At 44.1% G+C, this 54,036-nt stretch carries 41 protein-coding genes; 19 read left to right on the top strand and 22 right to left on the bottom strand.

Going from position 1 to position 54,036, the window contains the following annotated elements; genetic code table 11:
- Positions 1 to 253 precede the first annotated feature (253 nt).
- On the bottom strand, positions 254 to 1,435 hold the full coding sequence (locus JMW94_RS12330; RefSeq protein ID WP_201604594.1) for an acyl-CoA dehydrogenase family protein: 1,182 nt from the start codon (positions 1,433 to 1,435) through the stop codon (positions 254 to 256).
- A gap of 353 nt (positions 1,436 to 1,788) precedes the next feature.
- Positions 1,789 to 2,436, bottom strand: a complete 648-nt coding sequence (gene maiA, locus JMW94_RS12325; RefSeq protein ID WP_201604597.1) for a maleylacetoacetate isomerase — start codon at positions 2,434 to 2,436, stop codon at positions 1,789 to 1,791.
- A 142-nt stretch (positions 2,437 to 2,578) separates the two neighbouring features.
- On the opposite strand from maiA, the gene JMW94_RS12320 reads away from it, so the two are divergent.
- The gene (locus JMW94_RS12320) at positions 2,579 to 3,466 is read left to right on the top strand and encodes an IclR family transcriptional regulator (RefSeq protein ID WP_227679040.1); all 888 of its coding nucleotides are present in this window, start codon (positions 2,579 to 2,581) and stop codon (positions 3,464 to 3,466) included.
- An 81-nt stretch (positions 3,467 to 3,547) separates the two neighbouring features.
- On the opposite strand, the gene JMW94_RS12315 is transcribed toward JMW94_RS12320, so the two are convergent.
- From JMW94_RS12315 to JMW94_RS12295, 5 genes are all read right to left on the bottom strand, one after another.
- Positions 3,548 to 4,600, bottom strand: coding sequence for a TRAP transporter substrate-binding protein (locus JMW94_RS12315; RefSeq protein ID WP_045454627.1), 1,053 nt, complete (start codon positions 4,598 to 4,600; stop codon positions 3,548 to 3,550).
- Positions 4,601 to 4,746: 146 nt separating this feature from the next.
- A complete protein-coding gene (locus JMW94_RS12310; RefSeq protein WP_201501319.1) occupies positions 4,747 to 5,322 on the bottom strand; it encodes a VOC family protein in 576 nt (191 codons plus the stop codon).
- Between the two features lie 113 nt (positions 5,323 to 5,435).
- The gene (fahA, locus tag JMW94_RS12305; protein ID WP_413786199.1) at positions 5,436 to 6,737 is read right to left on the bottom strand and encodes a fumarylacetoacetase; all 1,302 of its coding nucleotides are present in this window, start codon (positions 6,735 to 6,737) and stop codon (positions 5,436 to 5,438) included.
- Positions 6,738 to 6,988: 251 nt separating this feature from the next.
- The gene (locus JMW94_RS12300; RefSeq protein WP_201604593.1) at positions 6,989 to 8,185 is read right to left on the bottom strand and encodes an aromatic amino acid transaminase; all 1,197 of its coding nucleotides are present in this window, start codon (positions 8,183 to 8,185) and stop codon (positions 6,989 to 6,991) included.
- Positions 8,186 to 8,350: 165 nt separating this feature from the next.
- A complete protein-coding gene (locus JMW94_RS12295) occupies positions 8,351 to 9,280 on the bottom strand; it encodes a LysR family transcriptional regulator (protein WP_201604592.1) in 930 nt (309 codons plus the stop codon).
- A 145-nt stretch (positions 9,281 to 9,425) separates the two neighbouring features.
- On the opposite strand from JMW94_RS12295, the gene hppD reads away from it, so the two are divergent.
- From hppD to nhaC, 4 genes are all read left to right on the top strand, one after another.
- Complete coding sequence (gene hppD, locus JMW94_RS12290; protein WP_201604591.1) at positions 9,426 to 10,526, top strand: 4-hydroxyphenylpyruvate dioxygenase; 1,101 nt, start codon at positions 9,426 to 9,428, stop codon at positions 10,524 to 10,526.
- Between the two features lie 200 nt (positions 10,527 to 10,726).
- Positions 10,727 to 11,680, top strand: a complete 954-nt coding sequence (phhA, locus tag JMW94_RS12285) for a phenylalanine 4-monooxygenase (protein WP_201604590.1) — start codon at positions 10,727 to 10,729, stop codon at positions 11,678 to 11,680.
- 126 nt (positions 11,681 to 11,806) lie between these two features.
- Positions 11,807 to 12,148: a 4a-hydroxytetrahydrobiopterin dehydratase gene (locus JMW94_RS12280; RefSeq protein ID WP_201581295.1), complete on the top strand. Its 342-nt coding sequence runs from the start codon at positions 11,807 to 11,809 to the stop codon at positions 12,146 to 12,148.
- 92 nt (positions 12,149 to 12,240) lie between these two features.
- A complete protein-coding gene (gene nhaC / locus JMW94_RS12275; RefSeq protein WP_055124079.1) occupies positions 12,241 to 13,629 on the top strand; it encodes a Na+/H+ antiporter NhaC in 1,389 nt (462 codons plus the stop codon).
- Between the two features lie 85 nt (positions 13,630 to 13,714).
- Here nhaC and nirD read toward each other — a convergent pair whose 3' ends face one another.
- On the bottom strand, positions 13,715 to 14,065 hold the full coding sequence (gene nirD / locus JMW94_RS12270; RefSeq protein ID WP_201501313.1) for a nitrite reductase small subunit NirD: 351 nt from the start codon (positions 14,063 to 14,065) through the stop codon (positions 13,715 to 13,717).
- A gap of 149 nt (positions 14,066 to 14,214) precedes the next feature.
- On the bottom strand, positions 14,215 to 16,815 hold the full coding sequence (nirB, locus tag JMW94_RS12265) for a nitrite reductase large subunit NirB (RefSeq protein ID WP_201604589.1): 2,601 nt from the start codon (positions 16,813 to 16,815) through the stop codon (positions 14,215 to 14,217).
- Between the two features lie 632 nt (positions 16,816 to 17,447).
- Between nirB and JMW94_RS12260 the strand changes: the two genes are divergently transcribed.
- The 8 genes from JMW94_RS12260 (at position 17,448) to fhuB (ending at position 31,937) form a co-directional block, all read left to right on the top strand.
- Positions 17,448 to 18,956, top strand: coding sequence for a NarK family nitrate/nitrite MFS transporter (locus tag JMW94_RS12260; protein WP_201581297.1), 1,509 nt, complete (start codon positions 17,448 to 17,450; stop codon positions 18,954 to 18,956).
- A gap of 16 nt (positions 18,957 to 18,972) precedes the next feature.
- Complete coding sequence (locus JMW94_RS12255) at positions 18,973 to 21,180, top strand: protein kinase domain-containing protein (RefSeq protein WP_307783121.1); 2,208 nt, start codon at positions 18,973 to 18,975, stop codon at positions 21,178 to 21,180.
- A 52-nt stretch (positions 21,181 to 21,232) separates the two neighbouring features.
- Complete coding sequence (locus JMW94_RS12250; protein WP_201581298.1) at positions 21,233 to 22,711, top strand: NAD(P)/FAD-dependent oxidoreductase; 1,479 nt, start codon at positions 21,233 to 21,235, stop codon at positions 22,709 to 22,711.
- The gene (locus JMW94_RS12245) at positions 22,708 to 26,187 is read left to right on the top strand and encodes a nitrate reductase (RefSeq protein ID WP_201604588.1); all 3,480 of its coding nucleotides are present in this window, start codon (positions 22,708 to 22,710) and stop codon (positions 26,185 to 26,187) included. Before JMW94_RS12250 ends, JMW94_RS12245 begins: the two co-directional genes overlap by 4 nt.
- A 167-nt stretch (positions 26,188 to 26,354) precedes the next feature.
- Complete coding sequence (cobA, locus tag JMW94_RS12240) at positions 26,355 to 27,278, top strand: uroporphyrinogen-III C-methyltransferase (RefSeq protein WP_201604587.1); 924 nt, start codon at positions 26,355 to 26,357, stop codon at positions 27,276 to 27,278.
- A gap of 558 nt (positions 27,279 to 27,836) precedes the next feature.
- Positions 27,837 to 28,601 (top strand): ABC transporter ATP-binding protein, encoded by a 765-nt coding sequence (locus JMW94_RS12235; RefSeq protein WP_060492203.1) that lies wholly within the window; start codon positions 27,837 to 27,839, stop codon positions 28,599 to 28,601.
- A gap of 151 nt (positions 28,602 to 28,752) precedes the next feature.
- The gene (locus JMW94_RS12230) at positions 28,753 to 29,772 is read left to right on the top strand and encodes an ABC transporter substrate-binding protein (protein WP_227685510.1); all 1,020 of its coding nucleotides are present in this window, start codon (positions 28,753 to 28,755) and stop codon (positions 29,770 to 29,772) included.
- Positions 29,769 to 31,937, top strand: coding sequence for a Fe(3+)-hydroxamate ABC transporter permease FhuB (gene fhuB / locus JMW94_RS12225; protein WP_227679039.1), 2,169 nt, complete (start codon positions 29,769 to 29,771; stop codon positions 31,935 to 31,937). The genes JMW94_RS12230 and fhuB overlap by 4 nt, the downstream gene beginning before the upstream one ends.
- Before the next feature lie 141 nt (positions 31,938 to 32,078).
- Here the strand turns inward: fhuB and JMW94_RS12220 are convergent, their stop codons facing one another.
- Entirely contained in the window at positions 32,079 to 32,429 is a 351-nt protein-coding gene (locus JMW94_RS12220) for a DUF3817 domain-containing protein (RefSeq protein ID WP_045454747.1), read from the bottom strand.
- Positions 32,430 to 32,615: 186 nt separating this feature from the next.
- Here JMW94_RS12220 and JMW94_RS12215 point away from each other — a divergent pair, with 186 nt between their 5' ends.
- The 5 genes from JMW94_RS12215 (at position 32,616) to JMW94_RS12195 (ending at position 38,739) form a co-directional block, all read left to right on the top strand.
- Positions 32,616 to 33,266, top strand: coding sequence for a glutathione S-transferase (locus JMW94_RS12215; protein WP_201581301.1), 651 nt, complete (start codon positions 32,616 to 32,618; stop codon positions 33,264 to 33,266).
- A 467-nt stretch (positions 33,267 to 33,733) separates the two neighbouring features.
- Positions 33,734 to 34,159 carry a hypothetical protein gene (locus tag JMW94_RS12210; protein ID WP_045454644.1) on the top strand — a complete coding sequence of 142 codons (426 nt, stop codon included), beginning with the start codon at positions 33,734 to 33,736 and terminating at the stop codon, positions 34,157 to 34,159.
- Positions 34,160 to 34,182: 23 nt separating this feature from the next.
- Entirely contained in the window at positions 34,183 to 34,527 is a 345-nt protein-coding gene (locus JMW94_RS12205; RefSeq protein WP_201501306.1) for a phospholipase D-like domain-containing protein, read from the top strand.
- Between the two features lie 363 nt (positions 34,528 to 34,890).
- Positions 34,891 to 36,033 (top strand): M14-type cytosolic carboxypeptidase, encoded by a 1,143-nt coding sequence (locus tag JMW94_RS12200; RefSeq protein WP_201501305.1) that lies wholly within the window; start codon positions 34,891 to 34,893, stop codon positions 36,031 to 36,033.
- A gap of 444 nt (positions 36,034 to 36,477) precedes the next feature.
- On the top strand, positions 36,478 to 38,739 hold the full coding sequence (locus JMW94_RS12195) for an ESPR-type extended signal peptide-containing protein (RefSeq protein ID WP_201604586.1): 2,262 nt from the start codon (positions 36,478 to 36,480) through the stop codon (positions 38,737 to 38,739).
- 293 nt (positions 38,740 to 39,032) lie between these two features.
- On the opposite strand, the gene JMW94_RS12190 is transcribed toward JMW94_RS12195, so the two are convergent.
- The 12 genes from JMW94_RS12190 to urtA all read right to left on the bottom strand — a co-directional run bounded on the left by JMW94_RS12190 (position 39,033) and on the right by urtA (position 51,662).
- Positions 39,033 to 39,710, bottom strand: coding sequence for a HupE/UreJ family protein (locus tag JMW94_RS12190; RefSeq protein ID WP_045454647.1), 678 nt, complete (start codon positions 39,708 to 39,710; stop codon positions 39,033 to 39,035).
- 105 nt (positions 39,711 to 39,815) lie between these two features.
- A complete protein-coding gene (gene ureG / locus JMW94_RS12185; RefSeq protein WP_201581303.1) occupies positions 39,816 to 40,469 on the bottom strand; it encodes an urease accessory protein UreG in 654 nt (217 codons plus the stop codon).
- A 38-nt stretch (positions 40,470 to 40,507) separates the two neighbouring features.
- Positions 40,508 to 41,305 (bottom strand): urease accessory protein UreF, encoded by a 798-nt coding sequence (locus tag JMW94_RS12180; protein WP_045454652.1) that lies wholly within the window; start codon positions 41,303 to 41,305, stop codon positions 40,508 to 40,510.
- Positions 41,298 to 41,846 (bottom strand): urease accessory protein UreE, encoded by a 549-nt coding sequence (gene ureE, locus JMW94_RS12175; RefSeq protein ID WP_201501303.1) that lies wholly within the window; start codon positions 41,844 to 41,846, stop codon positions 41,298 to 41,300. The genes JMW94_RS12180 and ureE overlap by 8 nt, the downstream gene beginning before the upstream one ends.
- A gap of 74 nt (positions 41,847 to 41,920) precedes the next feature.
- Positions 41,921 to 44,053 (bottom strand): urease subunit alpha, encoded by a 2,133-nt coding sequence (gene ureC, locus JMW94_RS12170; protein ID WP_201581304.1) that lies wholly within the window; start codon positions 44,051 to 44,053, stop codon positions 41,921 to 41,923.
- Between the two features lie 74 nt (positions 44,054 to 44,127).
- A complete protein-coding gene (gene ureA, locus JMW94_RS12165; RefSeq protein ID WP_045454654.1) occupies positions 44,128 to 44,430 on the bottom strand; it encodes an urease subunit gamma in 303 nt (100 codons plus the stop codon).
- Between the two features lie 150 nt (positions 44,431 to 44,580).
- The gene (locus JMW94_RS12160) at positions 44,581 to 45,570 is read right to left on the bottom strand and encodes an urease accessory protein UreD (protein ID WP_045454657.1); all 990 of its coding nucleotides are present in this window, start codon (positions 45,568 to 45,570) and stop codon (positions 44,581 to 44,583) included.
- 44 nt (positions 45,571 to 45,614) lie between these two features.
- Positions 45,615 to 46,313, bottom strand: a complete 699-nt coding sequence (gene urtE / locus JMW94_RS12155) for an urea ABC transporter ATP-binding subunit UrtE (RefSeq protein WP_201581305.1) — start codon at positions 46,311 to 46,313, stop codon at positions 45,615 to 45,617.
- A 63-nt stretch (positions 46,314 to 46,376) separates the two neighbouring features.
- Positions 46,377 to 47,333 (bottom strand): urea ABC transporter ATP-binding protein UrtD, encoded by a 957-nt coding sequence (gene urtD, locus JMW94_RS12150; protein ID WP_201501300.1) that lies wholly within the window; start codon positions 47,331 to 47,333, stop codon positions 46,377 to 46,379.
- The gene (gene urtC, locus JMW94_RS12145) at positions 47,333 to 48,403 is read right to left on the bottom strand and encodes an urea ABC transporter permease subunit UrtC (protein ID WP_201604585.1); all 1,071 of its coding nucleotides are present in this window, start codon (positions 48,401 to 48,403) and stop codon (positions 47,333 to 47,335) included. The genes urtD and urtC overlap by 1 nt, the downstream gene beginning before the upstream one ends.
- Before the next feature lie 10 nt (positions 48,404 to 48,413).
- On the bottom strand, positions 48,414 to 50,213 hold the full coding sequence (gene urtB / locus JMW94_RS12140; RefSeq protein WP_201604584.1) for an urea ABC transporter permease subunit UrtB: 1,800 nt from the start codon (positions 50,211 to 50,213) through the stop codon (positions 48,414 to 48,416).
- Between the two features lie 138 nt (positions 50,214 to 50,351).
- Entirely contained in the window at positions 50,352 to 51,662 is a 1,311-nt protein-coding gene (gene urtA / locus JMW94_RS12135; RefSeq protein WP_201501621.1) for an urea ABC transporter substrate-binding protein, read from the bottom strand.
- 584 nt (positions 51,663 to 52,246) lie between these two features.
- On the opposite strand from urtA, the gene JMW94_RS12130 reads away from it, so the two are divergent.
- Positions 52,247 to 53,863 (top strand): NAD(P)/FAD-dependent oxidoreductase, encoded by a 1,617-nt coding sequence (locus JMW94_RS12130; protein ID WP_201604583.1) that lies wholly within the window; start codon positions 52,247 to 52,249, stop codon positions 53,861 to 53,863.
- Positions 53,864 to 54,036 lie beyond the last annotated feature (173 nt).

The following is a 54,036-nucleotide window of genomic DNA, read 5'->3' as shown; positions in this document are numbered from 1 at the left end:
ATTTGGTAGTCACTATTTGGTAGTCACTATTTGGTAGTCACTATTTGGTAGTCACTATTTGGTAGTCACTATTTGGTAGTCACTATTTGGTAGTCACTATTTGGTAGTCACTATTTGGTAGTCACTATTTGATAATCACTATTTGGTAGTCACTATATGATTTTTAACAATGATTTGTTTTTCTTTAGCTCAATAGCCAAGCGATAATAAGCCCTCATTCTATGAGGGCTTATTTATTTTTATAAAAGCAATTCTATACTCTGAACATGGCTGCATTTGGGGTCAATCCGACATAAGCCATGCCAGCTTGCTCCATCCAATGTGGCTGCACGATACCATGTTGTAAAATAGCATGAATGTCTCGATGCGCTCTTTCTATTCTATGTTTTTTATATAGCGAGACCGTACCAGCGACCGCATAAATCTCCGATACCATGGCTCTGGCTTCTCTCGCTGCCTCACAGGCTGCTGCCCACACATCAGCCAGCTGTATATCGGTAAAGGCATACTGTTGCTGTGCTTCGTTCCATAATACCTCGACACTATTGTGTAGTTGTGCGCGCCTAGACGCTAATAGTGTTTTGCTTTTAGCAATAGTCGCTTGTACTGCTGCACGATCACGCAAATCTGGGCTTTTACCGGGCGTTACTTTCTCAAGGCAAATTTGGATTAACTCATCTGTCGCTGCTTTTAAGACACCCAGTGCCATCGCTGCACAGCCAGCGGCATTAATACAGCCGATTGGTAGGCGGCTATACGCATTATCGATGGCGACAGGGCTATCAAAATCGACCGCATAACGTTCCTGCACAAACGCGTCTTTGATGACGATGTCATGACTGCCTGTACCATTTAGTCCACCAACATGCCAAGTATCAATCACTTCCACATCTTCTTTTGGAATAAAGAACAACTTTAGATTTGCACCCGGTCCAAGGGTCGTAGGCGAGCCTTCAGATATTACCAAGCAGCGCAGCACAAACCAGTCTGCCAATTCACAACCTGATACTAATGTCCATTGACCTGAGACCGTATATCCTTCAGCGGTTTGTTTAGCAATCCCTTCAGGGCGTGCAGAGTTCGCATAGACATGAGAGGGGTCACTGTATATTTCCTTCATGCTAGGCTCGTCTAAAAACCGTCCAAATGTGCAGGCCAAATGATTGTTCCAAACGATCCAAGCAACTGAGGCTTCAGCACTGGCTAGCGTCTCATAAACTTTTAATGTTTCCACAGGATTGCCTTGCCATCCTCCCAACGATTTTGGCAGTCCCATCCTAAATAGCGACAACTCTGACAGTTTTTTGACCACTGTCGGTGCAATTTTTCTACAGGTTTCTGTTTCTTCTCTAGCCGATAGGGCTAAATCATAAATATCTTGAGCGGCATGGGATGGTAGAGCGTCTTTGTTATTTGATAAAGGTGTATAACTCATAATATCCAACCTTATTTTAATGTATAAAACAGTATGTTTATCTAAAATCAATTCTAAATTTGAGATATAACAACGCCTATACCAAGAATAGCCAACAGTTGACTGCTATACAACCAATAATTTGAATATATGGAATATTATATTGAGATGAAAAGTAGAGGTGATGATTCGATGAAATATTGAATACTATGTTTGGCTTAAGAGTATCAATGCTTTGCCTGTTTTCAGGCAGTCATTCGCTTTGATTGCTTTGTCTGAGCTCTGAGTCCAGAAATTATAAGGGCGTTTTGTTATTAAATTCTCTAGTCATTTAATAGCAAAACACCCTTACTGAAAGCACCCTGTTTGATTATTTATTGAGACTTGGGCGCATCAGGCTGCATGCTAGGATCAGCGTCGGCAAATGCTTTGAGCGTACGGCAATGCGTGTCAATTTCGACGATATTGGGATAGGTACTTAAATCCACGTTAAAACGTCGCGCCGAAGAGACCTGAGGAATCAAATAGCAATCTGCAAAAGTAGGGCTGTCACCGTAGCAAAATTTTCCACGGCTTTTGTCTTTTGCTAGTATTTTTTCTAACGCCGCAAAGCCCTCACTCATCCAACGGTTGCACCACGCCATGACTTTTTCTTCGTCTACCGCCAGCTCATTGCGTAGATATTGTAAGATACGGCGATTATTAATAGGATGAATATCACAACCAATCATAGCGCTAATGGCACGTACTTGCATACGTCCAGCCGCGTCTTTAGGCAATAGCGGGTTTTCAGAATGAACCTCTTCTAACCATTCTAAAATGGCTGGGCTTTGATATAGTAATAAATCATCGGTCTGTAAAACAGGCACCAATCCTTGTGGGTTGAGTGATTTAAACGCATCTGCTAACTGCTCATCTTTTGCTAAATTGACCGAAATATAGTCATAGTCTAAGCCTTTGAGATTCATCGCTATGCGAGTACGATACGAGGTGCTGCTGCGAAAGTAGCCATAAAGTGTCATCATTGTGAATTCCTTTTATTATGGTAGGTTGTGAATGAGATAAGCAGTTATAATTAATAATACGAAATGTATGTTATACAATTAAATAACTCTTATGACGTTACCTCTTCATTTCAGTTTTTCATGAATATATTAGATTAATATGCCAAGTAAATTACTCATTGAGCAAAATATGCCAGCAGCTGAAAACCCTTTAGAAAATCCCGTGACAACCAATAAAAGTCAAAGTGGCGTCCAGTCACTGGAGATTGGATTGTCGGTGTTAGACGTTCTTATCGATCATAATGAGCCGATGATGCTAAAAGATATTGCGCAAGTGATGCAAATGCATCCAGCAAAGTGTCACCGTTATTTGGTCAGCCTCATACGTAAAAACTATGCGCGTAAGCTTGATGATGGTCGCTACGGGCTAGGCGATAGGGTTAACACATTGGCAGCATTGTGGCACTCTGGATTTAGTCAAAACAATATTTTAGAGCGGCTGACGCACATCGCTAATGAAATCAAAGACACCCTGAATTGCGGTGTGCAGATTGCCAAATGGTTTAGCGAAGGTCCTATTATTATTCAGTCCGTTGAACCAGATAGCCCGATTAGTATTATCACTCGTATCGGTTCACGTATGCCGCTGACGACATCGGCGACGGGGCAATTATTTGCCAGTTATCAGCCAGATGCCGTCATTCAGCCATTGGTAACAGCTGAATGGCAGACAGACAATGAAGCAATAATCACAGAAAAATGGCAGAATTTCAGTCATTTGCAAGCCAAGATTCGTACCCAAGGCTATGCGACGGTCACGGGTGATATGCTCATGGGGATTAATGCCATCACCATTCCTGTCATAGTGCCGTCGTTTGCTAATGGCGCTGTTAATTTATCTGCTGTTAGTGACAAAACTGCTAGCAAAGGACTACCACTAGAATACGCCATCACTATCATTGGAACGACAGAGCAATTGCCCATGAGTGAGCAACACAACGTGGTTGAGCAAATTCTAGCGATAGCGCAGCGTTATCAAATTGCGTAGCTGGTGCTTTTGCTACATAATTTTCACCATATAAACCGACTGTTTTTTGGTAGAAAACCACTGCGTAATTATTTTACTTCTTTAAACGAGACAGGCGCTACTTGCTGCTTTAGCTTTTTCGTATACATTATTAGCATCTAGACCAGTGGCATTCACTTCGTCAAGGTAATGCTGCGAGCCTTCCATTAATGGACCTTTCCAGTCTGGGTCATTGAGTGGATCAGGGATATCGATCATGATATCGCCTTTTTCTTTAGCGGCAGCCATTGCTTTGGCGTTACTGACGTCAAATACTTTGGAGACACGTGCTGCCATCTCGGCACCTGAATTGTCATCAATTACTTTCTTGAGATCATCGGGCAAATTATCATATTTATCTTTGTTCATACTGATAACAAAAGTAGAATTATAAAAAGGTATGTTGGTATGTGTATTGATGAGCTCATCAAGACGAAAAGCTTGAATGGGCTGCCAAGTAAAGCTGAGTCCGTCAATGACACCGCGCTGAAGCGAGGTATAAGTATCACTGGCAGGCATGCCAACGGGTGCGGCACCAGTCGCCTCGATAATGTGGCTAGCAACGGCCGAAGGTTGGCGAATACGCAAACCTTTCATATCGGCTGGCGTGCGAATGGGTTTATCAACCGTATGAAGAGCGCCTTGTCCAGTGCCTATCAGCGCTAGCAGGTGAGTATCTTCGTACTCATTTTTAATGACACCATCATCATACAGTTTATGAAGTATGCAGCTCTGCTGCTGTGCAGTATTGGTGATACCTGGCAGCTCTACAATTTGAGTCAAAGGAAATCGCCCTGCTGTATATCCTTGCGCTTGCATACCAATATCAACGATACCTTTTACGGTAGCATCATAAGTAGCCCCCGGTTTGCTAAGAGTAGCAGAAGGGTAGATCTCAATCTTTAAGCGGCCTTTTGATTCTTCTTCAATTTTCTTTGCCCATGGCTGCAATGCTTCGGTGTTTATGTTGTCATTGGCAGTCATAAAGTGTGAGAATCTTAGAGTAGTCACATCGCCTGTATCTACATCAGCGTTTATTGCTGGGTCGTTATTAGAACAACCAGTCATCGCGAGCGAGGTCGCTAAGAGTATTCCTAAAGGGGGTCTTATTTTCATCATTGAATCCTTTCATGATGGTTAGATATTGTTCGCTACCTAGGGCGTGTCATCAATTAGTATATTGATGCATTTAGTGGTCTTAAAATGATGGCACGCCCTAATTAGTCATATAAAAAGAGATAACGAACACAATAACAGGTCAATCACTCACCGACAGGCGCGCCTTCTCTTGCTTCAGCCAGTTCCTCTGCATGTAAAAACTGGGTATGAGCTGGTGCGCGTTTGGTAAGTGACCATTCTTCTAACATCTCATACTTCATGGCTTCAGTAATCATCGAGACTTTTTCTTCTGAGGTAATATCATCGTAGGTGAGTTCCATACGATGGCCGTTAGGATCAAAGAAATAGATAGAATGGAAGATACCGTGATTGGTCACGCCGACCACATCAATACCATTTTCTTCTAAATGCTTTTTTGCTGCCATTAAGGCATCACGGTCTTTTACCTTCATGGCTAAGTGTTGCACCCAATTTGGGGTATTCGGATCAAAACCCATTTCAGGCTGATTGGGCACTTCAAAAAACGCCAATACGTTGCCATTACCAGCATCTAAAAACACATGCATATAAGGATCAAAGGCTTTGGTCGAAGGCACGTGGTCTTCAGCAAATGCAAGGATGAAATCCATGTTTAGGTATTTTTGATACCATTCAACGGTTTCTTTGGCGTCTTTGCAGCGATAAGCCACATGATGGATTTTTTCAATTTTAAAGCTCATATCAAACTCCTTTTGATAGGGAATGCAGTGAGTAATAGGCTGCCAGTACCGATTGACTATAGGTCGATGGTTGCTTGGCAGCTCAAAACAATAGTGCTCACATTTTTTCTAGACTATTTGTCAAAATCAAAGTTAAGCGCGGGCAGTACTTTGCCGCGTACTTCACCAAAGCCGACACGAATGCCGTCTTTTTCGCTATAGCCTTTCATGATTACTGTGTCGCCATCTTCAATAAAACTGCGGGTCTCGCCGCCTTTTAAAGTGACAGGTTTGGTCGCATTCCAAGCAATCTCTAACATTGAGCCATAAGAATCTGGCGTTGGTCCTGAAATCGTACCTGAGCCCATCATATCGCCAACTTCCACTTTACAGCCAGTGATGGTGTGGTGGGTTAGCTGCTGCGCCATTGACCAATACATATGTTTGAAGTTGGTCTCACAAACCACAGTGGCGCTATCTGAGTTTTCAGGCAATAACTCAACTGATAGATGAATGTCATAGCTATTATTGCTGTCTTTTTCGTTTAGATATGCCAATGGTTTTGGCTCTTGAATCGGGCATGCCGTTTTAAAAGGTGCCAACGCATCCATAGTCACAATCCAAGGCGAGACTTCAGAAGCAAAGGTTTTAGCATTAAATGGACCTAAAGGCACGTATTCCCATTTTTGAATGTCACGGGCTGACCAGTCGTTGAGCAAAACCATGCCAAAAATATGCTCAGAGGCATTGTCTACTGCAATTGGTTGACCAATGCTATTACCTTTACCAACTACAAAAGCAGTCTCAAGCTCAAAATCTAAACGCTTGCAGGCTGAGAAAATAGGGCGGTCGTCAGCGTTTGGCTTTAATTGACCAGAGGGGCGTATCACATCAGTGCCACTGACGATGACGGTGCTGGCGCGTCCGTTATAGCCGACGGGCATTTCAGTCCAGTTAGGTAATAGCGCGTTGTTTGGATCACGGAACATAGTGCCGACGTTGGTGGCGTGCTCTTTAGATGAATAGAAATCGGTAAAACCTGGGACGTGAACAGGCAGATGCATGGTGACGTCTGCTTGATTAAATAGCGCTTTTTTCTGCAAGTCTTGATTATCACGTAAGGCGTCGCTGGCACTAGATAGGAGGGTTTGGATGGTTTTTCGTGCTTGAGTCCAATTGTCTCGACCTGAGTCAATAAAAGCGTTTAGCGTTGGTTGATCAAAATATGGACCGCCCTCTAAGCTCAGTAAACCTTCTGCTTCGAGCACAGCCAAATCCAATACGTACTCACCGATAGCCACACCAGCGCGGCGCTTGTTATTACCAGCAGCGTCTTTGGCATCACTAAAAATACCATAAGGTAGGTTATGAATGGAGAAGTCAGAATCAGCGGCGATATCGATAAAGGATGTGAGGGTGTTGTCAATCTTTGACATAGGTTGCTCCTTGCTAAAGCATATAATGAATTACGTTATAATTAACTACTTACGCATAATGTAATTTATCAAAGTGGAGATTGCAAGGGTTTTTGTGCAGTGTTTTCTTAAAAGAGACGTGATACTAGGGACATTGATGTTCTTTGGTAAAATAAATAGGAAAACGCAGGACATAAAAAAGGCTGAGCACTCGCTCAACCTTCTTATGAATCGCTATTACTGACTACCGCACCGCTTTAATGCGTGCTCACTCAGTCTTTCAAGACGTCTGCCATGGCATTGGCCACATAGTCGATGTTGCTGGTGTTCAGTCCAGCCACACACATACGTGAGTTGGAAACCATGTAAATGCCAAACTCGCTTTGTAAGCGTTCGACTTGTTCAGGCGTTAGACCAGTAAAGCTAAACATGCCGTTTTGACGGGTAATATAGTCAAAGTTGCGGTTCGGGATTTTGGCTTCTAACACTGATTTTAGCTGTAAACGCATGGCTTTGATACGGTCACGCATCGCATAAACTTCGCCAACCCATTGCTTATGTAGTGCTTCGTCGTTCATAACGATATCGACCACACGACCACCATGTGATGGCGGGCTTGAGTAAATACGGCGTACGGTAGCATTCAGCTGACCGAAGACGCGCTCTGTCTCGTCAATCGTTGGACAAACAACTGATAGACCGCCGACACGCTCACCATATAGTGATAAGTTTTTAGAGAATGAGTTGCTGACAAACAATGGCAAGCCCATATCGACAGTTTTACGAATCGCATAAGCATCGCTGTCCATGTCTTCGCCAAAGCCTTGGTAGGCAATATCCATAAATGGAATCAGTTCGCGCGCTTGAATGACGTTCAGCACGGTATCCCATTGCTCACGGGTCAAATCTAGACCTGTTGGATTGTGGCAACAAGGATGCAGCAAGATCACATCATTTTTGTTCAACGTCTCAAAAAACGCAATCATTTCATCGAACTTGATGCTGCTGTTGGCTTTGTCATAGTACGGGTATTTACCCACTTCGACATCAGAGCCTTCAAAAATAGCAATGTGGTTGCCCCATGTTGGATCACTCACATAGCATTTAGATTGTGGGAACCATTCATGGATGAACTCAGCGCCGACTTTTAACGCGCCAGAACCGCCAATCGTAGCGATAGTGGCGACCAAACCGTCTTTTAAAATCTGTGCGTCTTTACCGAACAGTAATTCCTGACAGCCTTTACGATGTCCTGGTAAGCCTGCCATCGGCAGATATGGACGCGGCGCAATAGGATCGGCAATGCGTTCTTCGGCTGTTTTTACACAGTCAAGTACAGGCAATACACCATTTTCATCATAATAAATACCAATGCCTAAATTGACCTTTTTAGGATTGTTATCTGCTGTATATTTTTCCATCAGCCCTAAAATTGGATCACCAGCGTAATAGTCGATACGTTCAAACATGTTGTTTCCTTATGAAATATAAATCAAGCCGCCAAAAATCATAGAGCAAATTGACGGTTAACTCAATATGAGATTCAATTATCTTGCATAATTAATAAAATAGTTGGTTGAAACCATCGTGTTTCAAAGCTTTTTAAGCATCAACCATGCCTGTGTCAGCGATACTTAAATATGCTGTAAGTCATTAAAATGACTGGAAAAATAGCTCTGCAAGAAGTCTTTGAAAGCAATGGTAGCAGGCGATAACGCACGAGAAGAACGCTGATAGATAAAAAACTGCCGCATTTTAACGGGTTGTGCCAGCGGCCTCATTTGTAAGCCATTGGCGCTAACCCAGTCGATGACTTCGGGCATATAGGGTAAACATAAGGTAATGCCGAAGCCTTGACGGGTCATCTCAAGCGCGGTGGACATAAAATTGACCTTGTAACGCGCCTGTTGAATATGGCTGGCGATCCGGTCGTCCAATTCGGCTGTCACTTGTTCAATGAAAGGGCCTTGCAGCGTGATGAGCGGAATGTCTAATAAATCCTGCCACGTTATTTCATGTTCTTGTGCCAGCGCATGGTTGTCAGGCATCACCACACAAAATGGTAGCTGATATAACAAATCAGCATTGATATCGTCCTCAGTCTCCATAAATCCAAGCTCAGTACCGACACCCAAATCTACTTCAATGTCCTGAATATGTCTGAGTAAGTTTTCTGCCGAACAATCTAATAGCGACACGCCAATCTCGGGGTATTGTTTGGAGAACTGGGCGATGACTGCTGGCATAGAGGAGGCGGCAAACTGCGAAACAGCGAGTCGGACTTGACCTTGCGCCAAGCTTGTTAAGCTGCTCGCCTCATTTTCAAACAGCTGCATCTCATTTAAGATACGCCGTGCTTGCGGCAATAAATGCCGTCCTACTACCGACAACGACAGCTGGCGGGTAGTACGGTCGAACAGCACAATACCGAGGCTGGACTCTAGCTCTTTAATCAAGCCGCTAACGGCAGATTGGGTCAAATGCATCTGATCGCTGGCACGGGTAAAACTGCCATTGTCAGCGACTTGGATAAAAGCGGTTAATTGGCGAATGCTGATATTCATAAGTAAACCTGATAAATAAATCATAAAAAACAATTAGTCTTATAAATAAACCTAATCTAATATAAATACACCGTCAATAAGAATTATTGATTGAAGACATTTTTTATCGCATTTTTACCACCAATTGAAATTAAGGATGATTACAATGGCAGATTTATTTGACAACCCAATGAGCCTGAATGGGTTTGATTTTGTTGAATTCGCCTCACCTCAACCGGATGCGGTCGACGCATTGTTCAAACAGCTTGGCTTTGCCCATGTCGCCAACCATCGCTCAAAAGATGTGGCGCTATACCGTCAAGGTGACATCAATCTTATTCTAAATCGTGAACCAAAAAGCGAAGCCAGCTATTTCGTTGAAGAGCATGGTGCTGGCGCTTGTAGCATGGGTTTTCGTGTGCAGAATTCCAAAAAAGCTTATGAGCGTGCCATCGAAATGGGCGCGCAGCCAGTAGACGTACCCACTGGTGTGATGGAGCTGCGCCTGCCTGCTATCAAGGGTATCGGTGGCTCACTGATTTATCTCATCGATCGTTATAAAGATGGTGAGTCTATTTATGACGTCGATTTCGAGTTTTTTGCTGATGTAGACCGTCGTCCTGTCGGGCATGGTTTCAAAGTTATCGACCATTTAACCCATAACGTTTACCGTGGTCGTATGGCTTATTGGGCAAACTTTTATGAGCGCATTTTTAACTTCCGCGAAATCCGCTTTTTTGACATCAAAGGTGAATATACGGGTTTGACCAGTAAAGCCATGACGGCGCCTGATGGCAAAATCCGTATTCCATTGAACGAAGAGTCAAAGCAGGGCGGCGGTCAAATCGAAGAATACTTGATGCATTTCAACGGTGAAGGTATTCAGCATATTGCTTTGGCCAGCGATGATTTGTTTGCCAGTATCGACAAGTTAAAAGCAGCGGGTATCCCGCTCATGACCGCTCCAACCGCGACTTACTATGAAATGCTGAGTGAGCGTCTACCAGGTCATGGCGAAAATGTCTCTGAGCTACAGATGCGCGGTATCTTGTTAGATGGCACCACTGAAGGCGGCACACCGCGTCTGCTGCTACAGATCTTCTCTGAAACTATCTTAGGTAGCCCTGTTTTCTTCGAGTTTATCCAGCGTAAAGGTGATTACGAAGATGGCTTTGGCGAAGGTAACTTCAAAGCCCTATTTGAATCCATCGAGCGCGATCAAGTCCGTCGTGGCACGGTTGGTCAGCCAGAAACTGAAACACCGTAAGCGCCTCTACATTTAGGGAAAAATCCATAAAATAAACGGGCAGGGCAAAAGGAGTTTGTCTTGTCCCTAATAACCACTGCGCTCTGTAATGCCATGTGTTCAATGCGATGACTGGGCTATGGTTCAGTCATGATTGCGAACGAATAGCAAAAACTCAGAGCGCTATTCAGAGTGCCAATGGCAATAAAAGGAATACAGGCATGGAACGCCTACCACATACGAATTCTGTTAATAAAGCTATCGGTGCCAACAGCGTTGCTTGCAAAACGCTAGGCACTGATGCCAGTCACGATGATTCTGCTCATAAAAAGCAGGATTCTATGCCTAAAAAACAACCTTACGTGTCGCATCAGCCAGATAGCCATGGTCATATTCATTATAGTGATGATGAAAATGGTATGTGGCAGGCATTACTTGAGCGTCAAGCCGAGCAAATACCCAATCGCGCCTGCCCAGCCTATCTAGACGGTTTAAAAAAACTGAATTTGCCCGCTACGCGTATTCCGCAGCTGCAAGATATTGATGCAGTATTGCAAGCCACGACTGGCTGGCAAACTGCCGCTGTCCCTGCATTAATCAGTTTTGGTAAGTTTTTTAAATTGCTTGCCAATAAATCCTTTCCGGTGGCAACTTTTATCCGTCGATTTGATGATATGGACTATATCGAAGAGCCTGATATTTTTCATGAAATCGTTGGACATTGTCCGCTTTTGACCCATCCTGCCTTTGCGACGTTCAATGAAACTTATGGCAAGCTGGGTCTTAATGCCACTAAAGAAGAACGGTGGTTTTTGGCACGGCTCTATTGGTTCACCATCGAGTTTGGTTTGGTGGGACAAAATAAAGGCAGTCGCCGAATCTATGGCGGAGGCATCTTAAGCTCACCGTCTGAGACGGTTTATGCGCTCAATGCTGGTTCTGAGCAGCAAGCAGAACCTCAGCATCAACCGCAAAATCAACCAGAGCACCGAGCGTTTGACTTGCTTGATGTGTTACGTACCCCTTATCGTATCGATCATATCCAGCCGATTTATTATGTCATTGATGATTTGGATACATTATTTGATATCGTCAATAGCGATGTCATGGGAATGGTCAAACAAGCCATGTCGCTAGGATTGTTCGAGCCTAGTTATGCGGTAAAAAACGCCTAATACATGGTTAAGAAAAACGGCATCATTTGAATGATGCAGTCGTAAATGACAGCGTCAACATGGACGTAACTGTATTAAAAGTAACAGTATTAAAAAAATGAATAGTTAACATAAAAGGACATTATAATGACGACATTATCACAAGCCAGCTGTGAGGCCTGCCGCATTGGCGCGCCAACGGTCAGCGACATCGAAGCACAAGAACTATTACAGCAAATTCCAGATTGGTCATTGATCGAGGTTGATGGCATTAAGCAATTACAACGTCAATATAAATTCAAAAACTTCGTCAAGGCGATGGAGTTTGCTAACCAATTAGCAGACATCGCCGAAGCAGAAGGGCATCATCCTGGCATATTGATAGAGTGGGGCAAGGTGACGGTTACGTGGTGGTCACACAGCATTAAAGGTCTGCATCGCAATGATTTTGTCATGGCAGCTAAGACCGATAGTCTGCTGGATCAATAATGAGGGTAGCAATCGCTATTGCAACTCATTAAACTTGTCCGACTCAAAGCCAACCCTAACGCCAGATTTGACTGGCAAGCTAAGGATGTGTGATGCCTCCAAAAATATTAACCCAAATTTCACCTCAACTGGCATTTATGATTTCTGCCATTGTCATCGCTATTATGGGCGTTACCATGATAGGTTTTGGCTGGGTACCGCATTTATCATTGATACTCGCTATTTGTGTCTTGCTGGGCATTGGTCTGTTTAAAGGCTTGACCTTTGATGACATGCAAGCGCAAATGGCATCGGGTGTCATGCGTGGTATCGGTGCGATCTATCTATTCTTCTTTATTGGTTTGATGGTCGCCGCTTTAATGATGTCTGGTGCTATTCCAACGCTGATGTATTTTGGTTTTCAGTTGATTTCACCAGAGTATTATTACATTTCAGCCTTTGTATTGACCTCTATTATTGGTATTGCCTTGGGCAGTAGTTTGACCACCGCGGCGACATTGGGCGTGGCTTTTATTGGTATGAGTAATGCCTTTGATGCCAACGTGGCGATTGCGGCTGGTGCGGTGGTTTCAGGGGCGTTTTTCGGTGATAAAATGTCGCCGTTATCAGATACCTGTACCATTGCTTCATCGGTGGTGGGTATTGATTTGTTTGAGCATATTCGCAATATGATGTATACCACGGTACCAGCGTGGATACTCACGGTCATTATTTTTTGGTTTTTCTCTGGGCAGACCGCAGGCTCTGACTTGAGTCAAGTAACCGTATTGCAAGGTCAGTTGATTGAAAGTGGCTTGGTACATGGTTATGCGGTATTGCCATTTGTGGTACTGGTTGGGTTGGCAGTTTTTCGTGTCAATGCCATTTATACGATTATTTGTACCATTGTGGCAGCATTGATTATTACTTATTTGCACAGCTCGCCGAGCTTTGGACAATTAGGCGGCTATTTATTTGCAGGCTATGCACCGGCTGAATCGTTAGAGCTGGGTGAAGTCGGTGGTATGCTATCGCGCGGCGGTGTGCAGAGTATGTTCTTCACTCAAGCGATTGTAATATTGGCACTCAGTCTCGGTGGCTTGCTCACAGCATTGGGTATTTTGCCAGCACTGTTATCAGGGATTAAAGACACATTAACCACATCAGGACGCGCCATATTTGCCGCTGCCATGTCTGCTCTGAGTATTAACGTGCTTATTGGCGAGCAGTATTTGAGTATTTTATTATCTGGTACTGCCTTTCGTCCGACGTTTGAGCGGTTGAATTTACACCCAAAAAACCTGTCTCGTACCATTGAAGATGCAGGTACGGTCATCAATCCTCTAGTGCCTTGGAGTGTGTGCGGTGTGTTTATCAGCCAAGCATTAGGCGTGCCCGTGCTTGATTATCTGCCTTATGCGTTCTTCTGTTATTTATCGCTGTTACTAACGATATTGTTTGGTTTTACGGGAATTACCATCAGCCGACTCAAGAGTCAGTGACCCGAAAAACTTTTGTCTCTAAACTCTGCATTAAAACGCTAGGGCTTGTGTCTTCTAAGACAACATAACAAGCCCTAGTTTTTATTTATACCCTTGCAATCATGACATTGTTGTCATTTAAGACGACCTGATATGCATCCAGCATCACGCTCTCATCATCTAAACACTGACCAGTAGCTAGGTTAAAGCGTTGCTTATAGATGGGCGAGGCCACATAAAGTACTTCTTTTGCTGTTCCTGTGTCATCTGTAACTGTGGTACCACCAATTAAACCTCGAGATAGTACATTAGCCTGACTGAATGGATCGTAATTATCAAGAGCAAATAAATCGTTCTGTTTGGTACGAAAAATAGCAATTTGTTTGCCATCTATTAGTGCACACACACCAGTTTCAGGAATGATATCGTCAAGTGTACAAATAGTCTGTTGGTTCATGAGGCGGTATCCTTAGTGATGATAATATTGCTCTGTATGAGTGATAAATCGTGAGCGACAAGTTGTGAGTTGCAAAGCGTGAGTCGAGAAACTCATCGAAAAAACAGCACCTTGAATTTTGTGATAACAAACAAGGTATTCATCACTGGCTAAGCCAATTCAACCAGTTTAATGGTTGCTTTCTCAGCATCAGTCGCTGGGCGAATCTGCTCACGATCGGTCACGAAAACGACATTTTCATCGCCTTGCTCACTGTTTACAAAATGACGGAAACGTTTGAGTTTTTCAGTGTCGTTAATCGTCGCCGCCCACTCACACACGTAATTGTCGACCAACAATTGCATTTGAGCTTCAAGCTCATCTGCTATGCCTAAGCTGTCTTCGATAATGACAGCCTTCAGATAGTCAAGTCCGCCATCTAAGCTTTCACGCCACTTTGAGGTACGCTGTAGCTTGTCTGCTGTTTTGATATAGAACATAATGATGCGGTCGATGTATTTGACCATGGTCTCGGTATCGAGATCAGTGGCGAACAGCTCACCATGACGCGGGGTAATACCACCATTACCGCAGACAAATAAATTCCAGCCGTTTTCAGTCGCAATCATGCCAAAGTCTTTACTTTGCGCCTCAGCACATTCGCGCATACAGCCTGATACACCCATTTTGATTTTGTGCGGTGAGCGCACACCTTTATAACGATCCTCTAACCTCAAGGCTAGGCCAATGCTGTCATCGACGCCGTAGCGGCACCAGTTATTGCCAATACAAGATTTCACGGTACGTAAAGATTTACCATAGGCATGGCCAGTCTCAAAGCCTGCTTGTACCAGTTGCGTCCAAATATCAGGCAATTGCTCCATGCGCGCGCCAAACAGATCGACCCGCATCCCACCAGTGATTTTGGTGTACAAATTAAATTGCTTCGCCACTTGACCCAGTATGATGAGCTTATCTGCAGTAATTTCACCACCCGGTACACGCGGCACGACGGAATAAGTGCCGTCTTTTTGGATATTGCCTAAGTAGTAATCGTTACTGTCCTGTAGTGGTGTGAGCTCAGTTTTGAGTACGTAGTCATTCCAGCATGATGCTAAAATAGAGGCGACTGTCGGTTTACAGATCTCACAGCCATGACCGCTACCATGTTCAGTCAGTAACTCATCAAAGGTTTTGATACCGTGCACGCGAATCAGGCTATATAAATCTTGACGAGAGTAAGCAAAGTGCTCACACAAGTCATTGTTTACTTCAAAGCCCATGGCGGTGAGTTGATAGCTGACTGTATCTTTGACCATAGGGGCACAGCCACCACAGCCACTACTGGCACTGGTCATGGTTTTTACATCGCTGACGGAGTATGCGCCGTTTTCGACGGCGGAGCAGATAGCGCCTTTGGTCACGTTATAACAAGAGCAAATCGTGGCGGTATCTGGCAGATTGTCGATGCCCATCACGGGTTTTTCGACATTGGGTAATATCAGACTTTCGGGATGTGCAGGTAGGTCAATGTCATTTAAATACAATTGCAATAGGTTGTTATAGTCTTCGGTGTCGCCTACCAATACGGCACCAAGCAAGCGCTTGTTATCCGGTGTAGTAACCAGTTTTTTATAGATGCCCTCAGCAGGGTTTTGATACAGATAGCTTAAGCTACCGTCACTCGTACCATGTGCATCGCCAATACTACCCACATCCACACCCATCAGTTTTAACTTGGTGCTCATGTCAGCACCCGTAAATATCTGCTTGCTATCACCAGCAATTTGCGCGGCACAGATACTGGCCATATTGTAACCGGGAGCCACCAGACCAAATACTTTGTTGTCCCATACTGCGCATTCGCCTACGGCATAAACATGATCAGCGTTGGTGCGACATTGCTCATTGATCAAGATGCCACCGCGCCCGCCCATTTCGATACCGCACTCGGGGTTGTTTTTAATGAGACCATCTTGCGGTCTAATACCGGCGCTAAACACAATCATATCGGTCGTTAGAGAGGTGCCATCTGTAAACTGCATGGTTAAATGTTGATCATCACCGCTGGTGTCATCAGAGTTCGGCGCAGTGTTAGATAGAATCTCTTTGGTGTTTTTCCCCGTCAGTACTTTGACACCCAGTGCTTCTATTTTTCGCTTTAAAATCTCACCGCCAGCGGCATCAAGCTGAACACCCATCAATTGCGGCGCAAACTCGACCACATAGGTATCAAGACCTAGCGTCACGAGTGCTTTTGCAGCCTCAAGCCCCAGTAAACCGCCACCGACTACCACACCTTTTTTGACAGTGGGCAGTTCAGCAATCGCTAAAATCTCATCTAAATCTGCAATGGTACGGTATACGTGGCAGTGCGGATGCTCGCGGCCTGGGATAGGCGGCACAAAAGGATATGAACCAGTCGCTAGTACCAACTCAGAGTACTCAATAATCTCGCCTGCCTCAGTAGTAATACGCTGACTGGCCGAATCGATATCTACAATACACTGATTCAAATGCAAATTAACTTTTGATAATTCATAAGCCGTTAAATCTACTAGGTTCAGCTTACTGGCATCTTTATGTTCAAAGTAGCTCGACAAATAAACACGGTCATAAGCAGGGCGGTCTTCTTCAGCAAATACATGAATGTCAAATTGCTGGTGTAGACCTTGCTCAATTGCTCGTTCAATAAAGTGATGACCGACCATACCGTTGCCAATCACCACCAAATTGCCTTTACTTTTTGTGCTCAATGCAGTGCTACTCATGCGTCTGTCCTTAGTAATGGGGTTGGTTGGGTACGGTCGTCGTTTATTTTTTTATCACGCTATAAACGGCTCCGTCCCTCAACAACAGCTGATAAACAGCATTTAATACCTACTATTACAGAGCATTCAATAATCATGCCATGGCACTTTGATTAGCTGGGTTTTTACGCGTTGCTATTAGGCATAAAGGCATGCCATATCGGGACCAGTCGCTTATGTATAAAGGTTTTTATGTCAGCATAATTAGCGCTATGACTTGCCAAAAATCAGGATAGATGCCGTTATTGCCGACTGCGATGTCAGAAATTAATGCACCAAAATAGACACTACTGTGCCCCACGTTGGATGTTATTGCTGTTTATAAGGGAGACTGATGGAATGTTTTAAACCTGCTGTGTTAATGCTTTATTAGCATAAGCGTCAGGTGTGGCGATGGTTATAGACCCGCTAGTAAAGGCGCCTGGATAATTAACGTGCACTGGCCTTTATACAGATTTGGCAATGTACACAAATAACTGGCATAACCATTGCACCGCCTGAAACATCGCTACTTATCATTTTTGAATACTGTATTTTTTGAACATTTAGTACGTTGCCAGAACCCTGAAGTTAATCATTTGAGGAAGTTGCCTATGTCATCATCAGCCCCCGTTGCGCCTAGTAAAGACAAGCTTAATGTTTTGTCATTTACGGGTAAAAATAAAATCCTTCATTTAGGTTGGATGGCATTTTTCCTTACCTTTTTTGTATGGTTCAACCATGCACCATTTCTATCAGCGATTGGAGAAACACTCAATCTGAGTAAAGATCAAATCAAAACGTTACTTATTTTAAACGTGGCATTGACCATTCCTGCCCGCGTGATTATCGGGATGCTGACAGACCGTTTTGGCCCTCGCATTGTATATACCGCTATTTTAGCCATTGGTGCTATTCCTTGTTTTACCTTTGCATTCGCGCAGGATTACAACACTTTGGCGCTGTCTCGGTTTTTACTGGGTTTTGTGGGTGCAGGTTTTGTGGTGGGTATTCGTTTGATGAGTGATTGGTTTCCAACCAATGAATTGGGGACAGCTGAGGGTATTTATGGGGGTTGGGGTAATTTTGGTTCGGCAGCAGCGGCACTATTATTACCAACTATAGCGATTGGTGCCGCAGCAGTGTTCGGCGGTGATGAAGGGTGGCGTTATGCAACAGCCACATCAGGGGTGGTGATGGCGCTTTATAGCATCATTTTTTATAAGATGGCACGTAATACACCCAAAGGGGCTACTTATTTTAAACCCAAAAAATCAGGTGCCATGATGGTGACGTCATCGGGTGATTTTTGGTTAATGATGGTTTTTAAACTGCCTATGTATTTGGCATTGGCATTATTGGCATGGAAACTATCACCTGATGGTGTGAGCTTACTGAGCCAGTCTAGTGTCACCATGGTCTATATTGGCCTTGCGATACTGTATGTTTACGAGTTCATCAGTAGCTACCGTTTTAATAAAGAGGTATTCACTACGCCTGTACCAGCGGCGCATCGTTATGATTTTAAGCAAGTAGGTATCTTAAATATTTTGTATTTTGCCACGTTCGGCTCAGAGCTTGCCGTCGTGTCGATGCTACCTTTGTTTTACCAAGAAACTTTTAGTTTATCGATTGTGATGGCAGGGGTATTGGCATCGAGCTATGCCTTTATGAATCTCATGTCACGCCCAGGTGGCGGTTGGCTCAGTGATAAGTTTGGTCGCAAAATAACTTTATTGATTTTGACAGCTGGTTTGGCCATCGGGTATCTGTTGATGGGCTTCCTTGACTCAACGTGGCCACTTGCATTGGCATTGTTAATCACGATGTTTTGCTCATTCTTTGTACAAGCAGGTGAGGGTGCTGTTTTTGCAGTGATTCCTCTGATCAAACGCAGTATGACAGGGCAGTTTGCAGGGATGACAGGCGCGTATGGCAATGTTGGTTCAGTGGTGTATTTAACGGTGCTTAGTCTGGTGTCTTATCAGGTGTTTTTCTTTGTGATTGCCGCGACAGCAGTGGCTGGATTCTTTGCCTTGTTTTTCTTAAAAGAGCCAGAAGGCATCATTATTGAAGAGATGCCAGATGGCACATTTGCCGAAATACAAGTGAGTCATAGATAACACGGGGTGCAGACAGATGACGATAGCAAGCGTAGCAAACGCCAATAGACATAATAGTCAAAGTGCTGATGGTGATGTGTACCAAAACGCTGATGATATGGCAGCTAATATCAATAACAGTCAGTCGTCATCTGCAATAGAAACAGATCAGTTTGTTGCCAATGAGGCCATCAAGAATATGGAGAGTATTGATAGGCACTCTATTGATGAGACTGGTGAAAGTAAGAATTTTGATGATGCTAGTACTGCATTATGGTGGCTTGATTTTTTCACGATGGCAGGACGCAAGACGGAAAATCAAGACAGTTTACTTATTACCACCTGTCTACCATATCAATGTTCAGGTACAGAATCATCTAGTGCCAATCGCTCAATATCTCAAGCAAGATCTCACCCGTCATCATCAGCCCCATTATTGGTGTTGATGGCAGATGGGGTCAGCGCTTGTCAGTTTCCAAAACAGGCAAGTCGATTGGTGGTGAATACCATTGCTCACAAAATCACATTGGGGTTGACCGCACTGGCACAATCACAAGATGAGACGTCATCCATCAGTTTTGACGATGATCAAGTCGCTAGTCTCATCAAAACAGCAGTCAACAAAGCCAACGATATCCTATATTTCCCTCAAGCGTATCAACGGGTACCGCCATTGTTGTCTACGTTATCAGGCTTGCTCTGTATTGGTGACCGTATTCACCTGTTTCATACAGGCGACTCTCGAATATACCGCGTTGGGGTAGATTGTCTGACGGTATTGAGCAAAGATCACCGCGTGCACCGCGGCCAAGACAAAGGAGCGCTTGCTGCAGCTATTGGCGCAGATAGCCAGTTAGAGCTACAACAATCTGTATTTACCCTCCATCAAAACGAGTGTTTGGCCATCATGACAGATGGGGTTTATGAGCATATAGAGCCCACAGAGCTACAATTTGAGCTGTGCAGCAGTGCGACTGATATATTTCAGTTGATGGCTACTACGCACAAATTACCGCTAGGGTTTAACACCAGTCAAGCCGTGTGCGAGCAAGCCTTTAGTGCAGGCAGTCATGACAATCTAAGCATGGTTATGCTGAGTATGAACACACGATCAGCCCATTTTACTTCTATCAATGGCTCTAAAGGTGTTGGTCATTTTGATGGTATTGACTTTGATAATCTGGATACGATCATACATGATGTGAATCGCTACCAGCTGCCAACCGATTTACAGATAGGCGACCATATTGATGGTTTTACTGTGATTGGTATCATTGCTCGTACGGCTCGCAGTCACGTGTACTGGGTGCAAGATGAATACAACCATGACTTTGTTCTAAAATCACCCAGTTTAGATTCGGTCGCCGATGGTCACTATCTGCGTGATTTTTTAAAAGAACGCAAAATTGGTTTGAGCCTATCAAAACATCGCCGCGCGGGTGAGTCGGCTTACAATCAAGCTGATCCCAATCGATTGCCTGTCAATCCTGCATCCAACAATATTGGTCATAACGTGGGTTCTGGGCTCAGTGAGTCAGGGCTGCTGCGTTACTATCCAGTACCAGCAAGTACCACATACTTATATCATTTGACTGAATATATCGCTGGTGAGAGTTTACGGGACTTTATGGATCGTCATGCGCCTTGTGATGTGTGGCAAACCTTTGATTTACTCACCAAAATTGGCATGGCGGTTCGAGTCATGCATCGCAACTATCTGCTACATCAAGATATCAAACCTGAAAACATTCTTTTAACCAAATCAGGCGCGGTCAAACTGATTGATTTTGGTTCCGCCAGTTCCTCTATCTTAAAAGACAGCACCCGACCACCAAATGGTGATTTGCACTATGCTGCACCAGAATATTACACCGATGCACCAAAAGGCGTGCATTCTGACTTGTTCTCGATTGCAGTGATTGGCTATGAATTGCTGACAGGGCAATTGCCATTTAATACCCAAACACTAATGATGCCAAACCAAACATTACTGATGCCCGCGCAGCCGCTACGGCAACAGAACGTACCGGACGCCAGCCAACAGGCACTCATGCGTGCGCTACATGTCAACACTAACGCGCGCTATCAAGCCATTGGCGAGTTTTTACAAGATTTTAACCCCGATAATAAGGCGCACAGCCGTGACCCAGAACCCCTCATTAAGCGTAACCCTCTACTGGTATGGCATGGCATTTGCTTCATAGAGTTTGTCATCATTTTATTGCTGTTGGCGTACTTTTCATGACACGCTGTTTTGCATTCAATGCTGCTCCGCGCGGCTAAGGGATTTACTGTCTATGTCATTATCTATATCGCAAGCCACCACTACGGTAGATACTCATACCAACACTCACGCCTTAGCATCAGGTCATCAAAAAAACGCTGGCATCGTTATCATCGGGGCGGGCATGGCAGGCAGTCGTTTTGCCATTGAGCTTGCTCGCACACAATCGAATGATGACACCGCCCGTTTGCCAATTACTTTAATCAGTAAAGAGCCGCACGTGGGCTATAACCGCATTATGTTATCACCCGTATTGGCTGGCGATACAGCGTTTGAAGATACTTATTTGTACGACAAAACAGAGTATGAGCAGCTAGGTATCACCGTATTGGCTGGGGTTGCGGTAGAGAAAATAGATACCAAGTGTCAATGTATCGAGTTGGATGATGGGCAAACACTCAATTATGCCAAGTTAGTGATGGCCACAGGATCAACTGCCCGAGTCATTCCGTTTCCCAATTACACAGCTAAAGGTGTGCATGTGTTTCGAGACCTTGCCGATGTGACCGCCCTGATGGACTATGCCCGCCAAGGAAAAACGGGTTTGGTGATTGGTGGTGGCGTACTGGGATTGGAGGCTGCGTGCGCGTTGGCGGCACAGGGCGCGAGCATGACGGTCATTCATATGGATGGCTATGTACTCAATCGTCAACTAGACCTGCCAGCTGCTGAGCTTTTGCAAGCTGAGCTCAGTCGCCGAGGGGTTAGTCTTGAGGTTTCTGCACATACTGAGGCCATTGAGATGAATGATGCAGGAGAAGTATGTGGATTGTCTTTAAAAGACGGGCGCATGCTAGCGGCCGATTTCATCGTGATGGCAGTGGGCGTGATACCTAATACACCGCTTGCCAAACAAAGCGGGCTTGAGGTTAATCGCGGTATTGTCGTCGATGATTTTATGCACACCAGTTGTCCCAATGTTTATGCCATTGGTGAGTGTATAGAGCGAGAGGGGGAGCTATTTGGAATGGTGGCGCCAGTCAATCAGCAAGTGGATACATTGGTTACGGTTTTAAAAGATGCTTTGATAGAAAATGATATAAATGTGATAGATGGTAAAGCCGCCGTGCCAGACCACTGGATTCCTTTTGTGAGCAAACCGCTATCATTAAAATTAAAAGTGTCTGGTATGTCGGCATTTTCTGCAGGGCAAATCGCTTTTGATGACGAAGCAGCTGACACCATTGAGACCCTCGTATATCGTCAGCCTGACTTAAACCATTATCATTGTCTGTACCTCAAAGAAAACAAACTCATTGGTGCTGTGCTTTATGGAGACACCAGTGATGGCAGATTTTATAGTCAGTTAATTATAGATAACGTTGATATTACGCCTATCAAAGACACACTCATATTTGGCGAAGCATATTGTCATTTGGATGAAATTACGCTTAACAATTCGCCAACTACGGAAGTCGATGTAGAGCTTGATGATACGGACAAGAACATCAATCATCATAAAGCGGCCGAACTGTTAGAGGAGGCATTATGAATGATGCTACCGCCAATAAATCTGCTGCTAGCAAAGTAGTGTCAGCTAATAAATCGAACAACCTACCTAATAGCGTACAAAAAACGACAGGCCACGTCATTGAGACACATGACATAAGTGCCGCCAAAAATATCAAAAAAGCAATATCATTATCGTCGTCCTCTGATGGTGATTTGATTGATAGCTCGACCATTACTATCCGTACGACGTGCCCTTATTGCGGAGTGGGGTGTGGTGTTTTAGCAAGCGTGAATGCAACAGAGGTGCTGAGCGTCAAAGGAGATCCTGAACATCCTGCTAATTTTGGTAAATTGTGCTCCAAAGGGAGTGCGCTGGCACAAACATTGGGAACCGCGCGCCGCTTGACCGAGCCATATTATCAAAACAAGCAAGCAGTAATGCAACAGCATCAGCCTATGCAATTGGATAACGATTTTAATGCCAAACGTAAATCTGACAAGCCACTTATAAAGCAGACAGACTGGGACACCGTACTAGAGGATGTTGCCAGTCGTTTAAATGACACCATCGACAAACACGGTCGAGACAGCATTATGTTTTATGTCTCAGGTCAATTACTAACTGAAGATTACTACGTCGCCAATAAATTTATTAAAGGGTTTATTGGTAATAACAATATCGACTCCAACTCTCGCCTGTGTATGTCTTCCGCAGTAGCAGGGCACCAACGTGCGTTTGGCGCAGACCTTGTGCCGGGTAATTACGAGGATTTAGAGGCTTGCGATTTGTTGGTGCTGATAGGTTCAAACATGGCATGGTGCCACCCTATTTTGTTTGGTCGATTTTTAGCCGCCAAAGAAGCCAATCCTAATAAAAAAATGATTGTGATAGACCCGCGCCGTACCGACTCTTGTGAATTTGCCGATTTACATTTACCAATTGCTGCGGGCACGGATACACATTTATATAATGGGTTGCTGCATTACCTAGATCAGCACGGTTGCCAAAATGATGAATATGTTAACCAAAGTTTGGGCGTTGATGATGCGGTGAATGCGGCCAAAGCATGGAGCATCGACAAAGTTGCACACGCCTGCCAAGTATCGGCGGACAGTATCCGCCAGTTTTATGAATGCGTTGCTGCCACTGATAAAACAGTCACTGCTTTTAGCATGGGTGTCAATCAGTCACAAAGTGGGACTGATAAGGTCAATGCCATTATTAATACTCATCTGTTCACAGGGCGTGTGGGCAAAGTAGGGGCCAGTCCGTTTTCACTCACTGGACAGCCTAATGCGATGGGCGGACGAGAAGTAGGCGCTCTTGCTAATCTATTAGCGGCTCATTTAGAACTAGACGATGCCGATCATCGTCAGCTCGTGGCAGACTTTTGGCATTCGCCTCAGCCTATCTCGCCAAACGTGGGTGTGAAAGCCTGCGATGCTGCCGCTGCGATATTAGATGGTCGTATCAAGGCTATTTGGATTATGGCAACCAACCCTGTGGTCAGCTTGCCAGATGCCGATAATTTTCGTCGAGCGCTTGCTGAGTGCGATCTAGTGATTGTCTCTGATTGCTCGGTAGACAGTGACACGGTGCAGTGTGCCGACATTGTATTGCCCGCTCAAGGGTGGGGTGAAAAATCTGGAACGGTCACCAATTCTGAACGGCGCATTTCTCGGCAGCGGACATTAATGCCTGCGGTAGGGCTTGCCAAACCAGATTGGTGGATACTGTCTCAAGTTGCCACACGCATGGGGTTAACGGGATTTGATTACCAACAGCCAAGCGAGATATTCAATGAGCATGTGGCATTGACCGCTTATGGTAACGCAGACGACCAAAGCACATCCAATTCTAATAAGAACTATCCTCGCTATCTGAATCTTAGTAAAGACTTGTCTGCTTTAATGACAGAAATGACAAATGAGGTACCAGTCAATCAATCTATTCGCCAGCCTATTAACCAGAACGTCAATCAAATATATACCCCAGTCGCACTCAGTAAGCAAGCATACGAGGAGATGTTGCCGTTTCAATGGGGTGGCACACGTATCTCTATGATTGATGAGATTAAACCTTTAACAAATGAGGTCGTTAATTCCACTGCTAGTGTTATCAAGTCACAGTTAATCGCGATTACGCCCTCTGACGAGGCGAGCGTAGCCAATGTGCATCGACGTCAAAGAAGGCAGAATACCCAACGGATTGTTGAGAATCGAGCATCCTTTGAACATGAATCTGATTATCATACTCAATTTGAGAGCCAAGCGGTTCATTTACGCCTGATTACGGGCAGGCTGCGCGATCAATGGCATACCATGACTCGCACTGGCCTTGCACCGCAGTTAAATCAACATCAGCCAGTACCGACACTTTCCATACACGCTAACGATGCACGGCAGCTTGGCGTTCAAGATAATGATTTTGTGCAACTGCATCGCAGGTATGAAAGCTATGAGAACGGTATGACCAGTAATGAGGCAGCCAGTGACACCTCGATGAATACAGCTATGGATGGCAACGAGTCCACAAGTACCGTACTAGCTCAAGTTGCCATTAGCGATATGTTGCGCGTTGGTGATGCGTTTATGCCCATGCATTGGAGCAATGCTTTTGCTAGCTTTGCCCGAGTTGGCCCACTTATTCCAACAGTGGTCGATCCATATTCAGGGCAGCCAGAGCTCAAAAATTCAGCCATTAGCGTCACGCCTGTTCCTATGCAATCATTTGGCAAGATTTTGGTGCATCCTGAGTGGCAAGACGCTGTTATAGTGCAATTACGTACTATTTTGGCCAATTTTTCTGCCAAAGCATCAGAGAAAGAATTATCTGAAACAAAATGCGAAGCACGTTCAAATAATATTGTGCCAGAGGCATTACCTGCACTTACTTGGAGCTTGAGTCATCAAAGTAACAGCGTCTTGATTACTCTCGCTAGCCCGATGATGGAGTCTAGCAGTACCTTAGCGTGCCCCGAGTTTTGGCAGCAGTTTATGACCTCTATGCAATCATTATCACCGCCAAACTCTCAAAAGGGTGTCATGCATACGGCGTTTACTGTCGATAATGTGCAGAATCAATTACGTTTTATCGTGACCCAAACTGAGTCTAAGGTAGGAGCAGATAGCCCTGTTATCAACCGTCAAGTGTCCGATGGTAAAAGCTCTAGCGCACAACTGATAATGGCAGTCTATATTGCCCCAATGCAAAAGCAATTACCGAGTGTACGCTGGCTCGATAGCTGCTTTACGGATACTAGCCAGATACCTGTTAATCAACGATACAAGTGGTTGCTCGCGGGGCGGCCTGCCAGTGGTTATGTTGATCCAGGACCTTTGGTCTGCTCTTGTATGTCGGTTGGAAAAAATGCCATTCTCAACGCTATTACGCAGCATAATTGTAGTAGTGCGGCGGCAGTGGGTAAGCAGTGCCGCGCAGGTAATAATTGTGGGTCTTGCGTGGGGCAAATCAACGCATTAATCGCAGAATACGCCTCATTGGCGCAAGCTTAAATGATGGGATGGCACGTCGCTTGCAACTTGTTATGTAGAATTAGTTGCACTGTGTTAACACAGGTTAGCCGAGCCTGAGCGCTTATCTGGTCGGTCGATTTCTATCGAATAACCTTATTTTTATTACATGGTTTTCTGTATTTATACTGTCATTAGGAACTATCGTCATGATTGATTTATCTGTCCTTATTGCAAACAGCCCAACATCTGACTTGGCAGGGCAAAACTGTATAGAAAATGCTAAAAATTCTCATAAAAAAGGCATGGTATATTTGGTCGGCGCAGGCTCTGGTGATCCTGAGTTATTAACCTTAAAAGCATGGCGAGTGATGCAGCGCGCAGAAGTAGTGTTATATGACAGTTTAGTATCCGAAGATGTTTTGGATATGTGCGCGAGCACGGCCGAAAAAATATTCGTCGGTAAGCGCCGCGCCAATCATGCCTTATCACAACAGAGCATTAACGAGCTATTGGTCAAACACGCGCTGGCAGGTAAAACGGTGGTGAGGCTAAAAGGTGGTGACCCTTTTATTTTTGGACGCGGTGGTGAAGAGCTGCAAGAGGTGGTACGTCATGGTATTTATTTTGAATCTATTCCGGGTATTACGGCTGCCAGTGCTGCTGCAAGCCGCGCAGGGATTCCACTAACGCACCGTGATCATGCGCAATCGGTTAAGTTCATCACTGCTTGCAAAAAAAATGGCGCGCCGAATAACGATTATAAAGAATTGCTTGATACTACCCAAACGGTTGTTTTTTATATGGGCTTACACCGTTTGCATGAGATGACGAAAGGCTTGATAGAGGCTGGTCGAGACAGTGAAACCCCTTTTGCTATTATCAGTCATGCCAGTCTACCTACGCAGCAATTGCTTGTCGGTACGCTTGCCAGCATCGCTGAATTACAAGCCACCGCCAAGCTACCGACACCTGCTTTACTTATCATGGGTGATGTGGTCACTCTGCATGCCGAGCTTATCGATTACAATATAAATGCTATCAAACAAAAGGCGCTTCACTTCATCAATCATAGCAATATCACGCCCAGTGGCAAGCCAGACAATGTTTTGCCCGCTGTGAGTGTTGCTTAAAGACTGGGTTTGTCTCTCAGCTTGCGCTGTCAAAACGAACTTTTTATATGCTTACTGTTTGAGCAAAATTTACCGGGTTGGCAGCTCGCTAAGTTGTGTAGTAGGCGCTGTACAGGGGAGTAAAAACGTTTGTTCAAGAGAGTGAGCAGACGTTTTTTTGTGTCTTTCAATGATACTTGTACAGCCATCGCTTCGGCATAGATAGCTGTTACTGACGTTGGTACTAGATAGCTCTTTGGTGGTTAAAGAAAAAAAGCGACTAAAAAACCAATTAGCTTATCTCAACTCATCGAAGTGTTCTTCATTGATATGAGTAATGGTTTGTGCGAGTTCAAAAATGATTAAGGTGATAAAGAATTAGGCTTGTATTTGAGGGTTACGTGTCACAGATAAAAGAAAATCGGTCGTATATATACTTACAAGCAACAGCGAGCGGGAACAAAAAGAATAATATTTTAAGTTAATGATAATTGTTTTTATTATCGTTTACGAGTAAAATCGGTTTTTATTGGCTGTCCAATATAAATACAACGATTTAAATTAATGATGAGTACAGATATGTTACGTGCAAACCAATTGACCATCAGTCGCCAAGGTAATACCTTACTAGACAATGTAAGCTGTGAGATTGATAGCAACCAATTGGTCGCTTTGGTTGGACATAATGGTTCAGGAAAATCGACTTTAATCAAAGCGCTGGCAGGCGAGATGATAAGTAATGGCGGTAGTATCAGCTTGGATGAGCGCCGTATCAGTGATTACAGTAGCAAAGCGCTGGCGCGACAAATGGCATATTTGCCACAGCAACTACCAGAAGCCGCTGGGTTTTCAGTACGTGAGCTGGTCATGTTAGGACGTTATCCGCATCAAAAATGGCTGCAAAAGCCCAACCAAATAGACAAAGATAAAGTAATAGAAGCCATGCGCATCACCCAAACAGAGGCGTTCGCTGACCGCATTACGGCCACGCTTTCAGGTGGCGAGCGCGCTCGCGTTTGGCTTGCTATGTGTCTGGCACAAGACACCAGATATTTATTACTTGATGAGCCATTAGCCGCGCTTGATATGCACTATCAGCTTGAAGTTATCCAGCTTATACGTCGTTTGGTGGATGAGCAGGGCTTGAGTGTGGTTATTATTTTGCATGATATTAATTTGGCCGCGCAGTATGCCGATCGAGTTATCGCCTTAAAAAACGGTCGTATTTGCCATAACGGTGATATCGGCAGCACCATGCAACCGACAGTATTGCACAAGATTTTTAACGTCGATATGCAGCTGCTTAGTCATCCTATAACGGGGCAGCCAGTCGCCGTTGCCTAGTAGGACATATCATCAATCTGAACGAAAATGAATAAGTAGGCTAAAAAGGGTTAAATTTTTATAACCATTTTTAAAATGAGGGCATGCCCTAGTATTTGCCTCATCTTTTTCATTTCTTATTTTCTCTTATTCGCGCAAAAGATAGGCCGCTATGTTTCCTGCTCTTTATAAATCTCTGTTCTCTTTAATAGCCGTAAAATCTTTCATAAAACATTTTATAAAAGCTGGCTCAAATCTCACTATCAGTAAATATAAGTGGTTGCCGCTCATAGCAAGCTTAACACTGACCACCGTGCTGACGGCCTGTCACCAACCAATAACGGCGCAAAAAGACGCTCAAGTGGGCAATGCAGATAACGCTAACATCAATATAGTCTCACCTGATTGGGGCAATGCGGCAACCTTGACCGCTATGGGTTACCCCCCGATAGCGACGGGTGATGTGAGGGTGTGGGACAGATGGGTAGGTACGCCTGAATTGCCAACCTCAATCATTGATTTGGGCATTCGCTATCAGCCTAATGCGGAATTGGTTGCCCAATTGCCTGTCGATTTGGTCATCGATAACTTTTTTTATGAGCATGCCCGCAATCTCTATGAAGATGTGCCCTCTGAGTCAGTCATGTTCGCTGCTAAAGGTGATACTGCAACTTGGGCAGATTATACTGAGCCAACTCGTCAGTTGGGGCAGCTAATTGATGAACCAGCCTTGGCTGAAAGCTATATTACAAAAAGTCAGAAGGATATCAAACTGGCAAGTGAGCGTCTGCAGCAGCGCTATCCAAAAGTAAAGAGATTTGCCATTGTGCAGTTTGCTGATGCTAATAACATGCGCATGTATGTCAAAAATAGTTTGTTTCAGCCCGTGCTAAGTCAGATGGGCAAAGGGCTTGATGTATTGGGCAAAGGCAATCAATGGGGGTTTGTCCCCATTCGAATGGGCGACTTGGCTCAATTGGATAATGAGACCTGCCTATTAATCATCGATCCTTTAAGTCCGATAACCCGAGCTGAGATTAAAGACAGTTTGGTTTGGCAGCGTCTAGGCTATGGCGACAAGCGCTGCCTGGGTGAGCTGCCACCCATATGGATTTATGGTGGCATGTCGTCACTGGTCGGCTTGGCAAATAATTTATCAACAGTGACATTAAAAGGTGGGGCAGCATCATGACTATTAATACTGCCGCACAGACTCATCACTCTCATACCAATAATACTACTGATTATGTCAAACCTATGACTTCACTTGCAGCGTCTCAGTCGCCCACATTGAAAACACCATCAGAGCAACACTCCAAGCTTATGCAAAAACCTCCCAATCCAGCACCAAAATTACCTAGGAAACTACCTTCGGTATTTGAGGATACATGGCGCATCTGGGCAGTAATGATTATCCTTGTAATATTGTCAGTATGGAGCACGTGGGCATTAATCGCTCAGGAGTGGACACGCCCAATCAGTGATTTGTTTATTCCAAGCTCGCAATTGGACATTATCAGTCTTGCGACGCAGCTGCATATAGTGGCGACTAGCATAGTGGCGCTATTGGCAGGTGGTCTGCTTGGGGTTGTCAGTATTTTGCTACAGCAGCTGGTCAAAAACCCATTAGCGTCAGACACCACATTGGGCGTCGGCGTTGGTGCACAATTGGCCATGCTCATTGTGACCTTGTTTTTGCCAAGCTTAGCGATTTATGGCGGACTTTATGTGGCCTTTGTCGGCGCGCTTATTAGTATGGGACTGGTCTTTGTATTGTCAGCACCCAGTCGTTTTAATCCGCTCATTTTAATATTGGCAGGCTTGGTGGTAAACATTCTACTTGCCGCCGTTGCCAATGTTTTGGTGTTGTTTTTTGCTGAACGTAGTAATGGTATGCTGTCGTGGGCGGCGGGATTTTTGGCACAGAATAGCTGGTATACCAGTACGATGCTAGCGATAACAGCCGTCGTGATGGCGGTTGTCTGTCTACCCTTGTTAAAACCATTAACCTTGATGAGTCTCGATGACTCACAAGCCAAGCGCTTGGGCGTGCCGATTAACGGTATTCGTGCATTGGTAGTGCTTATTGTGGCGGTCGTTACCGCTTTGGTGGTTAGCGAAGTTGGTCTAATCGGTTTTATCGGTCTTGGCGCTGCCAGTCTGGTCAATGCACTGGGAGTCGCTTCTATTAGCAAACGTCTGCTTGCAGCCTTTGTCTTAGGGGCGTTGCTTTTATGGCTGACTAGCAATGTTGCTTTATTACTCGAACCCATACTAAATATGCAAATTCCAGCAGGGGCGATGACGGGTATTCTTGGTGCACCACTGATTATTTGGCTGATTTTGCGTCAGCGCCGCGAGCGGATAGAAACAGTAACCCCGATGCTAACGGGCAAGCATGCACCTGTGGCATGGTGGCGCTGGACTCTTGGCGTGGTAATGATAATCATACTTGCCTGTTTTTTTGTCCAAGACGTCAGTGGCTGGGGACTAAGTACCGATTGGGCGATCACCCAGCAGTATCGGCTACCGCGCAGTTTGAGCGCTGCGGCAACAGGTCTGATGTTGGCCATCGCTGGTGTGTTATTGCAAACACTCACCCGCAATCCGATGGCAAGTCCAGAAGTATTGGGTGTGAGCTCGGGCGCGGCGCTTGGGGTTATCTTAGGATTTTTACTGCTACCAAGCTTAGGGCTATCTGCCGGAGCTGGTACTTTATTAATCTCAGGATTATCAGGAGCGATGGCTGTGTTATTGCTGGTTATTTGGCTGGCACGTAAGGTAAGTTCTGGCTATCTATTACTGGTCGGTATCGGTATTGCCGCGATGATGGATGGGGTGATGCACATGGTCAAGCTGTCTGGCGATCCACGCCTAGAAGCGATGCTTAGCTGGCTATCGGGAACGACTTATAGCGCTCAGCCTAGCACCGTGTGGTATCTTATCGGCATTGCCCTCATTTTATTTGCCCTCAGCTTATTGCTTATCAAACCCTTAAGAGTGCTTGGTTTGGGTACAGGGGTCGCTCGTAATTTAGGGGTGGCAGTGACACCAGTGACACTCGCGTTATTGGTGTTGGTGGCGGCGCTAAGTACTGCCAGTACGCTTGCGGTTGGGCCATTGAGTTTCATTGGTCTAATGGTGCCACATTTGGCGACGTCACTCGGTGCGGTAAGGCTTGAGCGCCAATTGCCATTAGCGGCTTTGTTAGGCACAGGGGTGATGGTAATAGCAGACTGGATTGGGCGTTATATCATTTTCCCTTATGAGCTGCCTGCGGGTACTATTGCGGCTATCATTGGTGGGGCGTACTTTTTATGGCTGATTCGTAAAGTGCCAGTCGCAGTAAGTGGATAGTTTTTATGGGAAATTAATGACTGACGAATAATCATGATCAGTCATTAATACATACCGTCCAGCGCTTGAATAGCGCTATATCTTAAAATCACCAATGTTCGTCATATTCAGTAAGTCATTTGACATTACTTTTAAGGGGCTTTAAGCTTTTTTATTCAAGCTCTTTTTTAATAAATGATCGAATATAAATGGACCAAGGGGTAAAAAGGATCCGAGTACCCCTGCTGGCATCGCCCAAAGCGGCATTTTGATTTTGGTGATGGCTATCAACAGCATTAAAATATACGCGATGAACAATCCGCCATGAGCCATCCCTATGTAGGTGACCGCTTCTGCAATACCCATCATGTACTTTAGCGGCATGGCGATGCAAAGTAATAATAAAAAGGACGTACCTTCTAAATAACCCATGATCGTAAGAATCTTTAATACAGAGTTCTGATCTTTTGTGAGATTAGGTGTTTCTGTGATAGTTGTCTGAGCCTGCGACACTATATCTTCCTTTTGTTTATAATAAATAAGGTAAGGGTTTTTCAATGCCGCTATGATACTGGCTTTGTTCAATGCTTTGAAGTATTAATTTTACCAACCCTTAATAGAGATCAGTAACGAAACTAAATGACTCTTGATGTCAGTAACTCTAAGGCTACTGATCTCGTTTTAACTGTGAAAAAAAATATGACTGCTTACTCCCTTTCTTGTCTTTACTCTTTTCGTCGCTGTCCTTATGCCATGCGCGCGCGTCTTGGCCTGTTGTTTGCCGAGTTGCCAGTAGAGCTACGGGAGATCACCTTAAAAAACAAACCTGCCAAAATGCTAGCGATTAGCCCAAAAGGCACCGTGCCCGTTTTACAGCTCGCTGATGGTGTTGTGATTGAAGAGAGTCGGGAAATAATGGAGTGGGCGCTTGAACAGCAAGACCCACAAGAGCTGATGAACCCTAAGACTTTGCATCAAGGTAATACGTTAATTGAGCAAAACGATCAGGAGTTTAAGCATTGGCTAGATCGCTATAAATATGCTGACCGTCATCTTGAAATTACCCAAACAGAATATCGGAAAAAAGGAGAAGCATTTCTACAGATTTTAGAAGAGTTGCTTACTAAAAATACTTATTTGCTAGGAGACAGTGTGACCATTGCCGATATCGGCATTATGCCATTTGTCCGCCAATTTGCTCATGTAGATCGCGACGTTTTTTACAGTTTGCCTTATCCTAAACTGCAAATATGGCTAAAAAACTGGCTTGCACATCCATTATTTATACAAGCCATGACCAAGTTTCAACCTTGGCAAGATGGCGATGAGCCAGTGATTTTTCCTTCTTAGCAAAAGTAGCTCACTCATTTCTTTGTAAATATTTCATCAATCTATTTTAGATATGTCTAGCAAGAATCCACGCGTCATTAAACTATTCCTAATAGTGAGGGAGTTGTTTAACCTCATCATTTTGATAGACCTCAACAGTACTATTCTCAAAATAAATATCAATCTATGGCAGTTTGATAGCCGCTTTTCATAACCTTTGTATTAAAAGGGTTGAATGCCTATTGTGTACACTTGTACTCTTAGGTTAGAATGAACATAAGTGTATCAATATATAAATATTCTTGAGTGACCTCTATTACGAATTGATTGGCATGGTTGTTAAAGTAACTTTTATACGAGTGTGAATATAAGAGTGCGCAAACAACGAATCCACGTGCCAATTATAGTGACGCCGATGGCTTTGCTTTTTATACGCGATAACCACTTAATTCAACCCTAATCCCAACATTTACGAAGGACTGTTTGAAATGTTAAAAAGTGCCATTAAAGAGACTGAGTTAGAAAAAATCGATATCATATTAGTAAAAAATATTTTAGAGATTGGTATTCAAGATGATTATGCTGACAAGATAGCGGCTGATTATATCGAGACGTTAGCCCGCGCAAAAAGTGATAAAAACAGTCTCTTATATAAATCATCTAAGGTAAAAGAGTGCTATAGACAGTCGGATCTGCATAAATCTATCAACCGTATTATTTATAAGATCGAGCCTTTAAGGGTTTCTATTATGCGTGAAGGCCTAGCATTGCAGCAGGCAGTGGCTGAAGGCAATAAAGAGATAGCTGATGAGATTATTAAGGTTGTCGTTAGAATGAAGCTAGAAAAAAGTAAGCTTGAGAAAAATCTTAGCGCACTTATGGGTAACGTAAAAAAGCTTCAGCTCGCTAGCTAATAAAATAATAACAAAGCAAGGCCATGCTTGAAAGTGGCGTCAGCCTTTTTGAGCTACGTAGCCAAGCTGCGTCTGGTGCACCCGCTGACCATCTAGGAGCGTTCAGATCGTCAAAAGCCAGTCTTCACGCGAAAACCTTTGCGGTAGATGGAAAGCGCATTTTTATTGGCTCGTTCAATTTTGACCTCCGTTCGACTGCGCTCAATACCGAAATGGGTTTAATGATTAACAGTGAACAGATGGCACAGAAACTGCACAAAGCATTTGACGAGGGCATGGTTGGCCTTACTTGGCGAGTAGAGCAGCGTAATGGAAGGCTCGTCTGGATCGATGAGCGTCTCGGAGCCTGGACAAAGTACCCTGCTTAACATTATCTTGACGATAATAGGGTGGTTACCAGTTGAGTGGCTTTTGTAGCTATAGAGAATAGTACTATATATGATGAACAGTGCTATATGGGATTATGAGCTATAATATCCAAAATCTGACACATTCATTCAGCAATGTGATAAATATAAAAAATTAGCTAATGCTATGTCTGTCATAATGCTTGGAATGTTTTTACGTTCTTTTAATTAAAAAAAGCAGCGATGCTACAACTATTAATCATTATTTTTACTATTTTTTAAGATGATTTGTTAGCGTCTCTATCCTGCTTGTTTTTAATCGTTTATGCTCAAGTATTTTACAGATACTCACTAAGATATCTAAAAAACAATTAAGGAAAATTTATGCATATCACTGCTAATTTCGATGCTGGTAATATTGAGGTTATTAATTTAGAAGATAAAAAAAATGTCCAATTGGCTATTCGTCCGGACGTCGGTGGCGAGTTTTTTCAGTGGTTTAATTTTCGCCTGACAGGTCAGGTTGGCGAGCAATATGTGCTCAATATTCTGAATGCAGGGGATGCAGCATTCCCTGCAGGGTGGGAGAATTACCAAGCGGTGGCGTCGTACGATCGCGACTATTGGTTTCGTCTACCCACCTCTTATAAAGACGGAAAGTTAACCATAACGGCAGAGTTGGAATGTGAAACCATTCAAATTGCGTTTTTTGCCCCTTACAGTGATGAGCGTCATCAAGATTTATTAGCAGCGGTGCAAATGCATCCATTAGTGACGTTAGAGCATTTGGGAGAAACCCTTGATAATCGCGATTTAACCTTAGTCAAAATTAGTGATGGCGCTAGCAATAATGATGCGCCTAAACGCAATATTTGGATTACGGCACGTCAACATCCTGGTGAAACGATGGCTGAATGGTTGGTCGATGGTCTACTGCATAGCCTGTTAGATGGTGATAATGCCACGGGTAAATTATTATTAGATAAAGCTAACTTTTACATCGTGCCCAATATGAACCCAGATGGCAGCGTGAGAGGTCATCTGCGTACCAACGCAGTTGGGACTAACCTAAACCGTGCTTGGTCAAATCCAAATTTGGAAACCAGCCCTGAAGTCTTTCATGTCATTAATAAAATGGAAGAAACGGGTGTTGATCTATTTTATGATGTACACGGTGATGAAGAAATACCTTTTGTATTCCTTGCTGGCTCGCAGGGTACGCCAAATTATAGCGACCGCCTCGCGCGTCTACGTGATAGATTCTCAGAAGTGTTAAAGATTGCCAGTGCTGACTTTCAGACGGAAGAGGGCTATGACGTTGATGCACCGGGTACAGCGAATATGACGCTTGCGACTCACTGGGTTGCCGAACGTTTTGACTGCCTTGCCAATACCTTGGAGATGCCATTTATAGATAACAATAATGTCCCCGATGCGGATACAGGTTGGTCACCAGAGCGCTCTATGAAATTAGGGGAAGCCTCATTAGTGGCTATGTTGGCAGTCGTGGATGATTTACGTGAGTGAATCATTTAGGTAGATTGTTTGGGTTATGAAATCAGTCCATCTACTCAATGGTTACTTGTTCAACATTCTCTATGCCATGCCAAATTTCCTTAGATACGCCATCAGGTTGATCTGCTGCCAGACCTTGCGAGTGCCATAACGGCACTTGCAATCCTACCGGACGCGCTCACTCTTACCGATATAACAATCGTTGTGCTAACTGTGCTGTGAGCGTTTGGGTAGGCGAATCTTACTCATAATGCTATTTCTCCATAAAACTATCCCAGATTATTTTGCTTATCTAAGACAGCTCTGAAGATTAAATATCCTTTAATGTAAATATACAGGTATGTTAGCTTTGTGCTTTAATAAGTGACAGCTGTCATTTACGAGCATGGTTAATGTAAGTGACATAGATAGCCTTGATTTTATCAACGAGTAGTTTTTGGACTTATGGAGCGAGCTATGAATAAAGTATTTAAAAAGATTTGGAGTCAATCACTAGGTTGTATAGTGGTGGTGTCTGAAAATACCAAGAGCGTTGGTAAGACCAGCGGCACGACTGGCACTATCGCCCTGATAGCTCGCTCAAATAACTATAAGATGTTGACTGTGAAAGGGCTTGCCTTCAGTATTGCAGCGATCAGTGGCTCTACAGTGTGGGCAGGCGTGGTATGCGTAACGGATCCTGTCTCTGGAGGAAGTACAGCAACAGGTGTAATTGCACTAGCCTGTGGAATAAATAATGCAGCAGACGGTCTCAATAGCAGTGCTTTAGGTATTGATAATGAAGCATTGAGTGAAGCTACTGCGCTAGGCTATGCAAATAAAGCAAAGGGCAGTTATAGCAGCGCAACAGGTATTTCTAATGAGTCTTCGGGTATTTATAGCAGTGCGGTTGGTTATACTAATGCAGCATCAGGTGATTATAGTAGTGCGTTAGGTGCTAATAATGAAGCATCAGTTAAGTACAGTAGTGCCGTTGGTTATAACAATACCGCATCGCGTATCAATAGCAGTGCGGTAGGCTCTAATAATATCGCATCAGAGGGTTATAGTAGTGCATTTGGTTATAACAACACGGCATCGAACATAAATAGCAGTGCAATTGGCTATAAAAACACCGCCTCGAATGTAAATAGCAGTGCCGTCGGTTATAATAATACAGCATCAGGTGAGGACAGTAGTGCCGTCGGTTTTGAAAATACATCAGAGGGTGACTATAGTATTACAGTTGGTTATCAGAATACCGCATCAGGTACAGACAGCAGCGTGTTTGGCAGTAATAGCCAAGCCACTGCGACAGGCGCAACCGCCATCGGTAGTTTCTCCATTGCAGATGAAAGGGATACGATTTCAGTTGGTAGCAAGGGTTTCGAAAAACGTATCACTAACGTGGCAGATGCAATAAATGATACAGATGCGGTAAATAAACGATATACCGACGACAAAGCGACTGAAACTTTAACCGCCTCAAAAGGTTATACCGACGGCAAAGCAACCGAGACTTTGACTGCATCAAAAGGCTACACCGACGACAAAGCAACTGAAACTTTAACCGCATCAAAAGGTTACACCGACGACAAAGCGACTGAAACTTTAACCGCCTCAAAAGGTTATACCGACGGCAAAGCAACCGAGACTTTGACTGCATCAAAAGGCTACACCGACGACAAAGCAACCGAAACCTTAACTGCCTCAAAAGGTTATACCGACGGCAAAGCAACCGAGACTTTGACTGCATCAAAAGGCTACACCGACGACAAAGCAACTGAAACTTTAACCGCATCAAAAGGTTACACCGACGACAAAGCAACTGAAACTTTAACCGCATCGAAAGGCTACACCGATGGCAAAGCCACCGAGACTCTAGCATCGTCACAAATTTATACGAATGATCAGGTATTGAGCGTTAAACAGGACATTGCTGCACAGCATAAATACCTAAGCATCAATGGTGGTACGTCTGCAGAAGCGATTGCTAGTGGAGACAACGCAATGGCTTTAGGCGCTAATGCGGCGGCGCAGGGCAAGCAATCTATTGCAATGGGAGATGGTGCTCAAGCAATCGGCGAGCAAGCTATCAGCATTGGCACTGGTAATAAAGTGACTGGAAATCATTCAGGTGCGATTGGCGATCCAAGTACGGTCAGTGGCAATAACAGCTATAGTATGGGCAATAATAATACCGTGTCTGGCGACAATACTTTTGTGCTCGGTAATAATGTCAATACTACTGCAAAAAACGCCGTGGTACTCGGCAATGACTCTAGCTCTAACCGTGAAAACACAGTGTCGGTTGGTTCGGATCTTAACCAACGTCAGATTATCAATGTTGCTAATGGTACCGCTGATAATGACGCAGTCAATGTCAGTCAGTTACAAGACGCAAAAACAAGCGCTATCGAAACCTCGAACACTTATACTGATACTAAATTTAATGCTCTAAATGACTCTATTCAAAATTATCTGCAAGACAATGGACAGCGCTTTAAGGAAATTGATGATCGTTTTGATCGTCAAGGTGCGATGTTAAACATGGCAACCAGCACGTCAGGTTTACAAGGTAAGAACCGTATAGGCGTGGGCGCAGGGTTTCAGGGCTCCGAGCAAGCGGTCTCATTGGGGTATCAGCGTGTCATTAATCCCAATACCAGCTTTAGTCTCGGTGGTGCTTTCACGAAAGATGAGAACTCTGGTGGCATGGGTATGGGCTTTAGCTGGTAAGCATTGAGTAAACCAAAAGCCAGAAAAAGGACATTAATTTGTCCTTTTTTTCTGATGACCATTTCATACTTATTATCTAAAGCTTCTTATAGCCCAAACCTTTTTGAATGCTAATCCTGCTGTGAGCTAAGCGGTCGCTTGCGCGGCCTTATTTCTTTAAGAGTTTCTTTAAGAGCTGTCATAAGCTCAGGGGCATAAGGCAATGTCACAAGGCAATTTAGATAATGTCACCTGCGTGCATTACACTTCAACTTACTACCGTGTTAAATAACTCTGTGTATAAATTAACAAAGTTAACCTAACAGCACACCGCATAAACCGACAACAGCTATAACACGTTGAATAATCAAGCTGTCTTGCAGGTGAGTGTTTAGATAAGTGGCAAATCCTTTGCCGATAGTATATAGACCTAGCATGGCCACAATCATACCCGTAAAGAAGCCAGCGGTATTACTGTTTGCAGGCACTTCGATTGCATGAGCAGCACCGTGGAACATAGCAAGCGCACCAAAGCCAATGATTAAGAATTTATACACGGTTTTGACGGACATCTCGTGGTTTTGATTCAATGCTACATTAAAGTAGCGGCTCATAAGTGCCATGGTCAGGAGTACGATAGAGAGTAGAATACCGTATTCAATAAACAGGCTATTCAAGCTCACACTTAAACTCAGTAAAAATCCTGTTACTAGACCAATTAACAGTGCTACAAAGCCTTTTTTAAAGCTGTGCATTTGAGTAAATAGCATCCCCATGCCCAGCGCTAACATCAGATGGTCGAACCCAGTTAAAGGGTGCAACATACCAGACAATATTGAAAGGCCAAATGAGCCATCTGCTGCCATCAAGCCATGCCCAGGGTGAGCAAACGCGAGTGTTGGTAGTAACGATAACAGCGCTAAGCCACTGATTATGGTGGTTTTTTGGAAGAGGTTTTTGCGTGTCATCGTTTTGGCTGTGTCTGTTGTCATGATAAATCCTTAATAAATAAACAAATCGATATAAAAACTGACTCATAATCCACTGATCCATCAGCGGTTTGTAGAGCACTTATTAATGCCATTACCTAAGGCATTCTACGCCACATTTAACATGCCTTTATCTAAGATAAAAGCAACAATGTCATCAAGACCTTCGCCTGTTTTCATGTTGCTGAATACCACAGGCTTATCACCGCGCATTTTTTTGGCATCATGTGCCATTACCTCAAGTGACGCGCCTACGAAAGGGGCAAGGTCGGTTTTATTGATAATGAGCAAGTCCGATTTCATGATACCAGGGCCGCCTTTACGAGGAATTTTATCGCCTGCAGACACGTCAATGACATATAGTGTCAAGTCGGACAATTCAGGGCTAAAAGTTGCTGCCAAATTATCACCACCAGACTCGATGATAATGAGCTCAAGACCTGCAAATTGCTGCTGTAATTCGGCGATGGCAGATAAGTTAATTGAGGCATCTTCACGAATGGCAGTATGCGGGCAGCCACCGGTTTCAACACCGCGAATGCGCTCAGCTGGCATCGCCTCATTGCGGGTTAAGAATTCAGAGTCTTCTTTGGTATAAATATCATTGGTCACCACTGCCATATTGATGTCATCCCGCAGGCGTTGACATAGTCTCAGCGTCAATGCCGTTTTTCCTGAGCCTACAGGGCCACCAATGCCTAAACGTAGCGGAGAGAGCGTCGTTTCTAAATTTTTGTTTTCGACTTTGGGTGTTAGTGCCATAAATAAAGTTCCTTGATGAGAGTTGTGTTTATTAGCGATTAAGAGCGAAATAGGCGGCTGTATTGCCTTTCATGCTGGCAAGACAGTATGGCTAAATTTGGTAGGTTAGCGGACATATGTAGCTTTTGATAAAGTAGATTCAGCTTTACGTTAGCCTCTAAAGGCATATTTTGAACTTGCAAAAATCTTTGCTTGACGTTGGCAGCCAATGCCTGTATCTGCTGACTTAATAACTGTTGTAGCTGCCAAATAATGCGCTGTCCTGCCATTTGCCCAAGCGGTACGGTCTTGACCGCAGCCAACACCATATTTTCGATTTGACCAAAGGCGTAGGTGGTCAAGGCTTGTACAGGCTTAAGCTGCCAGTGCGAGCTGATATGGGCAAAGAGGGGTAAAAATCCATGGGCAAGTAAGCTGTCAGGCACGTCGAGCTCAAGGACATCACCAAGCCATGCTGATAAAGAAAGAGCCAATTGGCTTGACTCATAGACAAACTCTTTACTTTCACGGCTGGCATGGTAATCTGTACCTAAAGCGTCAGCAAGCGCAACGTCATCAACCATAAGTGCTTCAATCATAAGCGCCAGTAGCGGTAGCTCATACCGACATAATGCCAGCTCCAGATAATCACTCATAAACGCTAAACTACTGCTTTCATTATGAATCAGCCCTGCCTCAATAGCGGGTTCGATGCCTTGCGAGTAGGTATAACTGCCAATAGGTAGGTTACTTGACGCCAGAATGAACAAAAGTCCAGTTACTTCTGTATTATTCAGATCATTTATACCTTGTGCGGTACAGGTAGTCTGCTGTGAGTGTGTGGCGTGATTAGTCATGAGAGTTGCCGTGGGTATGTGAATGGTCATGGTCGTGACCATGATGACTATGACCATGAGAGTGAGAATGTCCGCCTTGATTGCCTTTATAGGCACCCGTTTCTGGCTCAAACGGCGCTTGTACGGCTTGGGTATGTAGTCCAAGTTGATTTAACATCGCTTCTAAAACATGATCAGGCTCAAAGTACAGGGCCTTAGTTGTAATCATTAATGGCACATGACGATTACCTAAATGGTAAGCGCCTTTCATAAGGTCAAAACCATTATCAGCAGTCACTTCGATTAAGGCTTGATTAGCGGCCATAATCTGTATCAAGTTGCCTTGATGGTCTGCCAGTACACTGCCATTCTTAATAGTTTCCGTACGTGGTAAATCAACACCAATGATTGCGTGGTGCTGTGTTTCTGCTTTAAAACGGCTACGCTGACGGGTATCGAAATCTAAATATAAAAAGTTTTCTGCCTGTTTTTGCCTATCAATAATCGCCTGTTGTTCAGCGCTAAGGGTTGATAGATCAAGACGTTGCGTATAAATGTTCATAATTATGTTTATAGTCCGTTAAAGTAGATGGTTGACAGCTGATGGTGGATTATCAGCACGACAATAAAAAGCAGCTAGAATAAAAAATAGCGCTGTGCCATCGGTAGATAGTCGGCAGGCTCACAGGTCAACAGCTCACCATCGGCGTACACTTCATAAGTCTCAGGGTTAACCTCCATCTTAGGACAGTAGCTGTTGAATTTCATGTCTTGTTTGCGTACCTTGCGAATGTTATGTACTGCTTTGATGACCTTTTCTAACCCTAATTGCCTATCAACACCTTTGTCTATCGCAGCACTTGACATAAAGGTGATACAAGTCTGCGCCACTGTTTTGGGGAAGCTACCAAACATGCTGCGATAGTGCACAGGCTGCGGGGTTGAAATGGAAGCATTGAGGTCGCCCATGGACGCTGCCGCAATCAAGCCGCCTTTAATGATAAGGTCAGGCTTTACGCCAAAAAATGCAGGCGACCATAAAATTAAATCCGCCCATTTATCTACTTCAATGGATCCCACTTCGTCACTAATGCCATGAGTGATGGCAGGATTGATGGTGTATTTTGCGAGGTAGCGTTTGATACGAAAATTATCATTGCTGCTATTAGAGTCAGTGGGATTTAGCATGATATTTTCTAAGGACTGCTCCGTTTTAGCTGATTGATCAGGAGCCAGATGACCGCGTTGGGCTTTCATTTTATCAGCCGTTTGCCACGTGCGAATAATGACTTCTCCCACGCGTCCCATCGCTTGCGAGTCACTACTCATCATGGAGATGGCACCCATGTCTTGTAAAATATCTTCGGCGGCAATGGTTTCTTTACGAATACGACTCTCGGCAAAAGCGACATCTTCAGCAATGGCTGGGCTTAAGTGATGACAAACCATGAGCATGTCGAGATGCTCGTCAATGGTATTAATGGTGAAAGGGCGCGTCGGGTTGGTTGATGAGGGTAAGACGTTGGTTTCGCCAATAGCTTTTAAGATATCTGGGGCATGACCGCCGCCAGCGCCTTCGGTATGGAAGGTATGAATACAGCGGTCTTTAAACGCGCCGAGAGTGCTATCTAAATAGCCGCTTTCATTTAACGTATCAGTATGAATAGCCACTTGCACATCATATTCTTCAGCCACGCTAAGGCAGTTATCAATGGCTTTGGGCGTGGAGCCCCAGTCTTCATGAAGCTTAAGCCCGATAGCACCCGCTTCAATCTGCTCAACAATGGGAGCAGGTAAACTGACGTTGCCTTTACCCAAGAATCCGATATTCATCGGAATAGAGTCGGTGGCTTTTAGCATGCTGTGAATATGATAGGCACCAGGCGTACAAGTAGTGGCAAGAGTACCTTCAGCAGGTCCCGTACCACCGCCTAACATCGTAGTCACACCAGACATTAGCGCCGTTTCACATTGCTGAGGTGCAATGAAGTGAATATGGCTATCGATTCCGCCAGCAGTCAAAATTTTACCTTCTCCTGCGATAATTTCGGTAGCCGCGCCAATAGGTAACGTCACATTAGGCTGAATATCAGGGTTGCCAGCTTTACCAATGCCGCTAATGCGACCGCCCTTAATAGCGACATCTGCCTTATAGATACCGCTGTAGTCCACAATCAAAGCATTGGTAATAATAGTATCGGCAATTTGCTCACCCAGCAGCTGTGATTGACCCATCCCATCGCGGATTACCTTGCCGCCACCAAATTTGACCTCTTCACCAATGCTGACGCTATCAATATCAGGCTGGTGGTCAATATGACTGGTCAAATCATACTCAACCTCAAGCCATAAATTCGTATCGGCTAAGCGTACCTTATCCCCTGTGGTAGGGCCAAAATGCTCGGCATAGATACGTCGGTCAATGCGTTTTTTCGAGGTGTTTTGAGAGGTTTTAGGGTCTACAACGCCCATAACCTCGCCTGAAAAACCATAAATGTGCTGTCTACCTGAGATGGCAACCAGTTCCACTTCGCGCGCTTGTCCTGGCTCAAAACGTACCGCAGTGCCAGATAGGATATTGAGTCGATAGCCAAGCGTCGACTCTCGATCAAAGCTCAGTGCTGCATTGACTTCATAGAAGTGATAGTGAGAACCGATTTGAATAGGGCGGTCGCCAGTATTGATTACCGTTATGGTTTGAACATATCGACCAGCATTCAAAGCCATATCGCCTGCTTTAATATTATATTCGCCTGCTTTTATCGTCATTTTTATTATCCTTAATCGTCTTATGGCAATGGCTCTAGTTCAATATCGTTTTATACGGCTTTACAACAAGCAAGCTATACGATGGGGTTATGTACCGTCACCAGCTTAGTGCCATCGGGGAAAGTGGCTTCAACTTGGACATCGTGTATCATCTCTGCAATGCCTTCCATGACGTCATCGGCAGAGAGATAAGTGGATCCTTCACTCATTAGTTGCGCCACGGTTTTGCCATCACGCGCGCCTTCCATTAGTAACATGCTAATGTAAGCGATAGACTCAGGATAATTGAGCTTTACACCGCGATTTTTACGACGTTCCGCCACCATGCCTGCGGTAAATAGTAAGAGTTTATCTTTCTCTGTAGGATTTAATTGCATAAAGCTTCCTTAATAATTATTGTGCTTTAAAGACTATGAACCGTTTTTAATCTTCATAAAGTAAAGGTGCTAAGTTAAATGTACTAAGTAGAGTCATTCTGGTTTGATTCAGCATTGTTCAGGGATGAGAGTATGCAGGAGCACATGGTATTAGGTGTCCCAAATTCTCGGTCGATGAGGCTCAAGCTTGTACCATTTAGACCTGATAAGCTCGCGGACTTGGTAAAAAGCCTCAAAGCAGGCACGCACATCTACCCCTAAATAACGGCAATTAATACCTTGAAAATTGTGAGTACAGTGAATAGGTAGTGACTGCGTATCAATGAGATGGCGTATCTCGGTAATAGTGGCATCTAAATACTGACCAAGCTTGAGCGGATTATTCTGTAACTCAGGTGCAATGATCTCTGTGCTAGGTATTGCCCAAAAAGAGCCATGCACATGTTGATTATTCAGTCCTAATGGTGAGGTAAACCAGCGCGTATTTGCTGGCTGGGAGGTGCATTCGCTGACCAATAAATTACTCTCACGCCATATCTCTAAGCGGTTGGCATAATGACCATTAGCAAACGTCTCTTGATACGCTTGACGTCCAAATACCGCAATATCCCAAGTCAATAAACTTGCTGTCTTAGCTAAATAAAAGCGGCTATTGGCATTAGAGTTGGAATAATCGTAATAAATGCTTTCTTGAGGTAGCCATTCAAGGACAGCGTGATCATCGAGGCGGGCGTCGATATGCTGTTCTGCGCTGACAACATCATTAAAACAGTCGTTAGAAGTGTTGCTGTTTGCCGATTGAGTACCGTTGTTAAATTTTGATGAGTCGCTGGGTCTAGAGGATCGCAACGATTTGCGTTGCCCGTACCATTTTCCGGCTCCAGGGGTGGTAATCACCGCATGGCTATTAGAGTGTAGGTTAAACTCCAATGTTAAGCGGTCATCATCGGCGATACCAGCAGGAGGATACAACACATAAATATGGCAAATCCCTGCTTGGCTGTTATCAGTACTATCAGGCTCAGGATACAGCGCGCGCTGCACCATGAGTGCGCCAGTATGGGCACGATGACACAGCCGAGTTTTTGCAGCAGTAGAGGCGCAGTCGAAATGGAGCTGTAGTGAGGATTGCCAAGTCAAAATTGTATTCCCTTTTATAAAGTGTCTTTTTATAAAGTTTCCTTTTAGATTGCCACCAACTCTTGAATATTGTTTTTTGCCATGTCACATCCAGCCCCCTGAGCTACGACTTGTCCTCTAGAAAGCACGGTATAGTTATCGGCAAGCTCTTCTGCAAACTCATAAAACTGCTCGACTAAAACAATTGCCATATCGCCTTTATTAGCAAGACTACGAATGACTCTACCAATGTCTTTAATAATGGACGGTTGGATACCTTCAGTCGGCTCATCAAGTACTAGTACTCGAGGCTCTGATGCAAGCGCACGAGCAATAGCGAGTTGCTGCTGCTGACCGCCAGATAGATCGCCACCACGGCGATGCTTCATCTCGTCCAGCACTGGAAATATATCATACAAGTGTTTGGGTACTTTACTTGCTTTTCGTTGAGAAAATTTCGCCATTCCAATCAGAATGTTTTCTTCAACGGTCAAAGTAGAAAATATATCACGTCCTTGCGGCACATAAGCGAGTCCTGCGCGCACACGTTGCTCAGGTGTCATCTGACTAATATCCTTACCGTCCAATAAAATCTCACCTGATTTGATTGGTAGGATGCCCATCAAGCATTTAAGCAAGGTGGTTTTACCGACGCCATTACGACCCAGTACCACGCTACATTCTCCTACAGGGGCGGCGAGGGTGACATCACGTAAAATGTGACTGCCACCGTAATATTGATTTATGGCATTGATTTCTAACATATAAGCACCTCTATTTTTTAGGTCTATTTCTAAGTGTTACTATTTGTTATCGACCTGAGCTTATTACCGACCCAAATAGGTCTCAATAACGGCCTCATTATTCTGTACTTCACTCAACGTGCCTTCAGCCAAAATAGCGCCATTTGCCAAAACCGTTACTTTCTCACTTATGGCATCAATAAAGGTCATGTCATGCTCAACCACGATCAAGGTGTGATTCTTTTTAAGGCGTAGACATAACTCAGCGGTATGTTCAGTTTCGGCATCGGTCATGCCTGCTACTGGTTCATCAAGTAAGATAAGTTTTGGTCTTTGCATCAGTAACATTCCAATCTCTAGCCACTGCTTTTGACCATGAGACAATAATCCTGCTGGCTTGTTAATCAGCTCTTTTAGGCGTATTTGATCAAGCGTTGAGTCAAGGGTATCTTGGATTTCTGTGTCAATACGAGTAAACCAGCTCTTTGATACCCGTTTGTCCTTTGGCGCAGCCAGCATTAAGTTATCAAGTACGGTAAATTTCTCAAATACGGTAGGTTTTTGAAACTTACGGCCAATGCCTGCTTCCGCTATTTCTTCGGTAGATAGTTTGGCTAAATTATGTACTTGACCGAAAAATGCACTGCCTTTAGTGGGGCGCGTTTTACCCGTAATAACATCCATTAAAGTTGTTTTGCCTGCGCCATTAGGGCCGATGATGCAGCGTAGCTCGCCTGCCTCAATGTATAAAGATAAATCATTGAGTGCGCGGAACGAGTCAAACCACACGCTAACGTCTTCTAAATACAGCGCAATACCATGTCTCATATCTGGCCCTGATTTGGGAACAGGATGCGCTAAGCCTCCGCTATCTCCGTAATCTTCAGCCAAAGTAGTGACTGGTCGGGTAGGCATGTTTTCTGCGACCGTTATGTGTGGTGTATTTTTAGATTTTTTCATTGGATTATTGATACTAGGATTGTTTTTAACAAGCGTATCGTTAGTAACTTTTTGGGAAGTAGCAGCATTAGTTATTAACATTATTCTTTTTCCTTTTTAAAACGATCAAGTACGCCAATGATGCCGTTAGGGAGAAATAAAGTAACCACCACAAATAATCCACCTAGAATAAGTAACCAAAACTCCGGATAGGCGACGGTAAAATACGTTTTAATCACATTAATTGTACCAGCGCCTACAATGGCACCGATTAATGAACCTCTACCTCCAGCAGCCACCCATACTGCCATCTCGATAGAGTTGACGGGGTTCATCTCACCTGGATTAATGATGCCAACTTGCGGTACATATAGAGCACCAGCGATACCAGCTATTATTGCAGACAATACCCAAGCTGAAAGCTTGTACCAAAGCGTGCGATAGCCTAAATACTGCAAGCGATTTTCACTATCACGAATGGCACCGAGCACGCGCCCATAAGGCTGGCTCATCAGATAGCGTAGTCCAAGATATGACAGTAGCAGCGCCAAAGCAGTCGTAAAACACAGTACAGCCCTCGTTGAAGAGGCAGTGATGTCATAACCTAGTAGCGTAGTAAAACCTGTGAAACCATTGTTACCACCAAAGCCTGTTTCGTTACGGAAGAATAATAAGGCTGCCGCGTAAGTCATGGCCTGAGTAATAATCGAAAAATAAACCCCTTTAATCTTTGAGCGAAAAGCAAAATAGCCAAAGATAAAAGCGACTAGACCGGGAACTAGCACCACTAGAGCCATCGCCCACCAGAAATGTTGAGTGCCTGCCCAATACCAGGGTAGCTCTGTCCAACTTAAGAAACGCATAAAGTCTGGCAAGTCTGTGCCAGCAGTTTCACGCGTCAAATACATACCAAAAGCATAACCTCCTAGCGCAAAATAAAGACCATGACCTAAGCTTAGAATGCCGGCATAGCCCCAGACCAAGTCTAAAGCCAGTGCTACCATGGCGAGCGCCATTATTTTACCAATCAAAGTTATCCAATAAGCAGACAGGTGAAAACTAGAGGTTTCAGGTAATAAATGGAGCCAAGGCAATATCAGTAGCACTAAAAAACACAAACCAATCAGAATGGCATTACGTGGGGAATCAGATAATAATTGAGTCAAACGCATGAGGTTCTCCTTAATCCACAAAACGGCCTTTGAGGGCGAATAAACCTTGTGGACGTTTTTGAATAAACAAAATCACAAGAACCAGTAACACAATCTTAGCCATCACAGCACCAATGCCAATCTCAAGCACCGTACCACTGACACCAAGACCTAAAGATGCCAATACCGCGCCCCATACTTGCCCAACACCGCCAACCACAACGACTAAGAACGCATCAATAATATAAGTTTGACCTAAGTCAGGTCCGACGTTGCCCACTTGCGCCAAAGCACAGCCAGCGAGACCGGCCAACCCTGAACCAAGGCCGAATGCCAACATGTCGATGCGAGCAGATGAGATACCAACTGCACGTGCCATTTGCCGGTTTTGAGTGACAGCGCGCACAAACAACCCAAAGCGAGTCTTGTTCAGTAAGTACACCAGTAGCATAAGAATAATGATGGTAAAGCCAATAATAGCGATACGATTGAAGGGAAGTACAAGGCTTGAGGACACTTGATAGGCCCCGCTCAACCAGTCGACATTGCTGACTTCGACGTTTTGCGCGCCAAATATCATTCGAACCAACTGCATAAGAATCAGACTGACACCAAAGGTTGCCAGTAAGGTTTCAAGCTCACGACCGTAAAGCGGGCGAATAATGATTCGTTCAATAATCATGCCGATAATGGCACTGACTAAGAAAGCGACGGGTATAGCAGCAACCAGATACCATCCAGTCATACTAGGAAAATACGCTTGAAAGAGATTTTGCACCATATAAGTGGCGTAAGCACCAATCATAATGAGCTCACCATGAGCCATATTGATGACACCCAGTAGCCCAAAAGTAATGGCAAGCCCTAATGCCGCGAGTAGTAAGATACTTGCCGTACTAAGCCCCGTGAATAGATGACCGATCCAAGTACTGATGGTAATGCGCTGCTCAATACTATCCTCAGCGTCTAACAGCGCAGATTTGAGCACAGGATCGATATCATCTGCCGCCAATGCTTTTTTGACATCCACTAAGACTTGCGGGTTATCGCTATCAGCAAGCACGGTAAGCGCGGCAATTTGCTTGGTGACGTCGCCGTCTCTAAAATCAATCCTCGCTTGTAAAGTACTCAACGCTGTTTTGACGTCGTCGTCTTGCTCGGTAGCAGCAGCAGTACTTATGAGTGTTGGATCTAGCTGTTCGATATTGTCCGCTAAGATGGCAACTGCCTGCATACGTTGCGTAGGAACGTTTGACTCAAGCTTAACCTTGGCTTGTCCAAACACTAGGGCTGAGCGTAGCGTATTGGTTAAAGTCACTTGCGCCAAGTCACTCGGCCACTCGGTGGTCAGCTGCTTAGCAGGATAAGTAAATAGCTCATCTTCGCTGTTAAGTAGGTAGGTTTGCCCACCATTGCCTTGATATAACTCATCTTTCTTTATCAGCTCAACTAAAGTATCCAAACTCTCAACTGACCCCGGCCACTGGTTGAGCATGGTTTGGCGAATGGTGAAGTCAGCAGCAACGAACTGCTCGATAGCATCCCCTTTACTTATCGCAAGATTAGCTGGCGTAGTAAGAGACTGCTTGTTTTGAGCAAGCAAGGTGTCGTCTTGAGCAAGTAAGGTCTCTTCACTTACAGCATTGGATGTCGCTGCCACAGTATTAGTCGATAGTTTCTCGCCATGGCTGTGTACTGCTGATGTCTCGTGAGCATGAGCAGCTGATGTGATAGCAATGAGGAGGAGTAAAGATAGTAAGGCGAGTATAAAAGTCTTGTTAAAATAATTGGCTTGCGCGTCACTTTTATAATAGGAAGGGTAATGTGACATGATGGTTCCTTTTTTGCAGTCAACACTCCTTTAACCTCTACTAAAAACTGTTTTATCAGTAGAGGAGCTAAAGGGTTGCTGGTTTTGATACCATTAAGGGGCTAAGGATTAGGGACTAAGGCTTGGGTGATCACAACCTTATTTAGGAATGTATTGACTCCATGGCTCAGCACGAATGACTTTTGGAGTTTTGCTGATCACATCGAACTGACCATCGGCACGGATTTGACCGATCATGACAGGCTTCCATAAATGATGGTTTTCCTCATCCATTTTCAATGTATACCCTGATGGCGCGTCAAAAGTCTGACCTCCCATACTAATGCGCACTTTATCGACATTAGTCGTACCAGCTTTTTCGACTGCTTGTTTCCACATATTGATACCCACGTAGGTGGCTTCCATAGGATCATTGGTCACGACTTTGTCAGCATTGGGTAGCTTATGATCCAGCGCATATTTCTTATACTTTTTAGTGAAGTCGCTGTTGACAGGATTTTTAACCGACATAAAGTAGTTCCATGACGCTAAATGCCCTTGCAATAAGCTGGTATCGATACCGCGAAGCTCTTCTTCTCCCACTGAGAATGCCATGACTGGGATATCAGACGCTTTAATACCTTGGTTGGCAAGCTCACGATAAAAAGGTACGTTTGAATCCCCATTAATGGTAGAGATAACCGCCGTCTTTTTACCAGTAGAGAAGCTTTTAATATTGCCAACGATGGTCTGATAGTTGCTAAAACCGAAAGGGGTGTACTCTTCCATGATATCTGTTTCAGCGACGCCTTTAGATTTTAAGAAAGCCCGCAGTATCTGGTTAGTAGTCCGAGGATAAACATAATCTGTCCCAAGTAAGACAAAGCGTTCTGCACTACCACCCTCTGGACTCATTAAGTATTCAACGGCAGGAATAGCTTGTTGGTTTGGTGCAGCACCAGTGTAGAAAATGTTTTCTGACTGTTCTTGACCCTCATACTGCACGGGGTAGAACATGAGGCCATTTAGTTCTTCAACGACAGGTAGCACAGACTTACGTGATACCGACGTCCAACCCCCAAATATCACATCCACTTTATCTTGGGTTAACAGCTGACGAGCTTTTTCAGCGAATAACGGCCAATCAGAAGCGGGATCTACGACGATTGGCTCTAGCTGCTTACCTAACACACCGCCATTGGCATTAATTTCATCAATGGTCATGAGCGCCGTATCTTTTAATGACGTCTCAGAGATGGCCATCGTTCCAGATAAAGAATGCAAGATACCAACTTTGATGGTGTCACCATCTGCCGCAGTGGTAGCAGCCGTCTCAGAGGTGTCCGTTTTTGTGGCGGTAGAATTGGTTTCTGCACTGGTTTCCGCAGGTTTTTGACAACCCATAAGACTTAAGCTGCCGACAACGGCTACTGCTAGTAGAGACAAACGTGATGTCAATTTTGAGTCGATACGATAATTTGTACTTATAGGAGTAGCAGTGATAAGCGTTGGCAATAAAGACATATATTTCTCCAGAAAGATAAAGTAGCAGCATGGTAGGCCGAGTGAACGAGCCATTCCTAACTATTATTAATACTTCAATATCTATGCCAATATAAAATACTAGACAAATGCACCAATATTGGTCTTTATCAGGAGCTAGGGCACTTTTGTGCACCATAATTGGTTTTTATGATTTTCTATGCACCATTTATGTCTGGTTAAGGAATGCTAAAGCGGTATAAAAAATGATGACATCAGAAGCGATGTTTTTTTTTGAGTTCAGGAAGTGTGAACAGAAGGAAATTAAGAAGCAAACGTACTAAATGATGTCAACTTAACTAAAGGTAGGTTTTTTTTAGCTAAAGCACGTTAGCCATTAGGCTTGGTAGCTAGCTTGGGATGAAGTCTGACATTTAGTTTTTATAATAGGATGCTGATCTATGCTGAAGAAACCGTAAATTCACCCTGCGTAAGTAAAATATTTATTCGCTTATTTGTACCAGTACCAGTAAAATGCGAGACTGTTTTCTACACGAGTTTATGAGTAACCAATGATACGTTTAACTGAAATTAAATTGCCATTAAATCATGCACCTGAAGATTTAACGACTGCGATAACGACAAAACTTAAAATCTCTGCTGAGCAAATGGCGTCATTTGTGATGTTTAAACGTGGTTATGATGCTCGTAATAAAAGAAATATCCAATTAATTTATACGCTAGACATCACCCTGACCGACTCGGATTTAACCAATGATTTACTGGTTCAATTTGAGTCAGACAACTATGTTAAGCCAACACCAGATACCAGCTACAAATATTTAGGTGAAGCGCCAGAGAATTTAACTGAGCGTCCTGTTGTTATTGGTTTTGGTCCTTGTGGATTAATGGCTGGACTCACCCTTGCTCAAATGGGTTTTAAACCTATTATCATTGAACGTGGTAATGAAGTCAGACAACGCACCAAAGACACCTTTGGCTTTTGGCGTCAGCGCAAATTAAACACAGAATCTAACGTACAGTTCGGTGAAGGCGGAGCGGGTACTTTTTCTGACGGTAAATTATATAGCCAAGTGAAAGATCCCAATCATTATGGCCGTAAAGTCATGACTGAATTTGTAAAAGCTGGCGCACCAGATGAGATTTTATTTGTCAGTAAGCCGCACATAGGTACTTATAAGTTAGTCACCATGGTAGAAAAAATGCGTGCCGAGATCATAGCACTCGGTGGGGAAGTCCGTTTTGCGACTCGCGTAGACGACTTGCACATCACTGACTCAAAAGTAACAGGCGTGACCCTTAATACTGGCGAAACCTTAAAAACCAACCATGTTGTTCTTGCTGTTGGTCATAGCGCCCGAGACACTTTTGAGATGATCCATGATAAAGGTGTGTATATTGAAGCAAAACCTTTTTCAATTGGCTTTAGGATTGAACATAAACAGTCAACCATAGACCAAGCACGCTTTGGTGACAATGCTGGAAACGAGATACTTGGCGCTGCGGATTACAAACTGGTTCATCATTGTAAAAATGGTCGTTCTGTTTATAGCTTCTGTATGTGTCCAGGTGGAACCGTTGTTGCCGCTGCATCAGAAGAAGGCCGTGTTGTCACTAATGGTATGAGCCAATATTCAAGAAATGAGCGTAACGCCAACAGTGCTATTGTGGTAGGTATCGACCCAGAGCGAGATTACCCAAACCATCCCCTTGCTGGCATTGACTTACAAAGACAATTAGAAAGCTTAGCATTTGAATTAGGCGGCAAAGACTACAACGCACCAGCGCAAACCATTGGTGACTTCTTAAAAGGCAAACCAGACTCAGAATTAGGCGATGTAAAACCGTCTTACACTCCTGGTATTACCTTAACCGACTTAAGCAAAGCGTTACCTGAATTTGCCGTGGATGCCATACGTGAAGCCATTCCAGCGTTTAATAAAAAAATCCAAGGATTTTCATCTGATGATGGGTTACTCACTGGCGTAGAAACCAGAACATCGTCACCAATCAGCATTAAACGCAATAAAGAATTCCAAAGCATTAACACCAAAGGCTTATTCCCTGCAGGTGAAGGCGCAGGATACGCAGGTGGCATATTATCAGCAGGGATTGATGGCATTAAAGTGGCAGAAGCCGTGGCAAAATCGATGTTGAACCTAGAGTAAGAGCGGCTCTAAACGGTAAGCAAATCCTAATATTAAAACGCTTACCTAGGGCGTGTCATCAATTAGCATAGATATTTCAGAATAAGCTATACTTAGATCGTATTTAGGAATTTGAGCTCAATGACTATGACAAGACGACATGCCCTACGTGATGACCAATGGGAGAGAATTAA

This window comes from Psychrobacter immobilis (assembly GCF_904846185.1).
Classification (GTDB): Bacteria; Pseudomonadota; Gammaproteobacteria; order Pseudomonadales; family Moraxellaceae; genus Psychrobacter; species Psychrobacter immobilis_B.
Note: the sequence above shows the minus strand (reverse complement) of the source record. Positions and strands in the feature narration are given on the sequence as shown.

Bases quoted from the DNA above. Each gene is read 5' to 3' on its own strand.
- JMW94_RS12330 (WP_201604594.1), bottom strand. From the start codon at position 1,435: ATGAGTTATACACCTTTATCAAATAACAAAGACGCTCTACCATCCCAT.
- maiA (WP_201604597.1), bottom strand. From the start codon at position 2,436: ATGACACTTTATGGCTACTTTCGCAGCAGCACCTCGTATCGTACTCGC.
- JMW94_RS12320 (WP_227679040.1), top strand. From the start codon at position 2,579: ATGCCAAGTAAATTACTCATTGAGCAAAATATGCCAGCAGCTGAAAAC.
- JMW94_RS12315 (WP_045454627.1), bottom strand. From the start codon at position 4,600: ATGAAAATAAGACCCCCTTTAGGAATACTCTTAGCGACCTCGCTCGCG.
- JMW94_RS12310 (WP_201501319.1), bottom strand. From the start codon at position 5,322: ATGAGCTTTAAAATTGAAAAAATCCATCATGTGGCTTATCGCTGCAAA.
- fahA (WP_413786199.1), bottom strand. From the start codon at position 6,737: ATGTCAAAGATTGACAACACCCTCACATCCTTTATCGATATCGCCGCT.
- JMW94_RS12300 (WP_201604593.1), bottom strand. From the start codon at position 8,185: ATGTTTGAACGTATCGACTATTACGCTGGTGATCCAATTTTAGGGCTG.
- JMW94_RS12295 (WP_201604592.1), bottom strand. From the start codon at position 9,280: ATGAATATCAGCATTCGCCAATTAACCGCTTTTATCCAAGTCGCTGAC.
- hppD (WP_201604591.1), top strand. From the start codon at position 9,426: ATGGCAGATTTATTTGACAACCCAATGAGCCTGAATGGGTTTGATTTT.
- phhA (WP_201604590.1), top strand. From the start codon at position 10,727: ATGGAACGCCTACCACATACGAATTCTGTTAATAAAGCTATCGGTGCC.
- JMW94_RS12280 (WP_201581295.1), top strand. From the start codon at position 11,807: ATGACGACATTATCACAAGCCAGCTGTGAGGCCTGCCGCATTGGCGCG.
- nhaC (WP_055124079.1), top strand. From the start codon at position 12,241: ATGCCTCCAAAAATATTAACCCAAATTTCACCTCAACTGGCATTTATG.
- nirD (WP_201501313.1), bottom strand. From the start codon at position 14,065: ATGAACCAACAGACTATTTGTACACTTGACGATATCATTCCTGAAACT.
- nirB (WP_201604589.1), bottom strand. From the start codon at position 16,815: ATGAGTAGCACTGCATTGAGCACAAAAAGTAAAGGCAATTTGGTGGTG.
- JMW94_RS12260 (WP_201581297.1), top strand. From the start codon at position 17,448: ATGTCATCATCAGCCCCCGTTGCGCCTAGTAAAGACAAGCTTAATGTT.
- JMW94_RS12255 (WP_307783121.1), top strand. From the start codon at position 18,973: ATGACGATAGCAAGCGTAGCAAACGCCAATAGACATAATAGTCAAAGT.
- JMW94_RS12250 (WP_201581298.1), top strand. From the start codon at position 21,233: ATGTCATTATCTATATCGCAAGCCACCACTACGGTAGATACTCATACC.
- JMW94_RS12245 (WP_201604588.1), top strand. From the start codon at position 22,708: ATGAATGATGCTACCGCCAATAAATCTGCTGCTAGCAAAGTAGTGTCA.
- cobA (WP_201604587.1), top strand. From the start codon at position 26,355: ATGATTGATTTATCTGTCCTTATTGCAAACAGCCCAACATCTGACTTG.
- JMW94_RS12235 (WP_060492203.1), top strand. From the start codon at position 27,837: ATGTTACGTGCAAACCAATTGACCATCAGTCGCCAAGGTAATACCTTA.
- JMW94_RS12230 (WP_227685510.1), top strand. From the start codon at position 28,753: ATGTTTCCTGCTCTTTATAAATCTCTGTTCTCTTTAATAGCCGTAAAA.
- fhuB (WP_227679039.1), top strand. From the start codon at position 29,769: ATGACTATTAATACTGCCGCACAGACTCATCACTCTCATACCAATAAT.
- JMW94_RS12215 (WP_201581301.1), top strand. From the start codon at position 32,616: ATGACTGCTTACTCCCTTTCTTGTCTTTACTCTTTTCGTCGCTGTCCT.
- JMW94_RS12210 (WP_045454644.1), top strand. From the start codon at position 33,734: ATGTTAAAAAGTGCCATTAAAGAGACTGAGTTAGAAAAAATCGATATC.
- JMW94_RS12205 (WP_201501306.1), top strand. From the start codon at position 34,183: ATGCTTGAAAGTGGCGTCAGCCTTTTTGAGCTACGTAGCCAAGCTGCG.
- JMW94_RS12200 (WP_201501305.1), top strand. From the start codon at position 34,891: ATGCATATCACTGCTAATTTCGATGCTGGTAATATTGAGGTTATTAAT.
- JMW94_RS12195 (WP_201604586.1), top strand. From the start codon at position 36,478: ATGAATAAAGTATTTAAAAAGATTTGGAGTCAATCACTAGGTTGTATA.
- JMW94_RS12190 (WP_045454647.1), bottom strand. From the start codon at position 39,710: ATGACAACAGACACAGCCAAAACGATGACACGCAAAAACCTCTTCCAA.
- ureG (WP_201581303.1), bottom strand. From the start codon at position 40,469: ATGGCACTAACACCCAAAGTCGAAAACAAAAATTTAGAAACGACGCTC.
- JMW94_RS12180 (WP_045454652.1), bottom strand. From the start codon at position 41,305: ATGACTAATCACGCCACACACTCACAGCAGACTACCTGTACCGCACAA.
- ureE (WP_201501303.1), bottom strand. From the start codon at position 41,846: ATGAACATTTATACGCAACGTCTTGATCTATCAACCCTTAGCGCTGAA.
- ureC (WP_201581304.1), bottom strand. From the start codon at position 44,053: ATGACGATAAAAGCAGGCGAATATAATATTAAAGCAGGCGATATGGCT.
- ureA (WP_045454654.1), bottom strand. From the start codon at position 44,430: ATGCAATTAAATCCTACAGAGAAAGATAAACTCTTACTATTTACCGCA.
- urtE (WP_201581305.1), bottom strand. From the start codon at position 46,313: ATGTTAGAAATCAATGCCATAAATCAATATTACGGTGGCAGTCACATT.
- urtD (WP_201501300.1), bottom strand. From the start codon at position 47,333: ATGTTAATAACTAATGCTGCTACTTCCCAAAAAGTTACTAACGATACG.
- urtC (WP_201604585.1), bottom strand. From the start codon at position 48,403: ATGCGTTTGACTCAATTATTATCTGATTCCCCACGTAATGCCATTCTG.
- urtB (WP_201604584.1), bottom strand. From the start codon at position 50,213: ATGTCACATTACCCTTCCTATTATAAAAGTGACGCGCAAGCCAATTAT.
- JMW94_RS12130 (WP_201604583.1), top strand. From the start codon at position 52,247: ATGATACGTTTAACTGAAATTAAATTGCCATTAAATCATGCACCTGAA.